The sequence below is a fragment of the Ruegeria sp. BG6 genome, assembly GCF_056538465.1.
Map to the genome: position 1 here is coordinate 109,401 of NZ_JBQFTB010000012.1, position 48,617 is coordinate 158,017.

Genomic DNA, 48,617 nt, shown 5'->3' on the forward strand with positions numbered 1-48,617 from the left:
GTATTCCACCAGCTCGGTACTCTGTAGGGCCAGAAAATTGTCGTCCGAGATCATCGTCGCCCGCAGACGCCCCTGACCGTCGCGCCAGACCGACAACCCTTCGAGGTTATCATGCGTTCCGGTACCGGTTTCAAACAGGGTCTCTTCGGACATGGGTGTGTCTGCATTGATCTGCCAACGGCGCAGGCGCGAGCGGAAGCCGGTCAGCGATACGGCACGTTCGAGAACATACAATCGGCCATCCGGGCCGAAATCTGCGGACACCGGCAGGAACCGTCCCCGCTGCGGCAGGACAAACGGTGTGGACCACGCCTGACCGTTCCAGCGATAGACCGGGATATGTCCTTCGGCGGTGCGGTTCTTTTCCGGCAGGGTATACAGCCGCCCCTGATTGTCGATCGCCAATCCCTCGAACGATCCGTTGCCCTCCAGACCGTCGAACGCCTTGGGGCGCGGCAGAACGCGCGCTGCACCGCCAGGGCCCGAATAGCGGGCAACGCGGTGAACACCTTCGAAAGAGATATAGAAGCTTTCGGCAGGCGCGACGGCGAGTCCTTCTGAATCACCTGTGTAACCGGGCAAGGCGCGCCCTGTGCTGGACAGGACAGGCCAATGCCCCAATACTTTGACCTCGCTGATACGGTCCCCGTCCCGGTCAATCCGCGCGGTCACGAGGACAGCCCGGTCGCTGAGCGCGATCAGCTTGCGACCGTTTTCGGACAGATGGATCGCCGAAAAACCGCCAAACCAGCCCGATCCGTGGGTCCACGTAAAACTGCCCAGATGGGTGGCGGCAGGACCCTCGGCTGCCCGAAGAGGCCCCGCCAGCAGCAGTGTCGCAATCAGTTGGACTGCAAGACGGCGGTGCATTGCTGGGGCAGATCGGCCAATCGGTATTCGCGGCGTTTCTTGGGGGCCGGTGCGTTTGGATCAGGCGGCGGCGGGTTGAGGATATTCTGCACCCATTGCTGCGCTTCAGCACAGCCATCACCTTTGGGCGGCGTATCCTGATTGACGCAGCCGCGCGATCCTCTGGGGCATTTCAGCCGGACATGGAAGTGATAGTGATGCCCCCACCATGGCCTGATCTTGCGCAGATAGGCGCGGTTGCCCTTTTCGTCGTTGCACATCTGAACTTTGGCGCCCGGGAAGACGAATATCCGGGCCACGCGCTTGTCCTTGGCGGCCTCTCGCAGAACAGCATGGTGCTGTTTTGTCCAGTTGCCGTTCACATATGCCCCGTTCGAGCGGCGTAGTGAAATCGACGAGATATTCTCGCGTGCCTTGCGGGACAGCCTCATGTCGTTGCCCGGCAGCATCCATATATCGATGTCCAGACCAAGCTGATGGCTGCGGTGGCCGGATGTCATCGGACCGCCACGCGGCTGGCTGATATCGCCGACATAGAGACCATTCCACCCTGGTTGCTTCGCCGCAAAACGGCTGAGGTCCTGCACGTAATCGATCGCGTCGGGATGTCCCCAATTTCGATTTCGCGACAGGCGCATGGCCTGCCATGTCGGCCCGGTTTCGGGCAATTGCACCGACCCGGCCGCACATCCGCGCGAATAACTGCCGAAGGCGGCGGGTTTTTGTTGTGAACTGACTCTCTGCGCCCCGAACAACTGCTTGGCCAGGGGTTGCGCCCCCGCCGCGCCTGCCAGCGTCAAAGTCGCAAGAATTGCCAAAAAGCGTAATAAAATCATCTGCTCTGATCCCCTTCCGGTTTAACCCAGCGCATTAGGAACAGGCCCAGAATAAACAACAGAACGATGGGTGACACCCCCAGTCTTGCGCTGCCCGTCGCGGTGGTGGCGATCCCGATCAGCAGGGGCGCGGCAAAGGCAGTGGCGCGACCGGACAGCCCGTAAAGCCCGAAACTCTCGACCGGCGCCTCGGGATCGGTATGGCGCACCATCATGGATCGGCTGGCCGATTGCAGGATACCGCCCATGCCACCGATCAGGACGCCGCAACCAAAGAAGACCAGATCCGGCAGGTTTGATCCCTCGGGCAACGCGATGCCGTAAATCTGCGTCCGGTCCATCAGAACGACAGTGACGCAGACAAAGATCAGAACCCAGATTGCGACCAAAATAACCGGTTTAGGGCCGTATTTCCGGTCCATCTTGCCGCCAATCCAGGCAAAGATGGCCGAGGCCAGAACGCTGACGATTCCAAACACACCGATCTTGATAAGATCCCATTCCAGCACCAGGCGCGCGTAAACGCCGCCAAAACTGTAAAGCCCGTTCAGCGCATCGCGGTAAAACATGGACGAACCCAGATAGGCCGCAAGACTGCCCCGGTGCCGCAGGGCGGCAATCGACTTCCCGAGCAGGCGCAATGCCTCGCCGACACTGCCCTTCTTGTTCGTCTGTTCATCGTCGCGCACCCACAGGAAATAGGGCACCATGAACAGAACGAACCACCCTGCGGTAAAGGGCCCGACAAAGCGCGTGCCCTCGCGCGCGCCGGCGTCCAGCCCGAACAACGGCTCCATCCCGATCAGCGTCTTGCCGTTGGGCTGTTCAACAAACAGCGTCAGCATGATCGCCAACGAGATCAGACCGCCAAAATATCCAAACGCAAAACCCGAGCCTGAAATCTCTCCGACTTCATTGTCATCGCCCAGATCGGGGAGCTGCGAGTTGATGAAGATCAGCGCATATTCCGCACCCACAAACCCCAATCCGAAGGCCGACAGCATCAGCCACATGTTCGAACCATCTGGCAGCGTGTACCACAGCGCGGCGGACCCCACCGCATACATCACCGAAAACGCGAAAATCCACGGGATGCGGCGGCCGGACACATCTGCCATGGCCCCCAACAAAGGCGCGCCAAACGCGATGATCAGCCCGGTGATGGTCAGGCAGTTCGCCCAGACCGTCTGCGCCTGCGCGGCGGCGGCTTCTGTTTCCAGTCCGGTATTGGCATAGTATCCGGCTGCGACCCCTGCAAAATAGGGGCCGAACACGAATGTCACCAGCAGCGTATGATATGGCTGACTGGCCCAATCGAAAAACCACCATCCCCAGATGCGCTTGCGCTTGGAAATCTCTGCCATCACTGCCTCTTTGTGCGTTTTGCTTCATAAGACGGGGCTTTGATATAATTCGCAAGCTTTCAGTTGGCCCGGACTTGCTCTTTGCGGCAGGGGCGCTTAGGTCTCAGCAAACGCGCAAACGGAGTGCCCATGCTGTCGCTGATCCAAATCCTTCTGCTGATCCTGGACATTGTCTGGTTCATCATCCTGGCCCATGTGATCATGAGCTGGCTGATCAACTTTCAGGTGCTCAACCTGCATCAACAGCTAGTGGCGCAGATCTGGTATGGCCTGAACCGACTGTTGGAACCGATCTATGGCCCGATCCGGCGCGTTCTGCCCAACATGGGCGGACTGGACCTGACACCATTGGTGGTGCTGGTCGCGGTCTATGCGCTGCGGATCATCCTGATCAACAATGCGGTCTATTTCGTCTGACCTCTTGTTCACCGAATCTTAGTGTGTGATTGTCCTGTCTTAAGAGCAGATAAACCTTAAAACAGGGCACCCCCGCACATGTTCGACGCCGCACCCCTGCTGCGAGATGTCTTTGGATTCGACGACTTCCGTCCCGGGCAGGAAGAGATCGTCGATGCCGTGACCGCAGGCGAAAACGTGCTGGCGATCATGCCCACTGGCGGTGGTAAATCCCTGTGTTATCAGCTTCCTGCCCTGCTGCGCGGCGGGGTGACGGTGGTAATCTCCCCTCTGATCGCCCTGATGCGCGACCAGGTGCGCGGGCTGCAAGAGGCTGGAGTCGAGGCGGGTGCACTGACATCCGGCAACACGCCCGAGGAAACCGACGCCGTGTGGGAGGCGCTGGAAGCCGGGCGGCTCAAGCTGCTTTACATGGCGCCGGAACGGCTGGCGGCAGGATCTGCGCTGGGGATGCTGCGGCGGATCAATGTTAGCCTGATCGCCGTGGACGAAGCGCATTGCGTCAGTCAATGGGGGCATGATTTCCGCCCCGACTATCTGCGGATCGGAGAGTTGCGGCGCGCGTTGGATGTGCCGCTAGCCGCCTTCACCGCGACGGCGGATGCGGAAACGCAGGACGAGATCGTCGAGAAACTGTTTGACGACACCGCTCCGCGTAAGTTTCTGCGTGGCTTCGACAGGCCGAACATCCATCTGGCCTTTGCCGCCAAGGACGGGCCGCGAAAGCAGGTGCTCGACTTCGCCGCCGCCCGAAAAGGGCAATCGGGCATTGTCTATTGCGGCACTCGCAACAAGACCGAAGTTCTGGCGCAGGCCCTGCGGGCCGAAGGCCATTCTGCCTGCAACTATCACGGTGGCATGGAGGCCGAAGATCGCCGCATCGTCGAAACCCGTTTTGCTCGTGAGGATGGGCTGATCGTGGTTGCCACCGTCGCCTTCGGCATGGGGATCGACAAACCCGATATCCGCTGGGTCGCCCATGCGGACCTGCCCAAATCCATCGAGGCCTATTATCAGGAAATCGGTCGCGCCGGGCGCGACGGCAGCCCTGCGGAAACCCTGACCCTGTTCGGCCCCGACGACATCCGCCTGCGCCGTTCGCAAATCGACGAAGGGCTGGCCCCGCCTGAAAGGCGCATGGCCGATCACGCACGCCTGAACGCGCTGTTGGGGCTGGCCGAAGCGCTGGAATGCCGCCGCCGGAGCCTTCTGGGTTATTTTGGCGAACAGGCTGAACCCTGTGGTAAATGCGATCTGTGTGACAGCCCGCCCGAAGTGTTCGACGGCACCACACCTGTTCGCATGGCCTTGTCCGCGATCCTGCGGACCGAGGAATGGTTTGGATCGGGGCATCTGATCGACATTCTGCTGGGCAACGAGACCGACAAGATCCGTGCCCGCCGCCACGATGATCTGTCGACATGGGGTATCGGCAAGGACTGGTCGCGCCCGCAATGGCAGGCGATTTTCCGGCAGATGATGGGCCACGACCTGGTCCGCCCCGATCCTGAACGCCACGGCGCGCTGCGCATGACCGAGGCCGCGAAACCGATCCTCAAGGGCGAGGCGCAGATCAACTTGCGTAGGGACACAATACGCAAGGCGACCCGTCGGCCAGCGGTCAAGATGATGGTGTCAGAAGAAGACGCGCCTCTGCTGTCTGCGCTGAAGGCCAAACGCCGGGCGCTGGCGGAATCAGCCCGGGTTCCGGCCTATGTGATCTTCCCCGATCGGACCCTGATCGAGATGGCCGAAAAGCGCCCCGCTACGCTGGATGACATGGCCCGGATCGGTGGCGTCGGCGCGAAGAAACTGGAGCGGTACGGTGACACCTTTCTTGAAGTAATCGCGGGTGCGGTCGAAACCGTGCATCCCGCGCGGCGCAAGCTGGCCGGACGCGATCAGGGCGACATCTACGATCGCCTGCTTGAAATTCAGACACGCTTGTCACGCGGTCCGGACGGGATCGACAAACCGCTGACTTGCTCGGCTTCTCAACTGGCAAAGGTGGCGCAACTCCGCTCGGACGATCCACGGGCGATCGAGCAGGTGCTGGGCGACCGCCGTCACGAAAGGTTTGGCGCTGCCTTTCTGGACGTGCTGCGTCAGGCGGGCTAGATACCCTGCATCAGGCAAAAAACGAGGGCGGATATGCTGGTAGTCATTTCCCCGGCCAAGCGGCTGGACTGGGCAGAGCGGGATGTCGATGTCACGCAACCGGACTTTCAGGATGATGCAATCCGCCTTTCGAAAACCGCCAGAAACCTGACTCTGGGCGATCTGAAGAAACTGATGGACCTGAGCGACGATCTGGCCCGGTTGAACCGCGACCGGTACCGCGTTTTTTTCGATTCGCCGGACGCAGAAGTGACCCGCCCTGCTGCTTTGGCATTTGCCGGTGATACCTATCAAGGGCTCGAAGCAACCTCACTGGACGCCGAGGAATTGGTCTGGGCGCAGGATCACCTACGCATTCTGTCCGGCCTTTACGGTGTGCTGCGCCCGCTGGATGCCATTCAGGCCTATCGGCTGGAAATGGGCAGCAAGCTTAAGACCCGGCGCGGCAAGAACCTTTATGAATACTGGCGCGACGAGTTGAGCAAGGCCCTTAACGTGCAAGGTAGCGCCATTGGGTCTGACATTCTGATCAACTGCGCCAGTCAGGAGTATTTCGGCGCTGTCGACCCGAAGGCGCTGAAACTGCGGGTCATCACTCCGGTGTTCATGGAAGACAAAGCTGGCACGCCGAAGATCGTCAGTTTCTTTGCCAAAAAGGCGCGCGGTGCCATGGCGCGGTATGTTATCCAGCACCGACTGACCGATCCCAAGGGGCTGCTGGACTTCGATACCGGAGGCTATCAGTACCGTCCCGACCTATCGGAACAGGACAAACCGGTCTTTGTGCGTCCCTATCAGGCCTGATCCAGCATTGAAGGATCAAAAGCCACCAGTTCAACGGTGTTGCCTTCGGGGTCCTCTGTGAAAACTCCACGCCAGCCGATCCAGCCGAATTTTTCGACGCGGTAGGGTTGTCCTAATTCGGTGTACCAGCGCATGACGGACTCCTGCTCGGAAAACGGCAGAGAAAGGGCAATGTGATGTAAGGATGACCTGCCTCCGGTCACGGGCTTGTTTGCGCTGTTCGGGTGCAACCCGGGCCGCGGAGCCGCCGTGTGATGAAACAACGCCAGCACCTGTGTATGCCCGCCAAATCCTTCGGCGATGCGAAAAAAGGTAATGGCGCTGTTGTGATCGCCCGATAGACGCTCAAGCCCGATCACATTTTCATAGAACGCAACCATCGCGGGCATGTCGGCGCAGCGGATCGCAATCTCGCCCAACGCACGAGGGCGAAATCCGCGGTGATCCGAGGTTTGCTTGCGGGTCATGCGATCAGGCTATTCGACATCTCCGGGTTCGGCAATGACCGGGCAGGCGCCATCGGGACAGTGGTCCAGGATCATCTGAAGTATGCGCTGCTTGTGTAGCGGTTTCGTCAGATAGTGATCCAGCCCGGCAGACAAAATTCCGGTGTCGTCCCCGTCCATCGCATGGGCGGTCAGGGCGACAATGGGCACATGGCGTCCTGCCCCAACCTCGCGCCGCCGAATTTCAGCCGTAGCCTGTTTGCCGTCCATTTTCGGCATTGAGATGTCCATGAAGACCAGGTCCGGGTCAAAATCCAGATGGGCCTGCACCGCATCAATCCCGTTATCTGCATATCGCAGATCGATATTCGCATCCTTGACCATCTTTTTCAGGATCAGTTGATTGGTGCGATTGTCCTCGGCCGCCAAAACTCGCATCAGACGTTGCCCGGAAGGCATTTTGACCCGGCTGGGCGCCTCGGTGACAGAGACCGCTTCCACTGTTTTGCTGGCTTTGCCAAGCGCCATCAGCTGGGAATACAGTTCGGCCCGGGGAATCGGTTTCTGCAAGACACCTTCAACCAGGTGCCGGGACGCGCTGGCGTGGATCAAAGCCGGGTTGGCGGACATGACGACGACGGGTGTTTCACCCAGGCCGCGTTCCTTCAGGATTGCCGCCAATTCAAGCCCGTCCATATCGGGCAAGTCATGGTCGCATATTAGCAGGTCGACCGTCTCATCCACGATTTTCAATGCCTCTGACCCGGTCTTGCACATTGTGACCCTGGATCCCAGGCGCCCCAGCTGCTTGCGCAGGATGGCGCGATTTACAGCCAGATCCTCAACCACGACCACATGACGCAAACGTCCCCCCAGATCAGGTGGCTCCGGCTGTGGTCCCGGCATGGTCGGCAAAGAGATGCGGAACCCGAAACACGACCCCCTACCAGGATCGCTCTCAAACCAGATGGTCCCATCCATCAGGGTGATCAGTCGCTTGGTAATGGCAAGCCCCAGCCCGGTCCCCTCGAACAGCCGGTTTCTTTCATCTTCCACCTGGTTGAATTCACCGAATATGTGGCCGATCTTGTCTTCAGCAATTCCGATCCCGGTATCTTCGATCGCGACATGGATGTCGCACGTCTGCGCCTTGGCATTGGGGACTCCGGTTACGCGGATCAGGACGTAGCCCTGTGCGGTGAATTTCACCGCGTTGCCCACCAGATTGGTCAGAACCTGCCGAATACCTCCCGGATCGCCCATGAACAACGTTGGAAGAAACAGATCATAATCCACCAGCAAGGTCAGACCTTTTTCCCGGACGCCGGTCTGCAGCAGCATCGCCACTTCGAGAATGCACCGTTCGAAATCGAACTGCTCGGGGTGCAGGGTCAGCCTGTCTGCTTCGATCTTTGAATAATCCAGCACATCATTGATGATGACCAGCAGCGCCTCGCCCGAGTTCCGGATGGTGTTGACGTATAAACGCTGCTCTTCCCCAAGCTGCGTCTCGGCCAGCAACTCGGTCATTCCGACGATTCCGTTCATCGGTGTTCTGATCTCGTGGCTCATATTGGCCAGAAACGAGGATTTGGCGCGGTTGGCGGCTTCGGCCCGTTCCCGCGCCGCTGTCAGTTCGGCCTCATGCCGGACCGAGGAGGTTATGTTCAACGCCAGGCTGACCACGTCCCCACCATTGCCGCGTTGATCGATGAGCTTGATATACTGGCCATTCCAAAGCTGAATGATCACAGGTTCGGGGTTTGCCTGCATCCACCGCGACTGCATCCGCGCCTGCCAGTCGGCCGCGCACTCGGGTCCGGTATCGACGATCCCCTCGGTGGTCAGGATCTCGAGGATACGCGCGTAGGATATGCCCGAAGCGATCTCTTCCAAGCCTTCGAACACGCTCAGATACGCGGCATTGGCCCCAATCAGGCTGTGGTTTGCGTCAAAGAAGGCAAACCCGTCCTGAATGGTCTGGATCGAATGCCACAGGCGCCGCTCGGCCACTTCGATCTTTGCGTGGGCGACGGTCAGGTCGGACTTGACCCGTTCGTTCTCGCCGCGAACCGTCTCGACCTCGGCCTGGGTTTCACCGATGCGTCTGGTCAGGGCGATGGCGTGCTGGCCCAGTTTGCGGTTCGCTGCCGACAGTTCTGCCTGTTTCAACTCCAACAACCGTTCGGCCGCCAGCCGCGCACGCCGTTCCTGCGCCAGTTTGTTTGCAAGACTCATTTCAGATGATCCCGGAACACATTCCCGCACCATCCCGCCAGACCGTGAAGAAGTGTTTAAGCCGTTGCCAAACAAGCGGGCCACATGCGAGGGTTGCTGCAAATAGGAGGTTGCGATGCACCGCTTGGTTTTGATTGCAATAGTTTATTTTCTTTCACATTTTTTCCAGCCAGCCCCGGGTCAGGCAAAATCTGCCGCGCCAGAGTTCCGATACATCACGACCCGCGACGCTGATTTTATCGGAACCGATCTGAATGCGTTGTTCGACACGGATCTGAAATCCTGCATTCAGGCGTGTTCGGCCATCCAAAGCTGCACCGCATTTACCTTCAATACTCGTTCGGATGCCTGCTTTCCAAAGAAGGACATAACCCGGCAGGATCCCTACAACGGCGCTTTGTCCGCACAGAAGGTTTCAACGCCAGAATCGACCCTAACACTGGCAGAAACCCGCAAAGGCACGCTGGATTTCCTGCGACCGACCGATTTTGAACGGGCACGTGATCAGGCCAGGAACCTTGGATTTCTGCACGCGGCCGGCGGGTTCAATGCCGAAGACGCGATGAACGCGGCCCGCGCCGCCAGTACGCCGGCGCTGGCCATGCAGTGGACCGGTGTGGCCCTGTCGATCAATGATGCCTCTGACCTGTGGACAGATTACGCCCGCCTGCTGCTCGCCATCGAAGCGTCGGGTTGGAACGAAAAAAATGTCCTTCACGATCGGGCGCTTGGCGCCGCCATCAACGGATACTTACGCGCGGAATCAGAGGGCGCTCAGGTATCAGCACTGATAATCCTTTCAAACGCGCTTGAAGCTGTCGAACGCGGGCGTGACATGATCCCGGCGCTGCGACTGGCCCAGCAGCTTCAGCCGCGCGAGGATGTTCTGGCCGCTCTGGATCATGCGATCGGCAAATACGGGTTCCGGGTTTTGGACAGCAGCGTTGAAAGCGATGCCGCTGCGCCGCGCATCTGCGTTGAATTCTCGGAACCGCTTGTCAAAGCCGGTGTCGACTATGACCCCTTTGTTCAGCGCAGCGACGATGGTCTGGTGGTGCAGGCAGACGAGAAGCAGCTTTGCGTCGATGGTGTCGCGCATGGTGCGCGGTATCAGTTCACCTTGCGCGAGGGGTTGCCAGCCGCCTCGGGAGAAATGCTGAACCGCAACGTCAGCCTGACCCACTACGTGCGCGACCGTTCGCCAACGGCCCGGTTTCCCGGGCGCGGATATGTGCTGCCTAAGTCAGCGGATGTGGCCTTGCCCGTTGAAACGGTCAACGTCGCCGAACTGGATCTGACCTTGCGCCGGATCAGTGACCGGAACCTGTTGCGTGCGGTTCAGCAGGGCTTTTTCGGCCGCCCCCTCAGCGAATGGGAAGAACGCGAGTTCAGCAACGAGATTGCCGAGGATATCTGGACAGGTACAGCGGAAGTCGAAAACCAGCTGAACCAGACCATGACAGCGCGCCTGCCGCTGGCCGAGGCGATTTCTGATCAACCGGCCGGTATCTACACGCTGTCCGCGCGGGTGCCCGGCAGTGACCCATACGACGACCCGTCAGCCACGCAGTGGTTCGTTCTGTCTGATCTGGGTCTCTCAACTGCTCAAGGCACGGACGGCCTGCATGTCACGGTCCGTGGCCTGACCGACGCCGCACCCCGCGAAGGGATCGAGGTTTCGGTGATCTCGAATGCAAATGCGGTAATTGCCCGGGCCAAGACGGATGCCGACGGCCATGCCCTGTTTGATGCCGGTCTTGTTCGGGGAACGGGGGCAAGCTCGCCCGCGCTGGTCGTGGCTGTCGATGGTGACAGCGATATCGGGTTCCTGTCGCTGACCGACCCGGCCTTTGACTTGTCCGACCGTGGTGTCGAGGGTCGGGCACCAGCCGGACCAATCGATGTCTTTCTGACCCCCGACCGGGGCGCCTACCGCGCCGGTGAAACGATTCACCTGACGGCCCTGACGCGTGACGATCAGGCGCAGGCCATCGAGGGTTTGCCGCTGACTGCTATACTGCATCGCCCGGACGGCGTTGAATACCGACGCGCCGTGTCGGACGGCGGTGTTGCCGGAGGTCATGTTTTTGCGTTGCCCGTGGCTGTGGATGCACCGCGCGGAACATGGCGGATCGAAGTCAAGTCGGACCCGAAGGCTGATGCGCTGGCGCAGCAGATCGTACTGATCGAAGACTTCCTGCCCGAGCGGATCGACTTCAACCTGTCCTTGCCGGACGCCCCGTTGCATCCCGGCGACAACCCGCCGCTGCGGATCGAAGCCCGCTATCTGTTCGGTGCACCGGGTTCGGATTTGAACATCGACGGCCAGGTCCTCGCGCGCCCGGCGGAAGCGGTTTCCGGATATGACGGATATCGGTTTGGCCGTTATGACGCAGCGGTTTCCACCAAAAGCACCTATTTTGGCAATACGCGCACCGACGCCGCCGGTCTGGCAACTGTCGCGGTGGAAATCCCTGTATTGGAGACTGAAGGGAAGCCCGTTGAAGCCACGGTGATTGCCCGGCTGGCAGACGGGTCAGGGCGACCGGTCGAGCGTCGCCTGACGGCTCCGGTGCGGCCAACGCAGCCGGTCATAGGAATCAAACCGCTGTTTGACAGTGTTGTGCCTGAAGGCACCGAAGCCGGATTTCAGGTCGTCGGACTGTCGCCTGACCTGTCGGCAACCCCGATGCGCCTGCGCTGGACCCTGAACCGGATTGAAACCCGGTATCAGTGGTACCAGCTCTACGGAGAATGGAAGTGGGAACCCACCACCCGGCGCACACGGATCGCCACCGGAGAGGCCGAGTTTCAGTCAGACCCGCTGACTTTGACATCCGCGGTCGATTGGGGCCGGTACGAGCTTGTGGTGCAGCGGATCGATGGCGCATACGCCGAAGCAGCCGTCGATTTCTACGCGGGCTGGTACCAGGCCGCCGACGCCACAAGCACTCCGGACAGGTTGGACATGTCATTGGACCGTGACAGCTATCGCCCCGGTGACACGGCGCAACTGAGGATTGTGGCCCGCATAGCAGGTGTTGCACAGATCGACGTTCTGTCGAACCGGCTGATCCAACGCCAGATGATCGAAGTCCCTGAAGGTGAAACCGTTGTTCCCATCGATGTCACGCCGGAATGGGGCGCGGGCGCCTATGTCGCCGCCACACTGATCCGGCCGATGGACGTATCCGCCGGCCAGAACCCGGCCAGGGCCATGGGGATCGCTCATGCCAGTGTTGAACCGGTCGGGCGCAGGCTGCAGGTCGGGATTGAGGTGCCCGAGCTTACGACGCCAAGACAAGTGCAAAAGACCCGCATCAGGGTCGAAAACGCCCCGGCCAATGATCCCGTCTGGCTGACGCTGGCAGCGGTAGATGTCGGTATCCTGAACCTGACAGGTTTTGAATCACCGAACCCGCAATCCTATTACTTTGGGCAACGCCGTCTGGGCGTCGAATTGCGGGACGTCTATGGCCGGCTGATCAACGGGATGAACGGGACCATGGGTCTGGTTCGTTCCGGAGGTGACAGCGACGCTGGTATGCGGCGGCAGTCGCCTCCGCCCACACAGGATCTGATGGCCGTGTTCAGCGGTCCGGTTCAGGTCGGTGAAACGGGCGAAGTCGAACTGGACATTCCTCTGCCCGATTTCAACGGCACTGTGCGTCTGATGGCGGTTGCCTGGTCGCGCAGCGCGGTCGGTCAGGCGGAAGCTGAGATGGTCGTTCGCGACCCGGTTGTCGTATCGGCCAGCCTGCCACGTTTTCTGGCCCCTGGCGACCAAAGCCGGATGCTGCTGGAGATCGTGCATGCCGACGGTCCGGCAGGTGAAATGGCACTGGGTCTGGCGGCTTCGGCCGGGCTGGAACTGGCCGTAACCCCGACCAGTTTCACGTTGCAACCCGGCGGCAAGACCGTTTTGGAGGTTCCAATTCGCGCAACTGCGGTTGGTGACCCTGAGATCAACCTGTCAATCACAACAGCGGACGGCCGCGATCTGTCTCAGACGTTGCGGATGCCGGTTCGCGCAAACGATCCTGCCGTTGCTCTGACACGCCGGTTTTCGCTGGGCGAGGGTGACAGCTTTCTGTTTTCGCAGGATGTCTTCGACGGATTCCGGCCCGGATCGGTTAAGGCGATCCTGTCCGCCGGTCCGCTGGCGAAATTCGACACGCCCGGCCTGCTGGATTGGTTAAACAGGTACCCATATGGCTGCACTGAACAGATCACCAGTCAGGCGCTGCCGCTGCTGTATTTGTCTTCTGTCGCCCAGGCCTCGGGGCTGGGGAACCGACCGGCGATCGAAGCGCGGATCAGCACGGCCATCCGCAGCATACTGACCCGGCAAACCTCGAATGGTGCCTTTGGGCTGTGGCGCGCGCAGGGCGGCGATTTCTGGCTGGATGCTTATGTCACCGACTTCCTGTCCCGCGCCCGTGCGCAGGGCCATGCCGTGCCGGACCGTGCCTTTGCACAGGCGATGGACAACCTGCGAAACAGGATCAGCTATGCCCCTGATTTCGACAACGGCGGGCAAGACATCGCTTATGCGCTGATGGTTCTGGCCCGCGAAAGCGCGGCATCCATGGGCGATCTGCGCTATTACGCCGACGTCAAAGGTGATGCCTTCGCCACGCCTCTGGCCGCCGCTCAGCTTGGGGCGGCGCTGGCCTCTTACGGGGATCAGACACGAGCGGACAGGATGTTTGCCCGCGCTGCCCAGCTATTGGCCGAACGGTCGGATCAAAATCAAAGTTACTGGCGCACCGACTACGGAACCGAACTGCGCGATGCGGCCGGACTGCTGACGCTGGCCGTGGACGCAGGCAGCGAGGTGATCGACCGGGAGGATCTGATCCGGCGGGTCAGTTCCGCCCCGGCGCATTTGTCAACGCAAGAGGCATCATGGTCGCTGCTGGCGGCGCATGCGCTGATCTCAAACCCGGAAAGCGCCGGGCTGCGTGTGAACGGTGCGCCGGTCGAGGGACCGTTTGTGCAGGTCCTGCATTCGGACAGCGACGATGTTCTGAACATAACTGCCGCAGACGGGCAGGCCACGGATATCACGATGACGGTGACGGGAATACCCGACGTGCCGCCTGCGGCGGGCGGAACCGGATATGCGATCGAGCGGGTGTATTTCTCAATGGAAGGTGAACTGCTGGACCAGTCCGCACTTTCAGTGGGCACGCGATTTGTCACGGTTTTGACCGTCACGCCCTTCGAGGATGGCGGTGCGCGCCTGATGATCGACGACCCGCTGGCCGCTGGTATCGAGATCGACAATCCCAACCTGTTGCGTTCGGGTGATGTGCGGTCGCTGGACTGGCTGGATTTGTCCGAAGCCAGGCATACCGAATTCCGGTCTGACCGGTTTTTGGCGGCGGTTGACTTGCAGGACCGCAAGCCGGTCACGCTTGCGTATGTAGCACGCGCCGTAACACCCGGTGCCTTTCATCACCCGGCGGCCTCGGTCGAGGATATGTATCGCCCGCAGAACCGGGCGCACACCAACACTGGGCGCGTTGTGGTCGAATGATCGGGGGTCAAACATATCGAAGTTTTGGCAAGGCCGATGCCTAGGGCCAGCCTTCTGCTCTTGGCACTTGCGGGGCTTTTGTATGTGACCGGCTTTGCCCGCGACCGCTTCGTGGACTGGGTCGATGCCACATCGCTGCCTGCGGTTCTGACAGAAACCTCGGTCGAGATGCGGGACCGGAACGGCGATCTGCTGCGCGCATTTCCGGTGGCGGACGGTATCTGGCGGATGCAGCATGGCCCGGTCGATCCGGGTTTTGTCAACATGCTGATCCGGTACGAGGACAAACGGTTTCGCGCTCACTCCGGCATCGATCCGCTGGCCATGGCTCGGGCCGGGGCGCAGTCGCTTTGGAACGGCCGACCTGTTTCCGGCGGATCGACCCTGACCATGCAGGTTGCCCGCCTGATTGAGGATGGCCCGACAGGTCGGTGGAGCGGTAAGCTCCGCCAGATCCGGGTAGCTTTGGCGCTGGAACAACGCCTGAACAAGGATCAGATCCTGTCGCTTTATCTGACCCATGCCCCTTATGGTGGCAACCTTGAAGGTGTCCGGGCGGGCAGTCGGGCGTGGTTCGGCAAGGATCCGTCCCGCTTGACGCCTGCGCAAGCGGCCTTGTTGATCGCCCTGCCACAATCCCCCGAGGCACGGCGACCCGACCGCAATCTTCAAGCAGGGCGCAAAGCCCGCGACCGGGTTTTGCAACGGCTACATCGCAATGGTCTTTTGTCCAGACCCGAGATGCAAAGCGCCATGGCAGACCCGGTGCCAACCAGAATGCGGCCCTTTCCCCGGCTGGCACCCCACCTGACGGACCGGGCCCGTGCGGGGTTGCCCGAAGCTCTGGCGCAGGACCTGACACTGGACGGGGCATTGCAGGCAAAGTTGGAACCGCTGATCGCGCAGGCCGCCAAACGGGCCGGACCCCGCGTTTCCGGCGCGATGATCGTGGCTGACCATGAAACCGGCGCGATTCTGGCTTCGGTTGGGTCGGCGGGTTATCAGGACGCGCGTCAGGGGTTTGTGGACATGACGCAGGCGTTGCGTTCACCCGGATCAACCCTGAAACCCCTGATCTATGGACTGGCCTTCGACCAGGGTCTGGCGCATCCGGAAACCCTGATCAGCGACAGCCCGGTGATGTTCGGGCGATATGCACCCCGCAACTTCGACGGCGTGTTCAGGGGTGACGTGCGTATTCGCGATGCGCTGCAACTATCGCTGAACATCCCGGTGGTGCGCCTGACGCAGGAACTGGGACCTGCCCGCGTCATGGACGCCCTGTATCGTGCCAACACCGAACCGCGCCTCAACGGAGGCGCACCGGGTCTGGCGATCTCGCTTGGCGGTGTCGGGCTCAGCCTGCACGATCTTGTGCAGCTTTTTGCGGTGGTGGCGGCAGGTGGCCAAGGCCCCGTCTTGCACTATCGGGCATTGGATGGCGACGCCGATACGCGACGTGTCCTGTCAGAACCGGCGGCCTGGCAGGTTGGCAATATTCTGACCGGATTGACCCCGCCATCAGGTGCGCAATCCGGTGTATTGGCATATAAGACCGGAACCTCTTACGGGCACCGGGACGCCTGGGCGATCGGCTATGACGGCCGTCACGTCATCGGTGTCTGGCTGGGGCGGGCAGACGGCACACCGGTGCCCGGTGCGTTTGGCGGCGCACTTGCGGCCCCAGTTTTGTTTGAAGCCTTCGGTCTTCTGAAACCCAAATTCACTCCGATGCCACCACCTCCGCCATCAACCCTGCTGGTCGGTGCCGCGCAACTGCCCCAGCCTTTGCGGCGGTTCCGCCCTCGCCAAGCTGCTTTTGAGGCGGACCCTTCTGCGCCGCAACTATTGTTTCCGCCCAAGGATGCCTTGTTAGAGACAAATGGAGCCTCCCTTACGCTGAAGCTGAGGGGCGGAACCGGGCCGTTTTCCGTCCTGTCTGACGGCGTGCCCGTCGTAACCGGCCAGCACCACAGAGAGTTTGAAATTCCCAACCCCGGGCCCGGACACGCCGCCCTTGTCGTGGTGGATGCACTGGGCAAATCCGACAGGGTTTCGTTCAAGATCAGATGACGGGAGAAAACGAATGCGCAATTGGCTTGTTTTTGTTCTTGCTTTGACGGCCACTCAGACAGCGGCTGAATGCGCGTCTGACGCCCAGATCGACCGGTTTGTTCAGGACTATCTTACGAACACACCTACCGTTGCTCTGACCCCGGACGGAAGCATGGCGGATGCGCTTTGCACGCAGGCGAAACTTGTCACTGCGATGCAGCCGCATCTTGGACCGTTGATTGGCTACAAGGCGGGCCTGACCAGCAAACCCGCGCAGGACAGGTTTGGAGGAAGTGAACCGGTTCAGGGTATTCTGTATCGCGACATGATGCTGGATGACGGGGCAAGTGTTTCAGAAAGCTGGGGGGCCCGCCCAGTATTCGAGGCGGACCTGATCCTGGTGGTCGGCGACGCAGCGATCAATCAGGCAACCACACCTTACGAAGTGATGGAACATGTCTCGTCTGTTCGCCCCTTCATCGAACTGCCTGACCTGACCCTGGCCGACGGAGAACCCATTACCCCCGTCACCCTGACCGCAATCGGAGTTGCCCCGAAACTCGGCGTTTTAGGGTCTGAAATCGCCGTCACCGATCCCGCCGCCATGTCGCAGGATTTGATGGGCATGACGGTCACGCTGAGTGCTGCCGACGGTGAGGTTCTGGCAGAGGCGCCTGGCACAGCCGTTTTGGGCCATCCGGCAAACGCGGCACTCTGGCTGATGTCAAAAGGGATCGAATTTGCGCCCGGCGATCTGATTTCGGTTGGGTCGTTCGGACCGCTGTTTCCACCTGCCAAAGGCAAAGGCGGCGCGTCCGTCAGGTATGACGGCCTGCCCGGCAATCCTACCGTCAGCGTGACATTCGAGTAGCTTATCGCCGCCCCTCACGCAGCCAGCCAGCCAGCAGGAACCCGCCAGCCAGCAGCAAGACCAGCCAGGGCGGCAGCAACCCGGCCTGCGTGACATCGCGCGTCTCATAGGCGTTTCTTTGGGTCAGACCGATCCAGCCGCGCCCCGAGGCCGGCCGCCCGGCGCGCACATTGCGGATCGACGGCAGCCCGTCCTCCAGACGGACAACACCACCGCGCAAATCTGCCAGAAGCGGTTCCAACAGGTCGCCGGTTGCTATCGTCTGCTCGAACTCTTTCGGCGCAGCGGGCCCAAGACCGATCACCGCTGAATTCTCACCTTCTTCAAGGCGGTAAAGCCCGATCTCAGGTCCGATATATTGGGCCTCGAACCGTCCCGGCGACACCTCCTCAAGCGTGATGTCCAGCGTTTCGCCATTTGGGCGTGTCACGGTCACGGTCCCAACCTCATCGCTGAGCGTCTGGCGGATGATGCGCATGACCTGACCGTTAGCTTCGGCCCACAGGGCCTCTTCCTCAAGTTCGGGTTCTTTCATCATCCAATGCGCAAGCCTGCGCAGCAGTTCCAGTTGTGGGCCACCGCCTTCGAAGCCCCGGCTCCACAGCCAGGCGTGGTCCGAGGCCAAAAGCGCCACGCGTCCTTCGCCCACCCGATCGAGCACCAGCAACGGCCGATCATCAACCCCGGACATCAACGCCTCACCTGACCGGTGTTTGACATCGATCTGACGCAGCCACGCGCCCCAGGTTTCGGGATCGCCGAGATCGGTTGTAACCGGGTGGCGCTGACCAAGATCCGTGACTTTCGGCACATAGCGTTCCTCGATCACACGCGCGGTCGGCTGCGCGGGCAGGATCGGAGCAAGCGGAGATCGGAAAATGCTGTCAGCCGTCGCAAAATCCGGCCCGGCCGCAATCAGAACCGCACCACCTTCGTTGATGTAGTTGGTGACATTGTCCAGATAGATCGCGGGCAGGATGCCACGACGCTTGTAGCGATCAAAGATGATCAGGTCGAAATCGTTGATCTTCTCAAGAAACAGCTCGCGCGTCGGGAAGGCGATCAAAGACAGCTCGTCCACCGGCACCCCGTCCTGTTTTTCCGGTGGACGCAGGATAGTGAAGTGGACGAGATCAACAGAACTGTCCGATTTCAGAAGGTTGCGCCATGTCCGCCCGCCCGGATGCGGTTCTCCGGAAACAAGCAAAACCCGCAGCCGATCACGGACACCGTTCATCTGAATCAGCGCGGTATTGTTGCGATCGGTCAACTCGCCCTCGGCCTGCGGCACCGAGAACTGGATGACGTTCCGCCCACCATGTGGCAGCGTTATGGGAAGCTCGACATCCACCCCGATGGGAATGCTAAAGCTTTCCGGCGCGGCCCCGTCGACCGAGATTTCAAGCGGCGCGGTGACTGCTCCGGCAGGTGCGGCGCCGCTGTCCTCGACCCGCAAGGTCAGCGTCACGGGCTCTCCGATAATGGCAAAGGCAGGCGCGTTGCGGACAATCAGTCGACGGTCCCAATCGCCGGCACGGCCGGTTTGCAGCAGATGCAATGGCGCGGGCAGGTCCGGGGCCTGATCGACGTCATGCACGATACCGTCCGAGACCACCAGTATCCCGGCGATGCGCGCACGGGGTTCTTCCGCCAGCGCCTCGTTGAGGGCAGCCATCACCCGCGTGCCTTCATCCCCGTCACCGTCGCCGACGGCGATGCGGCGCAGTTCGGTATTGTCGCGGGATTCGATTTCTGCCGCCAGTTCCTCTGCGGCCCGTGCCGTCTGATCGGCGCGATCCGACAGGGTCTGACTGGCGCTTTCATCCTCGATCATCAGGACGATATCCGTCAGAGGCGCGCGATCCTCGACCTGATAGACCGGACCGGACAGCGCCGCGACAACGACCAAAGCCGCCAACCCGCGCAAGGCCCAGCCGGACAGACCACGCAACAGCGCAAGAATGACGCCGCCCAGCGCAACCCCGGCGACAATGGCCAATACCGGCCATGGGATCAGCGGATCGAAGATGACGGTTCCGGTCATTGCCCCAACCTGTCTAGCAAAGCGGGCACATGGACCTGATCGGATTTATAGTTCCCGGTCAGAACATGCATCACCAGGTTCACACCGAAACGATTTGCCAGTTCGCGCTGACGTTCGCCGGCATAACCGCGCCCAACCGGCAGCAGGGCCTGACCGTTTCGGTCGATGGCCCAGGCACCGGCCCAGTCATTGCCGCCGATCACAACCGGGGTGACATTGTCGTTGAGGTTTCGGAACGGCATCCCTTCGATCTGTTCCGCATCCGGCGGCGCGGCTTCGACCCAGACCTCTGCCCCGCCGTATCGACCGGGAAAATCCTGCAGCAGGTAAAAAGCGCGGGTCAGAACATGATCGCGCGGAACAGGCTCTAACGACGGGATATTCAAAGGTCCGGCCAATTGTTGAAGCTTGCGCCCGTTAGGACTGGCGGCGCCAAAACGGGCCACATCCGAGTCGCGGGTATCGAACAGGATCATTCCGCCAGAGCGCAGATACGCGTTGAGCTTTGCGTACGCCTCGGAGGAGGGCTGAGGCTGGTCCGGCGTAATGGGCCAGTACAGAAGTGGAAAGAACGCAAGTTCGTCGCGTTCCAGATCGACGCCGATTGGCTCGGCTGGTTCCACGGAGGTTCGGAACAACAGCGTTTGCGAAAGCCCGCGCATACCGGCCCCTGCAACGGCATCCACATCCTCGTCACCCGTCAGCACATGGGCCAGTACCAACTCCTGTGTGGCGCTCAGCGCAAATGCGGTGTCTTCGGGCGATTGGGCCTGAGCCTCGGGGGTCAGCATCAATGCGCCAAGGGCCACCACCGCCGTACGCGCCAAGCCCAACCGCCCGGACAAGGCCAGCGAGGCGATCACGTCCACCGTCAGCAACAGCAGCGCGAGGCTCAGCAACAGGCCCCCGATCGGGGTTTCCGTGGTAACTTCCTGCCCCCTGATCGTCACATCCCCAGACCAAACCACCGGCTGGAATGTCGCGTCATCGGTCAGCACGTTCAGCGCCAGTTTCTGTTTACCGCTTTCATACAATCCCGGCCGCAATTCCGGACCGACCGCCCGGGACAACAGATCAACACCGTCCACCCCGGCCAGATTGCCCGCATCCGAAAGCGACCCGAACCCGTCCAGAACTTGAATCGGCTCCCAGACGGTGCCCTGCAACTGAGCCTCCTGCCGGGATTTTGCGGCCGAGGCCACGGCCAGACGGTCCAGCATTTCAACAAACAAACCGGACAGTGGAACAGTCGACCATTCCGCGTCAGCCGTGACGTGAAACAGGACGACCTGGCCCAGACCCAATGTCTTTCGCGTGACCAGCGGCGTTCCGTCAGACAGCGATGCAATCACTCGATCGGCCAGATTAGGGTCTGGTTGGGCCATGACCTGCGTAGTGACAGTCACATCACCTGGGATCTGAAGGCCATAGAATGGCGAGCCTTCGACAAATGGCGCCAACCCCTTTGCCTCACCCCAACTCATCGCGCCACCGACCGAACGCCCGCCGCTGCGCAGACGAACCGGCAACAAGGCGTCCTCATCCTTGCGGCCCAGATCACTTGCCGCCATGCGCGGGCCCGCAAAGCGCAGCAACAGCCCACCCTGTTCGACCCATTGAACCAGTTCAGCCTGTTCCGTGTCGGAGAGTTTGGCCACATCGGCCAGCACGATCACATCAGGGTTAGCAGGCAACACATCCAGCAGACCGCCATCGACAAAATCAGCGGTCGGTCTGAGAACCTGTGTGAGATAGTGCAGCGGCGACAGCAGTTCCAGCCCCTCGCGGTTCAGCGTACCGGCGATCAGGGCAACCTCGCGCCGCCTCAGGCTGTCATCGGTCAGCGTCGTGGTCCCGGCTGAGCGCTGGCCTTGAATTTCGAACCGCGTAATCCGGGCGCGCAACTCGGAAGGCAGTGACAGATCAACCTGCGCCTGGCTTTCACCATCCTCGAACGTCACATCGACCGATTGCAGAACGCGCATTGCACCTGCGGGGTCGCGGCCCTGAGCCAGGATCGTCAGCGACATGGCCGGTCCGGGTTCCGACCGCAGCGCTGTCACCTGAATAACGCCGTCCTGATACGCTGCGGGCAATAGTGCAAAAATCGGCGCAGACGGGCGGTAGACCGTGACGCTCCCGCGCCCCTGTAGGGCGGACAACATCCGGTCGTGGCCGGGGTAGTTCAGCCGGTCGCTGAACCAGCGTGTCTCGAACCCGCCGTCAACATCGGCTAGCGCCGCCAATACCTGATCCAACTGTTTCGGGTTGGGCTGCCAAGGCATCGGCATCAGGCCCGGCAGGCGCCCGCGCCATGCCTCAGCGGCCTGAAATACAGGTGTTTCCGGGTCGGTCAGGCGTAAAATCGATACGGGGCGACCGGCACGGCCGGCCTCGGTCAATTGCGCGTCGATCTGATCCAGCGTAGCTGACCAACGCGTTCCACCGGCCCAACTGGCGTCCAGAACCATCAGAAGCGGCCCCGATCCTGCCTGATCGCGCGACGGGTTCAGAACCGGCCCGGCCAGCCCGATGATGATCGCCGCCGCCGCCAGCATCCGTAACAGCAGCAGCCACCACGGGGTCCGGTCCGAGACGCTTTCGTCATCTTTCAACCCAAGCAGCAATGTAACCGCCGGGAACAGTCGGCGAATGGGTGCCGGTGGCACGGCGCGCAGAATCAGCCACAGGATCGGCAGGGTCAGAAGGCCCAGCAGCACCCATGGGGCTGTAAATCCGATGCCTGCCAGAACCGTCATTGCGTACCTCCGTCCAACGCACGATAGAGCCACAACAGAGCCGCTTGCGCGCTTTCACCGGTGTGGTGCTGACCCAGTTGCCAGCCAGTTGAACGACAAAGCTGTGTCAGCGCATCCTTGCGCGCGGCCAACCTGCCAAGATAGCGGTCGCGCAGATCTCCGGCCTTGAGGGTTTCATGCCGGACCGAGCCGCCGACGCTTTCGAAAATAGTGCGGCCCTGGAAGGGAAAGGTCTCCTCGCCGGGGTCCAGAACCTGCAGCAACACACCGCGAACGCCGCGATCCGCAGCCTTGGTCAGCGCCAGTTCAACCTCATCCAGCGGACCCAGGAAATCAGAGATGAACACCGCACGGGCATGCGGAACCATGGCCCGGTGTTCCGGTGGTGCATAGTCGACCTCGGTGTCCTCGGACCAGGCTTGCGCCACCCGGATGATCTGGGCGTTGCCCCGCCGCGGCGGCAGCGTGGTGCCGGTCAGTCCGACGCGCTCACCACCCCGCACCAGCAAGATCGCTGTCGCCAGACCCAGCAGCCGCGCCCGGTCCGCCTTGGTCGGCAGCGCCCTGTCCGAGGCAAACCGCATCGATGCACCCTGATCCACCCACAGCATAATCGACTGGGCGGTCTGCCATTCCCGCTCGCGCACGAACTGCTGATCCCCCCGCGCCGAGCGTCGGTGGTCGATCAGACGGCGGCTGTCACCGGCCTGCGCCGGGCGGTATTGCCAGAAATCGTCACCCAGGCCCGAACGCCGTCGCCCGTGGTCACCCAGCAGGACGGTTCCGGCCAGGTGTTCGGCCCGCGCCAAAAGGGGCGGCAGCCGGGACGCCTCGGCCTCGGATCTTTCACGAAGGGTCAGCGCGGCATTCACGCCGCGGCCTCGGTACGCACCAATCCGGCGGCGGTGGTGTCGATCAGGCTGGCCAGACTGTCGCCACGCGCACGCGCTGCAAAGTTCAGCGCCATGCGATGGCTGAGTACCGGACGCGCCATGTCCAGCACATCCTCGGCATTGGGCGCCAGACGCCCCTGCAACATCGCGCGGGCGCGTACGGTCATCATCAGCGCCTGTGCCGCACGGGGGCCAGGGCCCCAGGCGACTGTTTCAGAAACACGGTCCGAAACGCCCGGTTCTTCGGGGCGGAAGGCGCGGACAAGATCAAGGATCAGTTCGACCACCGATTCACCCACCGGCATCCGGCGCAACAGGACCTGTGCCGCCAGCAATTCCTCTTTGGTGAAAATCTGGCTGGCCTCGTCTTCTTCCACGCCCGTCGTCGCTAACAGAATGTCCCGTTCGGTTTGACGATCCGGGTATTCGACATCGATCTGAACCAGGAACCGGTCCAGCTGCGCTTCGGGCAATGGATAGGTGCCTTCCTGTTCGATCGGGTTCTGCGTTGCCAGCACATGGAACGGAATACCCAGCGAGCGATCTTCGCCCGCGACCGTCACCGTGCGCTCCTGCATCGCCTGAAGCAGCGCCGACTGGGTGCGCGGGCTGGCGCGGTTGATCTCGTCCGCCATCAGCAATTCGCAGAAAATCGGGCCGGGGATGAAACGGAAATGACGGCTGCCATCATCGGCGGTATCCAGAACTTCGGACCCCAGAATATCGGCAGGCATCAGGTCAGGCGTGAACTGGATGCGGTTGCCATGCAGGCCCATCACGGTCGACAGCGTTTCCACCAGCCGCGTTTTACCCAGCCCGGGCAGACCAATCAACAATGCGTGACCACCGCATAAAAGCGCCGTCAGGGTCAGGTCCACGACCCTCTCCTGCCCGATAAAGCGGCGGGTGATCGAGGTCTTGGCCTCTTGCAGCTTGTTTTCCAGCGCTTCGATCTCGGCGACGAGGTCGGCAGGTTCGGACATGGTTTTCCCTTCCGTGGACGAATATGATTGAAGTGTATCGCGCTGACAGGAAATGGCAAAAGCAATGAGCGGACAAAAACCTGTGACACCTTCTCCCGATGGTCTTGCAGCCTCGGTCAAATCGGTCAAAAGGCGGGGTTTACCGCCCGTTCACCTTTGGAATCCTCCGTTTTGCGGCGATCTGGACATCCGTATCGCCAAAGATGGTTCGTGGAGTTATTTAGGCTCACCCATCAACCGTTTCGAGCTTGTGAAGCTTTTTTCCTCAATTCTTAAGAAAGAACACGGCAAGTATTTTCTGGTGACCCCGGTCGAAAAGGTGGGAATCACCGTCGAGGATGCACCCTTTGTCGCCGTGGACTTTGACAACACCGATGAAAGCGGTGCGCAAGTCCTGACGTTCACAACCCAGCTGGGCGATACGGCTGCCGCAGGTCCCGATCATCCGATCCGCATTGTCATCGATCCGGAAACGAATGAGCCGTCCCTTTACATATTGATGCGCGCAAACCTTGAGGCGCGCGTTGACCGCAAGAGCTTTTACCGCCTTGTAGACATCGGCACTGACCATGACGGCTGGTTCGGCGTCTGGTCAGGGGGCGTTTTCTTTCCCCTGATCCAGTCTGATGCGCTGGAGCGTAACTAGGCCAGGCGCACCGATCTTCGGTCTTGTGCCAGCACAACCGCCAGCGCGACGATGCCCGCGCCCAGCGCGCGGGTCCAGTTCCACTCTTCCCCAAGCATCACCATGATTAGCATCACATAGAACGGCGCGATGTTGATGTGAAACGAGGCCAGCGCGACGCCCAGCCTTGCGATGGAACCGACAAACAGAATCTGACTGATCCCCATCGAAATCAGCGCATAGATCGCCAGCATCCCGACCTGATCAACGTCAATCGGAGCAGACGGCAGAATATCCATCCCCAACTGATGCGACACGATCATCAGAATGGTGGCCATGACCAGACCACCGACAAAAACGATCGTGGTGCGCCCGGTCTGGCTCAGTTCGGGGAAATCCCTCGCCGTTGCCTGACTGGCCCAACAGAACAGAACCGTTGAAAGCACGGCGCAGACCGCGCCCAAGCCCAGCTGCGCCGGGGCCATTGAACTGGTGGCGATCAGGCCTCCGATAATCGATACAGCAACGCCAAGGGCAAAGTTCCACTTCAGACGCCGCGTACCTGCGGCAAGTTCGAGCAAGGTCGCCGTCAGCGGGGCGCAGGACGCGATGATCGCGACAGTGACGGGTTCCGTCAGTTTCTGTGCGAGGATGATCAGGAACATGCCGGTACCTATGCCAAGCCCGCCCACCAACAGCGCGTGCCGCCACCGCGCGCGAAGAACGCGTGTCGGACCGTCGATCAGGATCCAGACCGGCACCAGAACAAGCACCGCCAAAGCCAGGCGCGCCGCCAACAGGGCGACAGGGGGCCAGCTTTGAAGCAAAACCTCAGCCGCCGGAAACCCGGCAGCCCAGCACAGCATGGACGCAACCGCCAGACCATTGCCCGACAAGGCAGAGCTCTGGCCTTGGGGCACAGAAGCGGATTGACCGCGAACGGTTTCAGAGCTCATCGCCATGAATTTCAGACCTTCTGTTGGCAGGGCGTCGCAAAATTGATTCGCCGCACAGGCCCGACGGTCGGCGATGTGCCACCGCTATTCTGGTCGATTTTCGACAATCTGTCGTTTTCAGTCCCTTTCCCGGACATCACCCCGGGTCTAAGGTCCCGGCAAAAGGAACACCGAGCACATGCCAAGATTTGCCGCAAATATCTCGCTTCTGTTTGCCGAACTTCCCTATCTGGACAGGTTCGAGGCGGCCGCGCGTGCCGGGTTTTCGGCCGTGGAGATACTGTTTCCATACGATCTGGCGGCCCGTGAAACCAGCCGCGCCCTGCTGGAGAACGGGCTTGAGCTATTGCTGATCAATGCCCCACCGCCCAACTACACAGGCGGACAGCCCGGCTATGCCGCCGTTCCGGGCGGCGAGGCCCGGTTTCAGACCGATATCCGCCGGGTCCTGAGATATGCGCAGGTGCTGCGCGCGGGTCAGATCCACATCATGTCCGGCTATGCAGAAGGCTCAGCAGCGTTTGAGACCTTTGTGCGAAATCTTCAATGGGCCGCTGATTTCGCGCTCACGCAGAAATTCACGATCGAACCGCTGAACACGACGTCGCAACCCGGATATTTTCTGAATGATTATGATCTGGCCGCCAATGTGCTGGACCGCGTGGATCGCCCAAATCTCGGCCTGCAATATGACAGCTTTCACGCAGAAATGATCCACGGTGATGCGCTTGCCATCTGGGACCGTTTTCACCCACTTGTCACTCATGCACAGATCGGAGCGGCCCCCGACCGCGCTGAACCGGGGTGTGGTGAAACGGATTTTCCCGCGCTTTTCGATGCAATAGATCGCTGCGGCTATACCGGGTGGGTCAGCGCCGAATACACCCCGTCAACAGACCGAACCGCAGCCTCGCTGGGCTGGATGCAGAGATGAGGTACTGGAATTCAGGCCTGAAATGCCACACATGGGGGGCAATCAACTGACAGGATAACCGGATGATACCCGCTCGTTACGCTCATGCCATGTACGGACTTATCATGTCTGGTCTGATGTCCTGCATGGTGACCGGCATTGCCACGGTCAAGGCGCTGGGGTTTGGGCCGGACACACTGAGCGACTGGATCGCATCCTGGATGTTTTGCTGGCCAATCGCCTTTACCGTGATCCTGCTGCTGGGTCCCGCAGTGAAACGGCTGGTGGAACGACTGGTCAGGCCCGAAGCCTGACCCGCCGCAAAGATGGCCCGCCGGGCCTGATGCGCGGCGCGTTCCCCGGGTTAGTGCGCCTCGGCCCAGTTTGCGCCCTTCCCTGCATCGACAACCAGTTTGACATCCAGCCTGACCGCGGGATCGGACGCGCCTTCCATCACATCGCGCGCGATACGGATCGTTTCGTCCACAGCGTCTTCGGCCACTTCGAACAACAATTCGTCATGCACCTGCAGTAGCATCTTGGCGGGCAACCCCCTGATCGCTTCCGGCATCCGCACCATAGCGCGACGGATCACGTCTGCCGCTGTGCCCTGAATCGGCGCATTGATCGCCGCGCGGCGCGAGAAGCCCGCATGCGGTCCTTTAGCGTTGATCTCGGGCGTATGGATTTTGCGCCCGAACAAGGTCTGCACGTAGCCATGCTCTTTGGCAAAGGCGACCGTGTCATCCATGTATTTCCGTATCCCCGGGAACCGTTCGAAATAGCGGTCGATAAACCCCTGCGCCTCGGCCCTTGGGATACGCAGATTGCGGGCCAGACCAAAGCCCGAGATGCCGTAGATCACACCAAAGTTGATCGCCTTGGCCTGTCGGCGGATGTCCGGTGTCATTTCGTCCAGCGGCACGTCGAACATTTCGGACGCGGTCATGGCGTGAATGTCCAGCCCATCAGAAAACGCCTGTTTCAAGGCGGGGATATCGGCAATATGCGCCAGAATCCGCAGTTCGATCTGACTATAATCGAGGCTGACCATCACATTTCCCGGCTCGGCGATGAACGCCTCACGAATGCGCCGCCCTTCCTCGGTCCGCACCGGAATGTTCTGCAGGTTCGGATCGGTCGAGGCCAGACGGCCCGTATTGGCCCCGGTGATCGAATATGACGTGTGCACCCGACCTGTATCCGGGTTGATATGGGTTTGCAGCGCGTCGGTGTAAGTCGATTTCAGTTTGGACAACTGCCGCCAGTCCAACACCCGGCGCGGCAACTCGTGCTCGGTCGCGAGATCCTCCAGAATATCGGCCCCAGTCGAATACTTCCCGGTCTTGCCCTTCTTGCCGCCCTCAAGCCCCATCTTGTCGAACAGGATTTCGCCCAACTGGGCGGGAGAACCGACGTTGAAATTCTCACCCGCCAGTTCGTGAATATCAGCCTCTAATCCGGCCATTTTCTGTGCAAATGCGTTGGACATTCGGCTCAGAACATCGCGGTCGACCTTGATGCCGTGCATTTCCATTTCGGCCAGTACCGGGACCAGCGGGCGCTCCAGTGTTTCGTAAACCGTCGTCACCTGAACCTGATGCAGTTGCGGCTTGAACAGCTTCCACAGGCGCAAGGTTATGTCCGCATCCTCGGCGGCATAAGCCGTCGCCTCGTCAATCGGCACCTTGTCAAAGGTAATCGCCGATTTTCCGGACCCCAGCAGCGGTTTGATCGGGATCGGTGTGTGGCTCAGATACCGTTCGGACAGCGTATCCATACCATGACCGTGCTCTCCACCATGCATGGAGTAGGACATCAGCATCGTGTCATCGATCGGCGAAACGTTGACACCATAGCGCGCAAAGATCTTGGCATCGTATTTCATGTTCTGCCCGATTTTCAGGATCGAGGGGTCCTCGAGCATCGGTTTCAGCAGGGTCAGAGCCTCATCCAGCGGCATCTGTCCCTCGGCCAGTGCATCCGAACCGAACAGATCATCAGCGGATCCATCGCGGTGCGTCAGCGGAATGTAACAGGCCTCGCCCGCCTCTATGCACAGCGATATGCCAACCAGACCGGCAATCATTTCATTGAGGCCGGTGGTTTCGGTGTCCACGGCGACCCAGCCGCGTTCATAGCCTTGATCGATCCATTTCAGAAGCGCGCCTGCGTCCCTGACGCATTCGTATTTCGACGCATCGAACGGAACCGCTTCGGCTTCCTCAACCTCGGCGGCAGGCGCGGGCGCATCAGCGATGACCGGAGCCTCGGCCCCCAGCTTGTCAGCAATACGCTTGGTAAGCGTCCGAAACTCCATCTCGGCCAGAAAACCCAGCAGAGTTTCGGCATCCGGGTCCTTCACCTCCAGATCGTCCAGCGAGAAATCCAGCGGCGTGTTTTCGTCCAGTTGCACCAGTTTCTTCGACAACTCGATCTGGTCACGCTTCTCGATCAGGGTCTGGCGGCGTTTGGGTTGTTTGATCTCTTCGGCCCGGTCCAGCAGGGTTTCCAGATCACCGTATTCGTTGATCAGCAGCGCCGCGATCTTGACCCCGATCCCCGGCGCGCCTGGTACGTTGTCGACCGAATCCCCGGCCAGCGCCTGCACATCCACCACGCGCTCGGGCCCGACGCCGAATTTTTCGACTACGCCGTCGCGGTCGATACGCTTGTTTTTCATCGCATCAAGCATCTCGACCCCGTCACCGACTAGTTGCATCAGGTCCTTGTCAGAGCTGACGATGGTCACACGGCCCCCCGCCGCACGCGCCTGAACGGCCAGCGTTGCGATGATGTCATCCGCCTCATAACCCTCCAGTTCCTTGCAAGCGATATTGAAGGCGCGCGTCGCTTCACGGGTCAGAGGCATCTGCGGGCGCAGGTCTTCGGGCATTGCCTCGCGGTTGGCCTTGTACTGATCATAAAGATCATTCCGGAACGTGTGCGAACCCTTGTCGAAGATCACCGCCACATGAGTCGGCGCATCCGGCCCGGCGTTCCCTTCCACATATTTCTGCAGCATGTTGCAAAAGCCCGACACAGCACCGATCGGCAAGCCATCGGATTTCCGCGTCAGCGGTGGCAGCGCGTGGTAAGCCCTGAAAATAAAGGCCGATCCATCGATCAGATGCAGGTGACACCCTTTTCCGAAATTGCTCATGCGCGCTCTCCCTGTCGGTCACGGATGGTTCTGCCACAGGGGCGCTCGGGTGGCCAGTCAAGAAGGTGATCTATCTGGCGCAGATATGTCGACCTACGCTGTGCTGAATGCCCTGCGTGCCTTGTCCCAACGCAACCCCGTGCGATCTGCGATCATCTGCATCTGCTTGTTCAGCGAGCGATCATTCAATCGGCGGTTCAGCGTGCGCAAGGGAATGAGGTTACGTTCCCCGTACCCATCAATCAAAAGAAACATGCGGACCTGACCACGCAGCCCGTAAACGATGTTCTGTTCGTGGATATCGCGCCCCACGATCTGATATTCGAACAGCTTTTGAACAAATCGATTGAGGTCGGCCAAGACTTCCTCGGTCAGCTTGTGCTGCTCACACATCCACAACAGATGTTTTGCCAGTTTGGAGTCTTCGGATTGAACACGCTCCACCACAACCCCCGGCCCGACATCCGTCTGTACGACGCCAAACGACCGCGCCAAAGGCAGTTGCGCAATGTCCTCACCGCTTTTCAACGCGGCTTTCAGCTCACACTCGATCTCTTTCAGGGCGTTGCGATATGCGGTGTCCGGCATGATCCGCCTGATCAACCGCTTGGAAAAGGAACGGTTTCGACGTGTTCGCGGGCGCGTTACCTTGATCAACAGGTCAGGCTGGCCCGGATACGCGTATACGTTTCTGTGGCCGCCTTTTGCCAAGGGCTCCTGATCCGACAGGTGCAAAAGCTGTACTGCACAAAGCATCCGGCCTCCGTTCTGCGCGGCACGTGTCACGCTGTCAGCTTGATGCCTCGCTGCCAGACAGCACGTATTTGCAGTCGCAATAGGGGCATTCAACCCAGCCGGTATCCTCGGGGATCTGCAACCAGACGCGCGGATGGCCCAATGCCCCCTCGCCGCCATCGCAGGCGACACGAGCGGTTTCGACGATCTTGGTTTCCGGCGCTTCGATGGTCACGGCTGGCGATCCTTCTTCGGTTGTCGGCCTCGCGGGCATGTATTAGGTGCGTTTATGAGCGATGAGCAAACCGGGGGCAAGAGCCACATGAGCGATGCGGCAATCAGGATCGAAGGGTTGCGCAAGACCTATCGCGGCGGCAAGGGCCAGCCCGAAAAGCAGGCGCTGAAAGGTATTGATCTTACGGTTCCGCGTGGATCGGTTTTTGGTCTGCTGGGACCGAACGGGGCCGGGAAGTCCACCCTGATCAATATTCTGGCCGGGTTGGTGATAAAATCCGCGGGCAACGTGTCGATCTGGGGCTTTGATCAGGATCAGCATCCCCGCCAGTCGCGGGCGGCCATCGGCGTGATGCCGCAGGAATTGAACCTTGACCCCTTCTTCACACCGCGCGGCGCTTTGGAGGTTCAGGCAGGTCTATATGGCGTTCCCAGGGCGCAGCGCCGCAGCGATGAGATTCTCGAACTGGTCGGCCTGAGCGACAAGGCCGAAGCCTACGCCCGCACCCTGTCTGGCGGTATGCGGCGGCGGTTGTTGCTGGCCAAGGCACTGGTCCACCACCCCAGGATTCTGGTCTTGGATGAACCGACGGCGGGCGTGGATATCGAACTGCGCCAGATGCTTTGGGCCAATGTCCGAAAGCTGAACGAGCAGGGCATGACCATTATCCTGACCACGCACTACCTGGAAGAAGCGCAGGAGATGTGTGACGAGATCGCCATCATCAACCATGGCGAAAAGATCGCGCAGGACAGCACCGCGAACCTGCTGGGCCGTATGGACAGCCGCACCATGGTGATCGTGCCGGACAACCCGGTCGCCGACCTGCCCGCGACGCCGGGGGTTGAGGCCACGCTGCGCGAAGATGGCAACCTTGTCCTTCAGTATCGAAGCGCCCAGACCAGCGCCGAACAGGTTCTGGAATCGGTGCGCGCGGCCAATATTCGTATCCGCGATGTTCGTACCGAAGAGGCCGATCTCGAGGATGTGTTCCTCGCGCTGACGTCCAGCCGCAGGGATGATCCCCCGGCTGCCGATCAGGACCAGCCGCGCCGGGGCATGCACCGGGTCAAGCTTTAGGCCCGGTCTATCCGCGCCTGATAGCAGTTGTTTCGTGCAGACCGGACGTGGATATATGCAACGTCCGGGCGGGTGAAAATCTCCGTGACCTTTTTACTGATCTGATCCGTTGCGGTGATCGCGCCGGTGCCATAGACGATCCGGTCGTCCTGCCCGTAGCCCTTGATCAGATAGTCGGGCGATGTGGTCAGAATCTCGGGCAGCGCTTCACCCCCGTACTGCTCGCAAAGGGCGGCACATAAGAAGATCGGGCCGGTTTCGGCGTAGGGATGTGTCTCTAAAAAAGGCCGATGTGCCAATATCAGCATTTCCTCGCCCTCAGGAATGTTCTGCAGGCAGTGTCGGCAGGGATTCCCAGCCCCGGTGGAAACTACACGTTCCGGGGTGGCGCCATAGGCATCCGGTCCTCCTTTCTGAAGGGCGCGTACATCTTCGGTCGGTAATGCGGTGATTTTGAACATTTCGGTTCTCCTTTTGGCAACGATGCCCGTGACCTCAAGCCCAGGCGACCCGTTTCCTGCGCAAAGGACTCGAAAAAGAACAAAACGTGAATATAATATGGAATCGCCATGTATGCCGAACTGTCGATCACATCGAATTTCACCTTCCTCACCGGGGCTTCGCACCCCGAGGAGTACATGGAACGTGCCGTCACCCTGGGCCTGCCCGCCATCGCGATTGCCGATGACAACTCGGTCGCCGGCATCGTCCGCGCCCACACGCAGGGGCGCGAGATCGCCCGCAAGGTGCGTGAACGGCTGGAGTGGGAGGCGCAGAACACCTCGATCGGCCCGCCCTGCCCCGATCACATCCCCAAACCGCTCTCTTATCCGGTCCATGCAGTGCCGCGCCTGATCCCGGCGGCGCGGCTGATTTTCACTGACGCGCCCACCGTCACCGCCCTGCCCCTGAACCGGCAGGGTTGGGCCAACCTGTGCCGTATCCTGTCGGCAGGTCGCCTGCGCGCCGAAAAGGGCGACTGCATCCTGCATCTGTCAGACCTTCTGGAATTCTCCGACGGTCTCCACCTGCTGCTCTGGCCACTGGCGATCCGGTCCCGGGGCGGCGCGAACGCATGGCGGACACAGGCACAACAGCTGACGCGCCGCTTTGCCGGGCGGATACACCTGTTGATGCACCCCCGATATGATGGCGCGGATAGCGCATATTTCTCTGTGTTAGAGACTGAATCAAAGCAACTTGACCTCCCCACACTCGCCAGCGCCACACCGATGATGCATCACGGTACACGCCGCAAGCTGGCCGATGTGGTGACCGCCATCCGCCTACGCCGCAAGGTCGACGAACTGGGCCGCGATGCGCTGGCCAACGGGGAACAGCGCCTGCGATCCGAGGCCGAGATGCTGCGGATCTTCAAAGGCTATGAGGGTGCCGTCGCCCGCGCCCATGCGCTCAGCGAGCAACTCACCTTCTCGCTGGACGAGCTGCGCTATGAATATCCCAGCGAAGGTAGCGAACAGGAAACCCCGACCGAGCGTCTGCACCGTCTGGCGCATGAAGGGCTGAAATGGCGCTATCCGGCGGGCGCGTCGGAGAAGGCGCAAAACATGCTGGCGCATGAGCTCACCCTTATCGGCAAGCTGAAATACGAACCCTATTTCCTGACCGTCCGCGACATCGTCCATTTCGCCCGCTCCCGCAGCATCCTCTGCCAGGGGCGTGGCTCGGCGGCCAATTCAGTGGTCTGTTTCTGCCTCGGCATCACCGAAGTCAGCCCCGAGATGGGCACAATGGTCTTCGAACGTTTTGTCTCGGAAGCTCGCGATGAGCCCCCCGATATCGACGTGGATTTCGAACATGAACGCCGTGAAGAGGTGATTCAGCACATATATGACCGCTATGGCCGCGAACGCGCAGGCCTCTGCGCGACGGTCGTGCATTATCGCGGCAAGCGCGCCATACGCGAGGTCGGCCGCGCCATGGGCCTGACCGAAGACACCATCTCTGCGCTCTCGTCACAGCTCTGGGGATTCTTCTCGGCTGCCGGGCTCGAGGCGCACCGGATGCGCGAAATCGGCCTCGATCCCGAAGACCGACGGCTAAAACAGACTCTAATGTTAGTGTATGAGATCGATGGCTTCCCCCGCCACCTGTCGCAGCACGTGGGCGGGTTCATCATTACCGAGGGGCGGCTGGACGAACTTGTCCCCATCGAAAACGCCACCATGGAAGGCCGTACGGTTATCTGCTGGGATAAGGATGATATCGACAGCCTGGGCATCCTCAAGGTCGATGTTCTCAGCCTCGGGATGCTGACCTGTATCCGCAAGGCGTTTGATCTGATCGGGCAGCATCATCAGACCGATTACACATTGGCCACCCTGCCGCCCGAGGATCCGGCGGTTTATGACATGCTGTGCGTGGCCGACAGTGTGGGCGTGTTTCAGGTGGAATCACGTGCACAGATGAACTTTCTGCCGCGGATGAAGCCGCGCAAATTCTATGATCTGGTGATCGAGGTCGCCATCATCCGCCCCGGCCCCATTCAGGGCGACATGGTCCATCCCTATATCCGGCGGCGGAATGGCGAAGAGCCGGTTGTTTTCCCGTCTGATGCGTTGGGTGAGGTGCTGGGCAAGACCATGGGCGTGCCGCTGTTTCAGGAACAGGCGATGCAGATCGCCATCGTGGGCGCGGGTTTCACCCCGGAACAGGCTGACCGATTGCGCCGTTCATTGGCAACATTCAAGAAACATGGCAATGTCAGTGAATTCCGCGCCCTGTTTCTGCGCGGCATGAAGCGCAACGGCTATGAGGATGATTTTGCCGAGCGTTGCTTCTCGCAGATCGAAGGCTTCGGTTCATACGGCTTCCCCGAAAGCCACGCGGCCAGCTTTGCGCTGCTGGTCTATGCTTCGGCCTGGATCAAATGCCACCATCCCGGCATCTTCGCCTGCGCGCTGCTGAACTCGCAGCCGATGGGATTCTATGCCCCGGCCCAGATCGTGCGTGATGCGCGCGAGCACGGGGTTCAGGTCCGCCCGGTTTGCATCAATGCCAGTTTCTGGGACAATGTGATGGAACCCGATGGCCATGGTGGGTTGGCCCTGCGGCTGGGGTTCCGCCAGATCAAGGGGCTCAGCGAGGAAGATGCCAGTTGGCTCACCGCCGCGCGCGGCAATGGCTATCATCAGGTCGACGATGTCTGGCGTCGTGCGGGCCTTGGCCCCTCGGTGATCGAACGCCTGGCCGAGGCCGATGCCTTCGCCGCCTGCGACCTGACCCGGCGCGAAGCGCTGTGGCAGGCCAAGGCGATTGCGACCGCCAAACCTCTGCCACTGTTCTCGCAGGATCTGGAGGGCGAGGCGCTGGATGAGCCCGAAGCCTACCTGCCACAGATGACATTGGGCGAGCAGGTGGTCGAGGATTACGTCGCCACCCGTCTCAGCCTCAAGGCGCATCCGGTGGCCTTGCTGCGGCACCTGCTGACGCCGGGCCAGCGCGACAAAACCACCCCTGTAGCCTGACCGGTTAACCGGATATTGCCCAAGAACAGAGTCGAATCCCAGGATCGTCATGACCCGACCTACCCTACCCCCACGCTTTCCGGCGACACCGGACCAGATCAACACGCAAGTCCGCGCTTTCTATGCACGTGTGCGCGAGGATGCCGTGCTTGGCCCGGTCTTTGCCAACCATGTCGACGACTGGCCCGCGCACGAGGAAAAGATCGCCGCCTTCTGGCGCAATGCCATCCTGTTTGAGCGCAGCTATGACGGTAACCCGCAGCGGGTTCATATCGAACGGTCCGATGTGAAACCCGAACTCTTCGCCCGCTGGCTCGACCTGTTCGAAGAAGTCGCCACCCAAACGCTACCGCCTGAAACCGCCACGCCGTGGGTCGCATTGGCTCGTCGCATCGGTGTGGGGATGAAGGCCGGGGTGCAATCGGCGCGCCAGCCCAAGGACGCGCCGCCGATCCTGCAATGACCTGAGATCATGACGGCTTTGCCATGTTAGCGATAAAATAGGGGCTATCCGCCCCCGGAAAATGTGTTTAGTCAAAGGAAAAACCAGCCCGAGAATTCATCCGGGTTGCCGCGTCAACCGCAACCACACCGACCCACGACCCGAGGCCAACTGATGAGCACTCAAAACTCCACCCTTCGGGGACTTGGCTACGCGTTTCTGGGCTTTGCGGTCTTTGCCAGCCATGACGCGCTGATCAAGGTCCTGGGCGGCACCTATTCGGTGATGCAGATCATCTTTTTTGCCACGCTGTTTTCCTTTGTCCCCATGGCGGTCACGATCCTGACCGACCGGACGACAGGAAACTTTCTACCCCACCGTCCATGGCTGGTCCTGTTGCGGTCCGGCCTGATGGTCACGGCCATGTCCTGCGCGTTCTATGCCTTCTCGGTCCTGCCGCTGGCCGAGGTCTATTCGCTGCTGTTTTCCTTCCCGCTGATCGTCACGGTCCTGTCGATCCCGATTCTGGGCGAGGTGGTCCGCGCGCAACGCTGGGCCGCGGTCGGCGTGGGCCTGATCGGCGTGCTGATCGTTCTGCGCCCGGGCACAACGGACATCACGTTGGGCCATCTGGCAGCCCTGACGGCCGCCTTCTGCAGCGCCTTTGCCTCGGTCCTGGTACGCAAGATCGGAAACGAAGAACGCTCGGCCGTTCTGATCCTCTACCCCATGCTGCTGGCAATCGTGGTGATGAGCCTCGCCCAACCGGCGGTGTACCTGCCCCCATCGCTGCTGCACCTGGCGATGATGGCCCTTGTCGGCGTTTTCTCGGTGATCGCGCAACATCTGATCATCATGGCCTATCGCGCCGCTCCCGCCGGGGTTGTCGCCCCCAGCCAATACAGCCAGATCATCTGGGCCACGATATTCGGAATGGCTTTCTTTGGCGAACAACCCGACGGTTGGGTCGCAGTCGGGGCCAGCATCATCATTGCATCTGGCGTATTCGTGGTCTGGCGCGAAAGCCGGTCCAACACCACTTCGGTTAACACTCCGGTTTTGCGGGTCCGATCGCCAAGGTCGGATACGGGTGCGTCGAGACCGGGCTCATAATTCCAAGCAGACGACATCTCTGCCGCTTATGATCCAGATCTTAGAGAACTTTGATCCCGGATTCTCACACGACTCCAGCGCGGACACCTTCCATTCAAGATCTTCAAAGTTGTCCAAATCTGTATTTGAGTAGATGAGGAGGTCATCAACGTCTGAACCGCATTTCTTGGCTTTAATACAAATTGCTCTTTGAACAAGATTTCGAAACTTGGTTTTTCTTTGTGGGTCCATCAAGCCTATGTCACGTCAGATTAGCTCACCTGAAGCTTGTGCCTTTCTTGCGAAACGCGTCCATTCTGCTTGCTCGCGAGGATCACAAGCTTCGACGACCTCAACACCAATGTTAATTCCTCGGCTCGTCAAAATGAAATCCGGATTCTCACTTTCCACAACTTTCAGAGGAAATTTTAGCTGACCGCTCTGGTTCTGAAACTCCAAGAGGAGCCGAAGACAAAATCTTTCGAGCTCCTTCTGTCGTCCTCGTCGCTCTAAACGAGGGGGAGCCGAAGCCCCCCATGTTCTTAGTATCTTTACAAGTTCGGAACTAGTTTGAGCGACGATGGCCTCCGACACTAGTAAACTACGACCGAGCGGATGCTCTCGCCCTTATGCATCAGGTCGAACCCGTGGTTGATGTCGTCCAGACCCATGGTGTGCGTGATCATCGGATCGATCTCGATCTTACCTTCCATGTACCAGTCGACGATCTTGGGCACGTCGGTCCGGCCACGGGCGCCGCCAAAGGCTGTACCGCGCCACGAACGGCCTGTGACCAGCTGGAACGGACGGGTCGAGATTTCGGCACCCGCGGGCGCCACACCGATGATGATCGATTCACCCCAGCCCTTATGCGCCGATTCAAGTGCTGCGCGCATTACGCCGACATTGCCGGTGGCGTCAAAGGTATAATCCGCGCCGCCCTTGGTCAGATCGACCAGGTAAGGCACCAGATCGCCTTCGACTTCGTTCGGGTTCACGAAATCGGTCATCCCGAATTTGGTGGCCATCTCGACCTTGGACGGGTTCAGGTCGACGCCGACGATCTGATCCGCTCCGGCCAGACGCAGGCCCTGAATCACGTTCAGGCCGATACCACCCAGACCGAACACGATAGCACGGCTGCCGATTTCGACCTTGGCAGTGTTGATCACCGCGCCGATGCCGGTGGTTACACCGCAGCCGATATAACAGATCTTGTCGAAGGGTGCGTCCTCGCGCACCTTGGCCAGCGCGATCTCCGGCAGAACCGTGTGGTTCGAGAAGGTCGAACAGCCCATGTAGTGCAGGATCGGATCGCCATCCAGCGTCGAAAAGCGCGAAGTGCCGTCGGGCATCAGGCCCTGACCTTGCGTGCTGCGGATCGCCTGGCACAGGTTCGTTTTGGGATGCAGACAGTATTCACACTCACGACATTCCGGAGTGTAAAGCGGGATCACATGGTCGCCCGGCTTCAGGCTGGTCACACCCGGGCCAACCTCGACCACAACACCTGCGCCTTCGTGGCCCAGAATGGCCGGAAACAGACCTTCGGGGTCAGCACCTGAAAGGGTGAATTCGTCTGTATGGCAGATGCCGGTGGCTTTGATTTCAATCAGAACCTCGCCCGCCTTGGGGCCTTCAAGGTTCACGTCCATCACTTCCAAAGGTTTGCCCGCCTGAACGGCAACGGCGGCACGGGTACGCATGGTGTTTGTCTCCCTGTCTTAAATTGCCCCGACCCTGCGTCAATTGCAGAGCGTTTTCAACTGCGCTTTGATGGCAAATTGGCTAATTGTTTGATATTGCAGAAACGACATTGTCAGAAAGAGGAACGCCAATGCATCGATTAATCCCGCTTGTGATCCTTCTGGCAGCCTGTACCGACACCAGCATTCCCGAAGATGTCGCCGCCACCCCCCAAGCCGCTTCGGTGGAACTGGCCTTTTGCAAGGGAGAACCCTTTGCCGATTCCGTTGGCCAGCCGGTCTCGAGCATCCAGGCGGATCTGCCCGAGCGAGCCCGTGTACTGGGCCCGGATGACATCGCCACACAGGATTACCGCATCGACCGGCTGAACGTTTACGTGAACGGGGCCGGGATCGTTCAGCGGCTGGCCTGCGGGTAGGGGTCGGACTCGACTCTGGCATCGATTCTCAGATAAGAACAAAATGAGAACATCTTGATGTCTGCCGATGCCCAAACGCCGAATACTTTCGCTGTGGTTCCCCCGTCTGGGGGCTGAACGGCTGGTCCGCGCCGCGCGGGGCCTGCAGGATGGGCCTTTGGCCGTGGTGACCGAGCAGTCGAATATGCAGGTCGTCACCTCGCTGAACGCCGAAGCCCAGGCCGCCGGTCTGCGCGTGGGTCAGCCGGTGCGCGACGCCCATGCCATGTGTGCATCACTTGTGACACGCCCCCGCAATGCCCCGGCCGAGGCCGCGTTTCTGACCGCGTTGCGTCGCTGGGTGGGCAAGTTCAGCCCTTGGGTGGCCGAGGAATCACCGGACGGGCTGATTGTCGACCTGTCGGGCTGCGCGCATCTGTTCGGTGGCGAAGAAGCGTTGCTGAGCGTGATCGAGACCGACTGCGCCGATATGGGGCTGAGCGTGCAGATGGGCATCGCAGATACGTTGGGGGCAGCCTGGGCCTTGGCGCGCTATGCCGGGCAAGAGGCCACGTCCGACCGCAACGGTGACGCCATCAGCCAGGAGGCCCGCGCCACGCGCGCCCGCGCAGGCAAGCGGCGGCACTGGACCAAAGGCGGGGCCGCGCCGCAAGTAATGGCACTGGGTGGCGGCGCACGGATCGCAGCGCCGGGGCAATCCTATGGCGCGCTCAGCCCCCTGCCCATTGCAGCGCTTCGGCTCGAGGATCAGGTGGTCGCGCAACTGAACCGGCTGGGCCTGCGCCGGATCGGCGATCTGCTGGGCCAGCCCCGCGCCTCTCTGGCGCGGCGGTTCGGGCGGGGGCTGGTTCTGCGGCTGGATCAGGCGATGGGCAGCGCCCCCGAGCCGGTCTCGCCCGCCCGTCCGCCGCATCACTTTGCGGTGCGGATGACCCTGCCCAACCCGATCGGATTGGTCGAGGACGTGATGGCCGCCATCGATCGTATTCTGCCCACGCTCTGCGCCAGATTGGAAGAGAAGGGCCGCGGCGTCCGTGCCCTACGGCTCGAAGCGTATCGTGCGGATCAGGCGGCCGAGATCATCGAGGTCGGTCTGGCCCGCCCAACCTATGATAAACACCGTATTCGCCCTTTGTTAGAGATGAAAATCGACAAGATCGACGCAGGTTATGGCATCGACATGCTGCGACTTGAGGCGGTGCAGTCCGAGCCCATCCACGCCCGGACCCGAACCGGCCATGCCGAAGCCAGCCGCGCCGCCCGGGAACGGCTGGAGGGCAACAGAGCCGTCGAAGACCTGATCGGAAAACTGGGCGCGCGGGTGGGTCTGGAGGCGATCACACGGCGCCACCCGGCGGCGTCTCACATCCCCGAAAAAACGGCTCAGACCCTGGCCGCCGCGTGGTCGGAACCCGCCCGCAACTGGCCCGTCCCGCCACGCCCCCGGCCTTTGCAGATTTGGCAGCCCGAACCGGTGATGGCCCCGGAAACCCCAGAAGTGCCCGGTGCCTTTCGCTGGCGCGGGCGGGACTGGCAGCTGGCACAAGCCACCGGTCCGGAACGCATCGCGCCCGAGTGGTGGCTGGACGATCCCAACTGGCGCAGCGGGGTGCGCGATTACTGGGTGGTGGTGACAGAACAGGGTGAGCGGCTTTGGCTGTTTTACGGCCATGGCGGCACCCTGTCGGCGGGCTGGTTCTGTCAGGGGCAGTTCGGCTGATACTACCTGCCGCGAAACACCAGAAAGTCCGGCAGATAATCAAAAAACCGGACCAGCCACGAAAACGGAGCCGGAAAATCGGTGCGAAACCGGCGTCGCGACATCGCCTTGACCACACGGTTTGCCGCATCTTCCGGCGTCATCAGCATCGGCATCTTGAATTTGTTCTTCTCTGTCAGCCGGGTCTTGATGAAACCGGGGTTGACGATGCGCACAGTCACACCGGTGCCGGCAAGATCAAGCCGCATGGATTCCGCCAATGAAATCAGCGCTGCCTTGCTGGCGGCGTAACCAATCGCCGCCGGTAACCCACGATAACCCGACAACGACCCGATCAGCGTGATATCCCCGCGACCAGCCTGAACAAAGCCCGGCACTGTTTCGCCAAGAACCCGCAGGGCACCCGTGAAATTCACGTCATTCATCGCAAGAACGGCCTCGGTATCCCAGTGTTTTGCGGGCATCGGCTCGTAGATGCCGGCATTGTAAACCAGTCCGTCGACCTCTCCGACCTGTTGCCGCGCACGGCGAACCGCCTCAAGGTCCGCGACATCAAATGGAACGGCGCGCGCATTGGGCAGCGACCCGCAGATTTCTTTCAGACGTTCGGCGTTGCGGGCGGACAGGACCAGATGCGCCCCTTTGTTGCTCAGCGCCTCGGCCAGCGAGCGGCCCAGCCCTTCACTTGCGCCAATGATCCAGTAGGTCTTTCCATCAAAATCGATCATGCCTTTTCATTCCGGTTGTAACAGTCGTTTTACGCACCGGTGACCCGAAAGGATCACCCACCGTCCGGACCTGGGGATGCCACCTCAAACAGCCTTGGGATGCTAAGATACAGCAAAGTATTGCTTTTTATTGATCCACTGTCTTTGGCCCCGCGTATCTCAGTAAATAACGCATAACGAGGATGGAATGTTCGACGAAACCCCGCGTGTACGCAAGAAAATCGCAGTCATCGGCGCAGGCATTTCAGGCCTCTCTGCAGCTTATTACCTTTCCGAAGACAACGACGTAACCGTGTTCGAGGCCGAGCCCCGGCTGGGTGGTCACGCCCGAACGGTTATGGCTGGAAGGAACGGCGACCAGCCCGTCGACACCGGGTTCATTGTATTCAACTACGTTACCTACCCGCATCTGACGCGCCTGTTCGATGAACTGAACGTTCCCGTCAGCAAAAGCGAGATGAGTTTCGGGGCAACCATCGACAACGGCCGGATCGAGTACGGGCTGAACAACCTGCGAACCTTGACGGCGCAGAAACGTAACCTGACACGCCCTGCCTATTACAAGATGATTGCGGACATTTTGCGCTTTGGAAAAGAAGCACCCGATGCGGCCAAGGATGACGACACCACAATTGGCGAACTGGTTGACCAGTTGCGCCTGGGTCACTGGTTCCGCCACAACTATCTGATGCCAATGTGTGGCGCGATCTGGTCCACCCCGGTCGAGTTCGTCGATCAGTTCCCGGCCCGTTCACTGGTTCAGTTTTTCCGCAACCACGCACTTTTGGCCTCTGGCCGCGCCAATCAGCATCAATGGTATACAGTCACGGGCGGAAGTATCGAATATGTCCGCCGGATCGATGCCGCTTTGCGTGCGCGTGGCTGTGAGATCCGCTTGGCCGCACCGGTTGATCACATTCAGCGCAGCGATCTGGGGGTTACAATTCACAGCCAGGGTGTCTCGGACCTGTTTGACGAGGTGATACTGGCCACGCATTCGGATCAGTCACTTGCCATTCTGGGCCAGGGCGCCACTGCATCAGAGAAGGCTGCCCTGGGCGCGATCCGGTATCAGCCGAATGTCGCAACACTTCACTGCGACCCCGCCCAGATGCCGCGTCGGCGCGCCTGCTGGTCCAGCTGGACCTACCGGTCGCAAGCCGGACAGGTAGGCGTGACATACTGGATGAACCGGCTTCAGAACATTCCCGATAGCGATCCTCTCTTCGTTACGCTGAATGCGCCGACCGAAATCGGCGACGACAAGATCTATGATCAGGTGGAATTTGCGCATCCGGTCTTCGACAAGGCCGCAATCAAGGCGCAGGCGCAGATCCGAAACATGCAGGGGCAAAACCGGACATGGTTTGCCGGAGCCTACAACCGACATGGGTTCCATGAAGACGGGATTGCCAGCGCAATGCATGTTGTCGGGCTGATCAAAGGAAACTCGCAAACTCCCGGAGCTGAACATGGCGTTCCTGAAGAAGCTGCCATCCCTGTTTCAACCGACGCATAACAGCTGGCGTGCCGCGCTGTTGTCCGTTGCGATGCTTGCCCCGGGCGGGCTGGCGGCCTCTCCGGTCTTTGGTGTTCTGGACAATGCTCAGACGCGCGGCGCGGCGACCTTCCGGTACCTGGGCTTTCCTCTGTATGATGCGCAACTGTTCACGCAAGGTGGGGCGCCGCTCAGCTGGAGCAGAGATTTTGGCCTGGAACTGCGTTATCGGCGGAACCTGACAAAAAAAGCGCTCGTGAACTCGACACTGGATGAAATGAAACGCATCGGGCGCGCCGCGCCGGTTCGGCAACAGCTGGATGGTTGTTTCGACGCCGTCAGCAAAGGCGACACCTTTCTGGCCGTGTCACAGGGGCCGGACAAAGTGAGCTTCTGGCTGAACGGTCGCAAGACATGCACGATGGCTTACCCGGGGATCACACGCAGCTTCATGTCCATCTTCCTGGGCGAAAACACGCGCTCCGCCGCTTTCACCCAGTCGCTGTTGGGGAAATGATGCTTTATCCGCGGGTCAGCCTGTATGCGCTGATGCTTTCTGCGGCCGGTATCCCGCTGTACATACATTTGCCTCGGTTTGCGGCTGTCAATCTGGGCATTGGACTGGCCACGATCGGCACGGTACTTCTGGCGATCCGCCTGATCGATCTGGTGCAGGATCCACTGATCGGCTGGGCCATAGACCGTTGGCCAGGTGCGCAGGTTCTGTTCGCGGCCATGGCCATGACGGGTCTGGCGGTCGGATTTCCCTTGCTGTTCTCATTGCCTCAGGGCGCAAGTGTGGCGGCCTTGGTCGCCATTCTGATCCTGTTGTTTTCAGCCTATAGCCTTGGCACTATCCTGCTTTATGGCCGCAGCGCGACACTTGCCAAACGGCCTGACCCGAAAGAGCTGATGACGCTGGCCGCCTATCGGGAAAGCGGGCAATTGGCCGGGGTGATCCTTGCCGCAGGTGCGCCGGCATTGCTGGCGGCCCTTGGGGCACAATCGCAAGGATATCCCGCATTTGGGCTGTTCCTCGGGATAATGGCTATCCTGTCAATTGTTTTGACATTCCCCATGTGGCGGCGACCGCCGATAACCGGACAGGGACTGACATATTCCGGCCTGGGCCAGGCTGGTGCGCTCAGGCTGCTGGTGCTTGCACTGGTAAACAGCCTGCCGGTGGCAATAACATCCACACTCTTTCTTTTCTTTGTCGAAGATCGGCTGCAACTGCCGGGTAAAGCCGGACCTCTTTTGATCCTGTTTTTCCTTAGCGCGGGCGCAAGTGTTCCGTTCTGGGCGCGTCTCAGCAACCGAATTGGCCGTAAACAGACTCTGATTATTGCGATGCCCCTGTCGATTGCCAGCTTTGTCGGGGCAGCCCTTCTGGCTACCGGAAATGTCACGGGGTTTGCGTTGATCTGCATGACCTCGGGCGCGGCACTGGGGGCAGACATGGTGGTCTTGCCCGCCATGTTCTCGGTGGTTTTGACACGTGCCGGGCTGAATGCTTCGGCTGCGTTCGGCATCTGGTCTTTCGCTGGGAAACTGGGCCTGGCCTTGGCGGCCTTCTTCACACTGCCCCTGCTTGAACGCAGCGGATTCACCCCCGGACAGGCTAACTCGGCCCAGGCATTGAAAACACTCAACCTGGCTTACGCCGTGCTGCCCTGCATTCTGAAACTTGGCGCGTTCGGATTGGTCCTGACGCTGCCCTCAAAGGAGCCCATCCAATGAAACTCCTTGCAATTCTCCTGTTTGCCCTGCTTGCCCTGTTGTTTGCGAAAAGGCGCTATTTCAGTTTTCAGTCTCAATCACCCGCAGATTATTCCGACACAGGCCCGAAGTTTTCGCTGAAAGAGCAACTGAACGGGGAAATCCTGTCCGAAGGGCTGATCTTTGGGCCAAACGGAAAGATGTCCAACAGCTTTGTCGCGCGCATGGTGGGGGAATGGACCGGAAATTCCGGGACGCTGACCGAGCATTTCAGCTATTCCAACGGCAAACAAATTACCCGCAAATGGTACCTGACCCTGGGCACCGGCAACACTTTTACGGCAACCGCAGACGATATTGTCGGAGAAGGAAAGGGCGTTATCGCAGGCTCGACCGTCAGGCTTTCCTACCGGATCGTGCTGCCTGAAGATGCCGGCGGGCATATTCTGAACGTCACCGACTGGATGTATCTGACCGAAAACGGAGCGATCATGAACCGGTCCGAGATGCGGAAATTTGGGGTGAAGGTCGTCGAGTTGATAGCGACCATGCGCCCCGCCCCAGCGGTCAAGACCAACCACCTGAACGGTGCACATGGTCGCGACACGACAACCGAGGCTAGGACACTGCAATGACCTTTCGCCGCTTTCTGGCAGGCTGTATGGCCATTGCCGCGCTTATGATCCTTGCCGCCTGTTCCGCCAAGCCAAAGGTTCCCAAGACCTTTCTTTCTGATCGCCAACTGAACCTTGAGGAATTCTTTGACGGTCAGACGGTGGCCTATGGGCAGTTTCAGGATGTTTTGGGCAATGTCTCGCGCCGCTTCACGGTCGATATTGAAGGCAGGTGGACCGGCGAAACACTGACATTGGTCGAAGACTTCACTTATGACGACGGCGCGACCGAGCAGCGCGTCTGGACCCTGACCAAGACAGGTGAGGATACCTGGACCGGGACAGCCCCGGGTGTGCTGGGCACCGCATCTGGCATCGAGCGGGGCGACACATTCAACTGGAAGTACAGCATCGACCTGCCGGTCAAAGACGGCACGATGCGGGCCGATTTCGATGACTGGATGTGGCTGCTGGACGACGACAGGCTTCTCAATCGTGCATACCTGTCACGATTTGGCGTCCGTTTGGGCGAGGTTATCCTGTTCTTCGAAAAGAAGTAGTTCGGGGATGAGCAGCCACGTCATGCAACCGCAGTCTGACGCCCCAAACGGCTGGGCACCGCATTCTGTCTGAACACTAGGCCGACTTTTCGGTCTTTTCCTCAACTGGCTCAGCATCCATTTCGATCACTTCCGCCTCGTCACTCGAAACATCCACAACGTCTTGTTCCGGCTCGGATTTATCCTCGAGCGCGCCGACGATCAGAGGCAGCATATGCACCCCTGTGGCACTGGCGATTTCCGGTGTTTGCGGCGTTTGCCAGCTGAGCGTATCAAAGCTGTGACAGTTCTGGCAGACCGGGGCCCACTCAGCCTGAATGTCGTGACAGTTGTCACAGACCCATTGCGGACCACGCGGCGCGTTCAGCGCCTTGGCCAGCCACCCCTGCACCACCGCGTCCGACGAACCCTCGCCCCGCTCAATTGCAGCCATCAGCGTATAGGCCCGGGCATCTGCCTGTTTTTCCACGACGTCGCCCAGCGCACGGCGGGCTTCGGGGAAATCTTCGGCAACGATATTGAGTTCCGCCAGGATCAGCCGGGTTTCCTGATGCTGAGGATGAATACGGGTCAGTGCCGTAAAGCGCTTGATCCGTTCGGATGGCGTTTCATCCGGTACGATCTCGGCAAAGGCATGCGCCAGATCGGGGTGAGGCTGAACCTCCCACGCTTTTTTCAGAATCTTGGTTGCCGCCCGGGGCTTGCCTTTGGCGATATAGGCCCGTGCAGCCATTGCAGCGGCCGGAACCAGATCGGGTGACAGCCTGTTGGCTTCTATCGCGTGCTCCTGCTGTTCGAGAGTCGCATCTTCGTCCAGAATATCCTTGGCCTCGGACAGGGCCAGAACTGCGTCGCGGCGCTTGAACACGTCGCGCGGCAGGTGGCCCGCTTTCAGTTTGGCGGTCAGGGTTGAACGCGCGCCGGCCCAATCCTGCGCCTTGGTCTGGAGACCCAGCAGAATATCCTGCGTTTCCTGGTGCCGCGGCTTGATCGCCAGCGCCTTTTCGGCCAGCTTGCGCGCGGTTTCATCATCACCTTCGGCAAGTTTCTGTTTCATGATGCCGCGCACACCGACAAAACGGGTCGAGTTGTTCGTAACCAGCTTCTTGTAGGTCTCTGACGCCTTTTTGGTGTCGCCATTCAATTCGGCCACCTGCGCCACAAGCAGGTTCGTCAGCTCGGGCTTGTTCAACAGTTTTTCGGCCTTCGTAGCCTTGTTCAACGCTATGCGTCCTTCCCCCGAAGCCAGCGCCATCAGACCGTCAGCCAGTGCCTGATAGCCGCGCTGCTCGCGGCTGCGGTCGAAATAGCGCGACAGGGCGGTTTCGTCGCCATTCAGGAATTTCAGCGTCGCAACCAAAAGGCTGAGCAGCTTGAAGAACAGCCAGACACCCAGGACCAGCAGACCCAGCCCAATCACGGATTGAAGCGGCCCTAACGTGTATTCCGTGCCCCCGGCCGTGATCTGAACACCGCCGCTGGTTTCCATAAGGAACCCTGCGCCCATGGCCAGCAGACCGATAATCGCAACAAAAACAAGAATCTTAAACAATGACCACAGCATGGCAGGCCCTTCAGTTCGAGTTTGCGCTTGGTTGAAGCGCATTTGCGGCGGCTACAGCGGCGACCCGTGTCTGAGCCGCCTGTTCCCAGTCTGCCATTGCCGATTGTCCGGCTTCAGGCAGGGATTTGAGTTCATTCAGCGCCGCTGGCAGGTCCCCGCTGGCCAAAGCGGCCTGCGCCCGCGACAGGATCGCGTCCGGGCTGTCCCCATCCTGCGGTGTAACTGACCGGGCGCCCGTCTGGCGCTGCAAAAACGCAATCACGCCCGCACCTTTGTCCGCATCACGAGCGTCCGCAAGCGCCGCCCGGGCCGCCGGATCAAACGAGGCCCGCAGGCTGGACAGGCTGTCCACACCCTTGTCCGACGGACCCGACAAGGCACCAGGCACATCCACGCCATTGGCTGTCAGTTCAGCCACCAGATCGGCATAAGGCTGACCCGCGTCCAGTTGACCCTGCAGGCGCGACACGATCGCTGCGTTGGTCGCAGCCAGTGCTTCGGCCGAAGCTTTCGCCTCAAGCGCCTGTGCGTCGCTTACCATCTTCTCGACCTCGGCGCGCTGTGCGGCCAGGGAATCCTGCAGCTTTTTCAACTCAGCCTCGAAGGCAGCTGATGTTTCCTGAGATGCCCCCTGGGTCAGAGCGTTGCTTTCAAGATCACTCAGGCGGGTGTCCAGAGGATCAACTTTGCTGCTGAGGGTGTCGACACTGGATTTCAGGGCGCCCAGATCCGTTTCGACCGGGGCCAGCTTGTCAGCCAGGGCAGTTACCTGATCGGAAAGACCGGAAACATCTGGAGCGTCTGCAAGAGATTTCGAAAGCTCCACAATCTGGTCTGACTGTTCGGCCAGTTTCGCCTCAAGCGCGGAAAGGGCGTCTTCTGAACCCGAGCCATTGGCCAGATACCCGCTGCCCACGACATAGCCGATAGCCGCCGCGACCACGCCGCCGATCAGGGCTGGCACGAACCCACCCTTCTTTTCCACAACCCGTTCGACAGTTTTTTCTGCAACCGGCGCAGAGGCGGCTTCGGCTTCGGCTTCGGCTTCGGCTTCGGCTTCGGCTTCGGCTTCGGCTTCGGCTTCGGCTTCGGCTTCGGCTTCGGCTTCGGCTTCGGCTTC

The 48,617-nt window shown here is 60.5% G+C and carries 38 protein-coding genes (1 of these 38 only partly in view); 20 read left to right on the forward strand and 18 right to left on the reverse strand.

The genetic code is table 11. The features are described from left to right. The 3 genes in view from ACR0JW_RS18670 to ACR0JW_RS18680 are tightly spaced (each overlapping or abutting the next) and all read right to left on the reverse strand, a layout consistent with a single transcriptional unit that may run on beyond the window. A protein-coding gene (locus tag ACR0JW_RS18670) for an esterase-like activity of phytase family protein (RefSeq protein ID WP_480714291.1) crosses the window boundary here: on the reverse strand, positions 1-870 show its 5' portion. It extends 15 nt beyond the left edge of the window; the window shows 870 of its 885 coding nt (coding positions 1-870); its start codon is at positions 868-870; its stop codon lies beyond the left edge, outside the window. After that, on the reverse strand, positions 843-1,706 hold the full coding sequence (gene mepA, locus ACR0JW_RS18675) for a penicillin-insensitive murein endopeptidase (RefSeq protein WP_170612914.1): 864 nt from the start codon (positions 1,704-1,706) through the stop codon (positions 843-845). The genes ACR0JW_RS18670 and mepA overlap by 28 nt, the downstream gene beginning before the upstream one ends. Beyond that, complete coding sequence (locus ACR0JW_RS18680) at positions 1,703-3,070, reverse strand: MFS transporter (RefSeq protein WP_170612912.1); 1,368 nt, start codon at positions 3,068-3,070, stop codon at positions 1,703-1,705. Before ACR0JW_RS18680 ends, mepA begins: the two co-directional genes overlap by 4 nt. A 129-nt stretch (positions 3,071-3,199) precedes the next feature. On the opposite strand from ACR0JW_RS18680, the gene ACR0JW_RS18685 reads away from it, so the two are divergent. From ACR0JW_RS18685 to yaaA, 3 genes are all read left to right on the forward strand, one after another. Then, positions 3,200-3,487, forward strand: a complete 288-nt coding sequence (locus tag ACR0JW_RS18685) for a YggT family protein (protein WP_170568510.1) — start codon at positions 3,200-3,202, stop codon at positions 3,485-3,487. A gap of 78 nt (positions 3,488-3,565) precedes the next feature. Further along, complete coding sequence (recQ, locus tag ACR0JW_RS18690; protein WP_480714292.1) at positions 3,566-5,605, forward strand: DNA helicase RecQ; 2,040 nt, start codon at positions 3,566-3,568, stop codon at positions 5,603-5,605. 33 nt (positions 5,606-5,638) lie between these two features. After that, positions 5,639-6,409, forward strand: a complete 771-nt coding sequence (yaaA, locus tag ACR0JW_RS18695; RefSeq protein WP_170679996.1) for a peroxide stress protein YaaA — start codon at positions 5,639-5,641, stop codon at positions 6,407-6,409. Here yaaA and ACR0JW_RS18700 read toward each other — a convergent pair. Continuing rightward, the gene (locus ACR0JW_RS18700) at positions 6,400-6,876 is read right to left on the reverse strand and encodes a VOC family protein (protein WP_170679998.1); all 477 of its coding nucleotides are present in this window, start codon (positions 6,874-6,876) and stop codon (positions 6,400-6,402) included. The genes yaaA and ACR0JW_RS18700 overlap by 10 nt on opposite strands. Positions 6,877-6,885: 9 nt before the next feature. Beyond that, positions 6,886-9,093 (reverse strand): response regulator, encoded by a 2,208-nt coding sequence (locus ACR0JW_RS18705; RefSeq protein ID WP_480714293.1) that lies wholly within the window; start codon positions 9,091-9,093, stop codon positions 6,886-6,888. Between the two features lie 115 nt (positions 9,094-9,208). Here ACR0JW_RS18705 and ACR0JW_RS18710 point away from each other — a divergent pair, with 115 nt between their 5' ends. The 3 genes from ACR0JW_RS18710 to ACR0JW_RS18720 are packed head-to-tail and all read left to right on the forward strand — an operon-like array spanning position 9,209 to position 17,561. Next, positions 9,209-14,635: an alpha-2-macroglobulin family protein gene (locus ACR0JW_RS18710; RefSeq protein ID WP_480714294.1), complete on the forward strand. Its 5,427-nt coding sequence runs from the start codon at positions 9,209-9,211 to the stop codon at positions 14,633-14,635. A 36-nt stretch (positions 14,636-14,671) separates the two neighbouring features. Then, the gene (pbpC, locus tag ACR0JW_RS18715) at positions 14,672-16,708 is read left to right on the forward strand and encodes a penicillin-binding protein 1C (protein WP_170680003.1); all 2,037 of its coding nucleotides are present in this window, start codon (positions 14,672-14,674) and stop codon (positions 16,706-16,708) included. 13 nt (positions 16,709-16,721) lie between these two features. Beyond that, positions 16,722-17,561: a 2-keto-4-pentenoate hydratase gene (locus ACR0JW_RS18720; RefSeq protein WP_480714295.1), complete on the forward strand. Its 840-nt coding sequence runs from the start codon at positions 16,722-16,724 to the stop codon at positions 17,559-17,561. 1 nt (position 17,562) lies between these two features. Here ACR0JW_RS18720 and ACR0JW_RS18725 read toward each other — a convergent pair whose 3' ends face one another. Genes ACR0JW_RS18725 through ACR0JW_RS18740 form a run of 4 tightly spaced genes read right to left on the reverse strand, consistent with a single transcriptional unit; the run spans position 17,563 to position 24,240 of the window. Continuing rightward, a complete protein-coding gene (locus tag ACR0JW_RS18725) occupies positions 17,563-19,605 on the reverse strand; it encodes a DUF7408 domain-containing protein (RefSeq protein WP_170824965.1) in 2,043 nt (680 codons plus the stop codon). After that, a complete protein-coding gene (locus ACR0JW_RS18730; protein WP_170680007.1) occupies positions 19,602-22,364 on the reverse strand; it encodes a DUF4159 domain-containing protein in 2,763 nt (920 codons plus the stop codon). The genes ACR0JW_RS18725 and ACR0JW_RS18730 overlap by 4 nt, the downstream gene beginning before the upstream one ends. Next, positions 22,361-23,236 carry a DUF58 domain-containing protein gene (locus tag ACR0JW_RS18735; protein WP_480714296.1) on the reverse strand — a complete coding sequence of 292 codons (876 nt, stop codon included), beginning with the start codon at positions 23,234-23,236 and terminating at the stop codon, positions 22,361-22,363. Before ACR0JW_RS18735 ends, ACR0JW_RS18730 begins: the two co-directional genes overlap by 4 nt. Then, a complete protein-coding gene (locus tag ACR0JW_RS18740; RefSeq protein WP_170824966.1) occupies positions 23,233-24,240 on the reverse strand; it encodes an AAA family ATPase in 1,008 nt (335 codons plus the stop codon). The genes ACR0JW_RS18735 and ACR0JW_RS18740 overlap by 4 nt, the downstream gene beginning before the upstream one ends. A 64-nt stretch (positions 24,241-24,304) precedes the next feature. Here ACR0JW_RS18740 and ACR0JW_RS18745 point away from each other — a divergent pair, with 64 nt between their 5' ends. Continuing rightward, the gene (locus tag ACR0JW_RS18745) at positions 24,305-24,886 is read left to right on the forward strand and encodes a DUF1285 domain-containing protein (protein WP_170680020.1); all 582 of its coding nucleotides are present in this window, start codon (positions 24,305-24,307) and stop codon (positions 24,884-24,886) included. Here ACR0JW_RS18745 and ACR0JW_RS18750 read toward each other — a convergent pair. After that, positions 24,883-25,821, reverse strand: coding sequence for a DMT family transporter (locus ACR0JW_RS18750; protein WP_170680023.1), 939 nt, complete (start codon positions 25,819-25,821; stop codon positions 24,883-24,885). The genes ACR0JW_RS18745 and ACR0JW_RS18750 overlap by 4 nt on opposite strands. A 178-nt stretch (positions 25,822-25,999) precedes the next feature. On the opposite strand from ACR0JW_RS18750, the gene ACR0JW_RS18755 reads away from it, so the two are divergent. Both ACR0JW_RS18755 and ACR0JW_RS18760 read left to right on the forward strand, forming a co-directional pair. Continuing rightward, positions 26,000-26,755, forward strand: coding sequence for a TIM barrel protein (locus ACR0JW_RS18755; protein WP_170824967.1), 756 nt, complete (start codon positions 26,000-26,002; stop codon positions 26,753-26,755). Between the two features lie 62 nt (positions 26,756-26,817). Then, complete coding sequence (locus ACR0JW_RS18760) at positions 26,818-27,048, forward strand: DUF2798 domain-containing protein (RefSeq protein WP_170680027.1); 231 nt, start codon at positions 26,818-26,820, stop codon at positions 27,046-27,048. 50 nt (positions 27,049-27,098) lie between these two features. Here the strand turns inward: ACR0JW_RS18760 and polA are convergent, their stop codons facing one another. The 3 genes from polA to ACR0JW_RS18775 all read right to left on the reverse strand — a co-directional run bounded on the left by polA (position 27,099) and on the right by ACR0JW_RS18775 (position 30,867). Continuing rightward, positions 27,099-29,897 (reverse strand): DNA polymerase I, encoded by a 2,799-nt coding sequence (polA, locus tag ACR0JW_RS18765; RefSeq protein WP_480714297.1) that lies wholly within the window; start codon positions 29,895-29,897, stop codon positions 27,099-27,101. A gap of 93 nt (positions 29,898-29,990) precedes the next feature. Continuing rightward, a complete protein-coding gene (locus ACR0JW_RS18770) occupies positions 29,991-30,683 on the reverse strand; it encodes a YrbL family protein (RefSeq protein WP_480714298.1) in 693 nt (230 codons plus the stop codon). A 4-nt stretch (positions 30,684-30,687) separates the two neighbouring features. Then, a complete protein-coding gene (locus ACR0JW_RS18775) occupies positions 30,688-30,867 on the reverse strand; it encodes a zinc-finger domain-containing protein (RefSeq protein WP_170612878.1) in 180 nt (59 codons plus the stop codon). Between the two features lie 87 nt (positions 30,868-30,954). Here ACR0JW_RS18775 and ACR0JW_RS18780 point away from each other — a divergent pair, with 87 nt between their 5' ends. Beyond that, entirely contained in the window at positions 30,955-31,947 is a 993-nt protein-coding gene (locus ACR0JW_RS18780; protein ID WP_170680299.1) for an ABC transporter ATP-binding protein, read from the forward strand. Here ACR0JW_RS18780 and ACR0JW_RS18785 read toward each other — a convergent pair. Then, entirely contained in the window at positions 31,944-32,408 is a 465-nt protein-coding gene (locus ACR0JW_RS18785; protein ID WP_170680031.1) for a DUF1203 domain-containing protein, read from the reverse strand. The two genes, ACR0JW_RS18780 and ACR0JW_RS18785, sit on opposite strands and share 4 nt — an antisense overlap. A 108-nt stretch (positions 32,409-32,516) precedes the next feature. Here ACR0JW_RS18785 and ACR0JW_RS18790 point away from each other — a divergent pair, with 108 nt between their 5' ends. From ACR0JW_RS18790 to ACR0JW_RS18800, 3 genes are all read left to right on the forward strand, one after another. Continuing rightward, on the forward strand, positions 32,517-35,435 hold the full coding sequence (locus tag ACR0JW_RS18790) for an error-prone DNA polymerase (RefSeq protein WP_170680033.1): 2,919 nt from the start codon (positions 32,517-32,519) through the stop codon (positions 35,433-35,435). 49 nt (positions 35,436-35,484) lie between these two features. Continuing rightward, on the forward strand, positions 35,485-35,898 hold the full coding sequence (locus tag ACR0JW_RS18795) for a group III truncated hemoglobin (protein ID WP_170680035.1): 414 nt from the start codon (positions 35,485-35,487) through the stop codon (positions 35,896-35,898). Between the two features lie 153 nt (positions 35,899-36,051). After that, complete coding sequence (locus ACR0JW_RS18800; RefSeq protein WP_170680037.1) at positions 36,052-36,990, forward strand: DMT family transporter; 939 nt, start codon at positions 36,052-36,054, stop codon at positions 36,988-36,990. Between the two features lie 572 nt (positions 36,991-37,562). On the opposite strand, the gene ACR0JW_RS18805 is transcribed toward ACR0JW_RS18800, so the two are convergent. Continuing rightward, positions 37,563-38,675, reverse strand: coding sequence for an S-(hydroxymethyl)glutathione dehydrogenase/class III alcohol dehydrogenase (locus ACR0JW_RS18805; protein WP_170680039.1), 1,113 nt, complete (start codon positions 38,673-38,675; stop codon positions 37,563-37,565). A gap of 131 nt (positions 38,676-38,806) precedes the next feature. Between ACR0JW_RS18805 and ACR0JW_RS18810 the strand changes: the two genes are divergently transcribed. Both ACR0JW_RS18810 and ACR0JW_RS18815 read left to right on the forward strand, forming a co-directional pair. Further along, the gene (locus ACR0JW_RS18810; protein WP_170680041.1) at positions 38,807-39,094 is read left to right on the forward strand and encodes an I78 family peptidase inhibitor; all 288 of its coding nucleotides are present in this window, start codon (positions 38,807-38,809) and stop codon (positions 39,092-39,094) included. 67 nt (positions 39,095-39,161) lie between these two features. Then, entirely contained in the window at positions 39,162-40,814 is a 1,653-nt protein-coding gene (locus ACR0JW_RS18815; RefSeq protein ID WP_170680043.1) for a Y-family DNA polymerase, read from the forward strand. A 2-nt stretch (positions 40,815-40,816) separates the two neighbouring features. Here the strand turns inward: ACR0JW_RS18815 and ACR0JW_RS18820 are convergent, their stop codons facing one another. Continuing rightward, positions 40,817-41,542 carry an SDR family NAD(P)-dependent oxidoreductase gene (locus ACR0JW_RS18820; protein WP_170612860.1) on the reverse strand — a complete coding sequence of 242 codons (726 nt, stop codon included), beginning with the start codon at positions 41,540-41,542 and terminating at the stop codon, positions 40,817-40,819. 187 nt (positions 41,543-41,729) lie between these two features. On the opposite strand from ACR0JW_RS18820, the gene ACR0JW_RS18825 reads away from it, so the two are divergent. From ACR0JW_RS18825 to ACR0JW_RS18845, 5 genes are read left to right on the forward strand one after another with little or no spacing between them, the layout of a single operon-like run. After that, positions 41,730-43,061 carry an FAD-dependent oxidoreductase gene (locus ACR0JW_RS18825; protein WP_170680045.1) on the forward strand — a complete coding sequence of 444 codons (1,332 nt, stop codon included), beginning with the start codon at positions 41,730-41,732 and terminating at the stop codon, positions 43,059-43,061. Then, positions 43,015-43,557 carry a hypothetical protein gene (locus ACR0JW_RS18830; RefSeq protein ID WP_480714299.1) on the forward strand — a complete coding sequence of 181 codons (543 nt, stop codon included), beginning with the start codon at positions 43,015-43,017 and terminating at the stop codon, positions 43,555-43,557. Before ACR0JW_RS18825 ends, ACR0JW_RS18830 begins: the two co-directional genes overlap by 47 nt. After that, positions 43,557-44,780 (forward strand): MFS transporter, encoded by a 1,224-nt coding sequence (locus tag ACR0JW_RS18835; protein WP_480714300.1) that lies wholly within the window; start codon positions 43,557-43,559, stop codon positions 44,778-44,780. The genes ACR0JW_RS18830 and ACR0JW_RS18835 overlap by 1 nt, the downstream gene beginning before the upstream one ends. Further along, positions 44,777-45,394 (forward strand): DUF3833 family protein, encoded by a 618-nt coding sequence (locus ACR0JW_RS18840; protein ID WP_170680049.1) that lies wholly within the window; start codon positions 44,777-44,779, stop codon positions 45,392-45,394. Before ACR0JW_RS18835 ends, ACR0JW_RS18840 begins: the two co-directional genes overlap by 4 nt. Continuing rightward, entirely contained in the window at positions 45,391-45,933 is a 543-nt protein-coding gene (locus ACR0JW_RS18845; RefSeq protein ID WP_170680051.1) for a DUF3833 family protein, read from the forward strand. Before ACR0JW_RS18840 ends, ACR0JW_RS18845 begins: the two co-directional genes overlap by 4 nt. Before the next feature lie 76 nt (positions 45,934-46,009). Here ACR0JW_RS18845 and ACR0JW_RS18850 read toward each other — a convergent pair whose 3' ends face one another. Further along, on the reverse strand, positions 46,010-47,497 hold the full coding sequence (locus tag ACR0JW_RS18850) for a heme biosynthesis HemY N-terminal domain-containing protein (protein ID WP_170680053.1): 1,488 nt from the start codon (positions 47,495-47,497) through the stop codon (positions 46,010-46,012). Positions 47,498-47,507: 10 nt separating this feature from the next. Continuing rightward, positions 47,508-48,617: COG4223 family protein (locus ACR0JW_RS18855; protein ID WP_480714301.1), on the reverse strand; the 1,110-nt coding region annotated here is incomplete at its 5' end.

Coding starts and splice junctions, on each gene's coding strand:
- mepA (WP_170612914.1), bottom strand. CDS start 1,706: ATGATTTTATTACGCTTTTTGGCAATTCTTGCGACTTTGACGCTGGCA.
- ACR0JW_RS18740 (WP_170824966.1), bottom strand. CDS start 24,240: ATGTCCGAACCTGCCGACCTCGTCGCCGAGATCGAAGCGCTGGAAAAC.
- ACR0JW_RS18780 (WP_170680299.1), top strand. CDS start 30,955: ATGAGCGATGCGGCAATCAGGATCGAAGGGTTGCGCAAGACCTATCGC.
- ACR0JW_RS18815 (WP_170680043.1), top strand. CDS start 39,162: ATGCCCAAACGCCGAATACTTTCGCTGTGGTTCCCCCGTCTGGGGGCT.
- recQ (WP_480714292.1), top strand. CDS start 3,566: ATGTTCGACGCCGCACCCCTGCTGCGAGATGTCTTTGGATTCGACGAC.
- yaaA (WP_170679996.1), top strand. CDS start 5,639: ATGCTGGTAGTCATTTCCCCGGCCAAGCGGCTGGACTGGGCAGAGCGG.
- ACR0JW_RS18805 (WP_170680039.1), bottom strand. CDS start 38,675: ATGCGTACCCGTGCCGCCGTTGCCGTTCAGGCGGGCAAACCTTTGGAA.
- ACR0JW_RS18745 (WP_170680020.1), top strand. CDS start 24,305: ATGAGCGGACAAAAACCTGTGACACCTTCTCCCGATGGTCTTGCAGCC.
- ACR0JW_RS18700 (WP_170679998.1), bottom strand. CDS start 6,876: ATGACCCGCAAGCAAACCTCGGATCACCGCGGATTTCGCCCTCGTGCG.
- ACR0JW_RS18785 (WP_170680031.1), bottom strand. CDS start 32,408: ATGTTCAAAATCACCGCATTACCGACCGAAGATGTACGCGCCCTTCAG.
- ACR0JW_RS18750 (WP_170680023.1), bottom strand. CDS start 25,821: ATGAGCTCTGAAACCGTTCGCGGTCAATCCGCTTCTGTGCCCCAAGGC.
- ACR0JW_RS18850 (WP_170680053.1), bottom strand. CDS start 47,497: ATGCTGTGGTCATTGTTTAAGATTCTTGTTTTTGTTGCGATTATCGGT.
- ACR0JW_RS18800 (WP_170680037.1), top strand. CDS start 36,052: ATGAGCACTCAAAACTCCACCCTTCGGGGACTTGGCTACGCGTTTCTG.
- ACR0JW_RS18710 (WP_480714294.1), top strand. CDS start 9,209: ATGCACCGCTTGGTTTTGATTGCAATAGTTTATTTTCTTTCACATTTT.
- ACR0JW_RS18790 (WP_170680033.1), top strand. CDS start 32,517: ATGTATGCCGAACTGTCGATCACATCGAATTTCACCTTCCTCACCGGG.
- ACR0JW_RS18830 (WP_480714299.1), top strand. CDS start 43,015: ATGGCGTTCCTGAAGAAGCTGCCATCCCTGTTTCAACCGACGCATAAC.
- ACR0JW_RS18760 (WP_170680027.1), top strand. CDS start 26,818: ATGATACCCGCTCGTTACGCTCATGCCATGTACGGACTTATCATGTCT.
- ACR0JW_RS18825 (WP_170680045.1), top strand. CDS start 41,730: ATGTTCGACGAAACCCCGCGTGTACGCAAGAAAATCGCAGTCATCGGC.
- ACR0JW_RS18685 (WP_170568510.1), top strand. CDS start 3,200: ATGCTGTCGCTGATCCAAATCCTTCTGCTGATCCTGGACATTGTCTGG.
- ACR0JW_RS18705 (WP_480714293.1), bottom strand. CDS start 9,093: ATGAGTCTTGCAAACAAACTGGCGCAGGAACGGCGTGCGCGGCTGGCG.
- ACR0JW_RS18730 (WP_170680007.1), bottom strand. CDS start 22,364: ATGACGGTTCTGGCAGGCATCGGATTTACAGCCCCATGGGTGCTGCTG.
- ACR0JW_RS18725 (WP_170824965.1), bottom strand. CDS start 19,605: ATGACCGGAACCGTCATCTTCGATCCGCTGATCCCATGGCCGGTATTG.
- ACR0JW_RS18810 (WP_170680041.1), top strand. CDS start 38,807: ATGCATCGATTAATCCCGCTTGTGATCCTTCTGGCAGCCTGTACCGAC.
- ACR0JW_RS18755 (WP_170824967.1), top strand. CDS start 26,000: ATGCCAAGATTTGCCGCAAATATCTCGCTTCTGTTTGCCGAACTTCCC.
- ACR0JW_RS18835 (WP_480714300.1), top strand. CDS start 43,557: ATGCTTTATCCGCGGGTCAGCCTGTATGCGCTGATGCTTTCTGCGGCC.
- ACR0JW_RS18840 (WP_170680049.1), top strand. CDS start 44,777: ATGAAACTCCTTGCAATTCTCCTGTTTGCCCTGCTTGCCCTGTTGTTT.
- pbpC (WP_170680003.1), top strand. CDS start 14,672: ATGCCTAGGGCCAGCCTTCTGCTCTTGGCACTTGCGGGGCTTTTGTAT.
- ACR0JW_RS18845 (WP_170680051.1), top strand. CDS start 45,391: ATGACCTTTCGCCGCTTTCTGGCAGGCTGTATGGCCATTGCCGCGCTT.
- ACR0JW_RS18720 (WP_480714295.1), top strand. CDS start 16,722: ATGCGCAATTGGCTTGTTTTTGTTCTTGCTTTGACGGCCACTCAGACA.
- ACR0JW_RS18680 (WP_170612912.1), bottom strand. CDS start 3,070: ATGGCAGAGATTTCCAAGCGCAAGCGCATCTGGGGATGGTGGTTTTTC.
- ACR0JW_RS18820 (WP_170612860.1), bottom strand. CDS start 41,542: ATGATCGATTTTGATGGAAAGACCTACTGGATCATTGGCGCAAGTGAA.
- polA (WP_480714297.1), bottom strand. CDS start 29,897: ATGAGCAATTTCGGAAAAGGGTGTCACCTGCATCTGATCGATGGATCG.
- ACR0JW_RS18795 (WP_170680035.1), top strand. CDS start 35,485: ATGACCCGACCTACCCTACCCCCACGCTTTCCGGCGACACCGGACCAG.